Genomic DNA, 56,733 nt, shown 5'->3' with positions numbered 1-56,733 from the left:
GCGCGCAGCGACACCTCGGTCTCGCTCGCGGCCAGCAGCGTTTCGGCGCGCTCGCAGGTCTGGCTGAAGATCACGCCGGTATTGCTCGCCTCGCCGACCTCCTCGCCGACCTGGCCCGAGCGCAGGGTCAGCTCGATGTCGAGAGCGGCGAGGCCGTCGGTGACGCGGCCCTTCCAGGTGCCCGCGAAGCGGTCGGGGAGGGCGGGGATCGAGCCGGTCGGGTCGGTGGTCTCGGTCGGGTCGTCCTCGGTGGGGGCGGTGGTCTCCTCGGTCGTCGTTTCGGTCGTCACGGTGACGTCGCCGACGGAGCCGCCGTTGCGGAGGGCGAGGGTGACACCGGCGGCGATCGCGAAGACCAGCAGGATCGCGGTCACGGCGAGGAGGGCGTTGCGGCGGCCGGTTCTCCGGGGTGCCGGGCCGGGGACGCCCCGGGCGGTGCCGTGGTCGAAACCGGCCGGTGGCGGGGCCGTGCGGTAGGCGGTGGCGGCGTTGCGCTGGTCGTGGCCCGCGGGCGGGGTTCGGGGTGCGGGGTCGGCGTGGCCGGAGGGCGGCAGGGTGGTGGCGATCCGGTGCTCGCTGCCGGTCGACCAGTTGACGGTGGCGGGGGCGACGGTCGCGGCGGTGCCGTGGTTCCAGGCGGCCGGATCGGTGAGCGCCCGGCGCGCGGCATCGACGAATTCGGTGGCGGTGCCGAAGCGTTCGGCCGGGTCCTTGGCGAGGGCGCGGGCCAGGACGTCGTCGAGGGCGGGCGGGACGCCGGGGCGCAGCTCGCCGATCCGCGGCGGAGGTTTGTAGAGGTGGCCGAAGATCTGCTCGGCGACGCTCTCGCCCGCGAAGATCTTGCCGCCCAGAATGCACTCGGCCAGCACGCAGCCGAGCGCGTAGATGTCGGCGGGCGGGCCCGCGACGCCCTCGAACCGCTCCGGCGCCATGTACGCGATCGTGCCGAGCGAGGCGCCGGTGCTGGTCAGCCCGGTTTCGTCGTCCGGCTTGGCGATGCCGAAATCGATCAGGTAGGCGAAGCCGGTGCGGTCGATGAGGATATTGCCGGGCTTGATGTCGCGGTGCACCAGCCCCGCCGCGTGCGCGCCGTCCACCGCGGCGCCGATCTGCGCCAGCAGCTCCACCGCGCGCACCGGCGGCATCGGGCCGCGCTCGCGCAGCAGGGCGCTCACGTCCACGCCATCGACCAGCGCCATATCGATGTAGAGCTGGTCGCCGACCCGGCCGAACGAGTGGATCGCCACCAGGTGCGGATTGTGCAGCCGCGCCGCCACCCGCGCCTCCCGCTCGAAGCGGCGGCGGAACTCCTCGTCGTCCGCGAGTTCGGCGGGCAGCACCTTGAGCGCGATGAAGCGCTGGGTCGGCTGGTGGAAGGCGCGCCAGACCTGGCCCATTCCGCCGCGGCCGATCACGGAGTCGAGGCGGTAGTCGCCGAACCAGCGGGTTGCGTTCACCGGGTTTCCGCCCGGACGGGCGTTTCGGGTGCGGTGGTGGAAACCGGACCGGAGGTCGGCTCGATCGGAGCGGCCGCGGGCTGGGTGGGAGCGGGTCCGCCGGGCTCGGTGACCGGGCCGAGGGCGGGCTCGATGGGGGCCGCGGCGGGCTGGGTGGGGAGGCTCGGCTGGGTGGAGGTCGAGGTCGGCTCGGTCGCCGTTGTGGTGGCGGGGGTGGTGGTCGACGGCGTCGTCGTCGGCGGCTCCGTTGTCGGCTGCGGAGTGGTGACCGGGACCGTCGTCGTCGGCGGCGGGACGGTGGTCGGTTGCGTCGGCTCCGGCACGCTGGTGATCGGCGCGCCGACCGGCACCGACGGCAGGGGCGGGCGGGCGACGTCGACCGGCGGTGCCGGTGCGGGCACCTCACCCGCGGGCGGCGGGGCGAGCACGGGTTCGGTGCGGGCGCCGGGCACCTCCACCGCGACCGGTGCGCCCGAGCTCGGCGCCGGGTCGGCGGGCGGCGCGGCTACGCCGGGCGGTTGCTGACCGGGCGAGGTGCTGGCCGGGCCGATCACCGAGGTCGGCGCGGTGCCCGCCTCTTCACTCGGACCGCCCGGAGCGGCGAGCAGGAGGGTCGTGGTCAGCACACCGGCGCCGAGCACGCCGAGCACCGCGGCTGCCGCCCGGACCGGAAGCGCTTTCGGCCGTGCCGGTTTCGGTGCGATGAGGATCGGGTCGCGCAGGGTCACCCGGCCACGCCCGACGGGCGGCGCCGAATCGGGTTCGGGCAGAACGGTGGCCGGCTCACCCGCGATCGGCGGCTCCGACCGCGGCTGCGAGTCCGCCGCTTCCGCGGCAGCCTCCGGCGGCTTCGCGAAGGGGTCGGCTGCGTCCACGACAGCGGGCGGTACCACCTTCGCGGCAGGGGAACTCGCATCACCGTCCGCAGGCACGGCGGGGGGCGACACATCGTCCGCAGGCGGGGCGGGGGGTGGCACATCGTCCGCAGGCAGGGCGAGTGGTGGCGCACCGTCCGCAGGCAGGGCGGGGGGCGGCACATCGTCCGCTAGCGCGGACGCCTCCTCGGCGGCGGGGCTCGAGGCGCCGTCGGCTCCCGCCGTCGGCTGCACCGGCTCATTCGCGAGTCCGGGCGTCTCCGCGACGGCGGAATCGACGGCTATCGGTGCGGATTCGGCAGAGTCACTGCCGGCGGCCGGGAGCGCGGGCGTTTTCGCGCCACCGACCTCGAGCTTCGACGCGCGCGCGGGCGACTCCGTCTCGTCCCCCGCCCCGAGCACCGGCGTCGCGACCCCGCGCACCACCAACCGCTCGGCCCCGGACTCCGCCGACACCGGCGAGGGTGAAACCGACACCGGCACAGCGACCGGCTCGGAGACGAAATCCGCCGCCTCCTCCAGCGCGCCCCAGGCGGCCAGCGCGAACTCCCCGGCACTGCCGAACCGCTCCTCCGGCCGCTTGGCCAGCGCCTTCGCGATCACCCGATCCAGCGCGGGCGGCACGTCGGCGATGAGCGTGCTCGGCCGCGGCGGTGCGTGGTTGAGGTGCGCGTTGATCTGCTCGGCGTGGCTGTCCCCGGGAAACGCCCTGCGCCCGGTGAGACATTCGACCAGCACGCAGCCGAGCGAGTAGATGTCGCTGCGCGCCGTCGCCTCGCCGTCGAAGCGCTCCGGCGCCATGTAGGCGATGGTGCCGATGGCGACGCTGCCGGTGGTGAGGACGGTGCCGTCCCGCGGCCTGGCGATGCCGAAGTCGATGAGGTAGGCGAAGTCGTTGCGGCTGACCAGCACATTGCCCGGCTTGATGTCGCGGTGCACGAGGCCGGCGGCGTGCGCGGCGTCCACCGCCGAGGCGACCTGGCCGAGCAGGTGCACCGCCCGCTCCGGCGCGATCCGCCCACCGTCGATGAGCAGCGCGGCGAGATCGTCACCGTCGATCAGCGCCATGTCGATGTAGAGCTGGTCGCCGACCCGGCCGAAGGAGTGGATGGCGACGACGTGCGGGTCGCTGAGCCGGGCCGCGACCCGCGCCTCCCGCTCGAAGCGGCGGCGGTACTCCTCGTCGTCGGCGGCAGCGGCGGGGAGGAGCTTGAGCGCGACAAACCGCTCGGTCGGTGCGTGCCAGGCCTTCCAGACCCGGCCCATCCCGCCTCGACCGACTTCCCGGTCGAGCCGATACTCGCCGAACCAGCGCTCCCCCGCCTCTGTCATTCCTTTTCAACCTGCCGATCGCCGTCGGCCCCCCGCGCGTGCGACGGGCCGCCCCCGATTGTTCCACGATCGGCCTGCCGGGTGCCCGCCGGATTCCGGCGGGCACTCCGAACAAGATCAGGACGAGAAGTCTTTCCGCAACTGCACCTTCACGACCTTGCCGCTGGCATTGCGCGGCAGCTCCGCGACCACGACCAGGTCCTTCGGGTGCTTGTACCGCGCCAGGCTCTCGTTCAGGAACGGCTCCAGCTCCGCCAGCGTGAGCTCGGCATCCGCGTCGTGCAGCGCGACCACCGCGACCGGCACCTCGCCCCACTTCTCGTGCGTGCGCCCGATCACCGCGGCCTCGCGGATCTTCGGGTGCGCGAAGAGCACGTTCTCCACCTCGGCGCAGTAGATGTTCTCGCCGCCCGAGATGATCATGTCCTTCTTGCGGTCGACCACCCAGACGAAGCCCTCCTCGTCCTGCTTCACCAGGTCACCGGAGTGGAACCAGCCGCCGGCGAAGGCGTCCGCGGTGGCCTCGGGCTTGTTCCAGTAGCCGGACATCAGGGTCGGGCCGCGGTAGACGATCTCGCCGACCTCGCCGGGGGCGACGTCGTTCAGCTCGTCGTCGACCACGCGGGTCTGGATGGTCGGGATGGGCTTGCCCACCGACCCGAGCTTGCGCAGCGCGTCCTTCCCCTCCAGCACGCAGGTGATCGGCGACATCTCGGTCTGCCCGAAGACCGCGACGTTGGAGGCGTTCGGGAAGCACTCCGCCATCGCCTCGAGCACGCTGTTCGAGGCGGGGGCCGCACCCCAGCTCAGCACCTCGAGCGCGGCCTTGCGGTCCTTGACGCCCGGCACCGCGCAGATCGCCTGCCACTGCGCGGGGACGCAGAACGCGGTGGTCGCGCCCTCGGCCTCGACCGCGTCCAGGAACTCGACCGGGTCGAAGGCGCCGAGCGGGTGCAGCACGGTCTTCGAGCCGAGCAGGAAGGCGGGCGCGAGGCTGCCGAGGCCGGCGATGTGGAACAGCGGCGAGGTGCAGAAGCCGACCGTGTCCGGGGTCGAGGAGAGCGCGCGGATACAGGTCAGCGCCTGCGCGTTCATGTTCGCGTAGGAGAGCACCGCGCCCTTCGGGCTGCCGGTGGTGCCCGAGGTGTACATGATCAGCGAGGGGGTGTCCTCGGGGATGTCCCGCGCGACGTGCGCCTCGCCCCCCTCCGCGAGCGCGTCGTCGAAGCCGATCACGCCGTCGCCGGAGGCGCCGTTGATCACGAACACCGACTCCAGCCCCGGCGCCTGCGCGCGCACCGCGACGGCGAGCGGCTGCAGCACGCTGTCGGTGACGACGGCCTTGGCGCCGCTGTCGCTCACGATGTAGGCGACCTCGGGCGGGGTGAGCCGGAAGTTCACCGGCACCGCGATGGCGCCGAGCGCGTTGATGCCGAACACCGCCTCCAGGTACTCGGGGTAGTTCAGCGCCAGGATGAGCACCCGGTCGCCGAAGCCGACGCCGCGGCGGGCGAGCGCGTCCGCGAACTTGCCCGAGCGCTCGTGCAGCTGCCGCCACGTGGTGTCGGCGCCCTTGAACCGGAGCGCCACCGCGTCCGGCCGCATCTGCGCGTGCGTCGCGAGCTGGTTGTTCCAGTGGTTGCGACGCGAGCGGATCGGCTCGTCCAGCGCCTGTGCACCTGTGGTCATCCCACGAACTCCTCTCGAACCGCCACCCGGCCGGGCCCTGAGTGACCCACACCACTGGCGGCAGATTTCCGGGCCAGAATATCAACTAACTTTTGCGCACGGCAACAGATCGCTATGGGAATCCTCGTTCAGGAGACGAATCCGGGTGATTTCTCTCAGCAACGATGTGGAACTGCCGTTTTTCCGCTACTTCCGGGCGCCAATCCTGGACGATCAAGGAACAGGTTTGCGAATCTCGGCTCACTTGTGGGTTGTAGGCGGGTGGATCGACGTGTCACGATCGTCGGGTCCGGGCGAATTCCGGCACGCCCGCGCGAACACGAGGAGAGAGCGCAATGCTGCGGACCAGGTTCACCGAGACATTCGGCGTGGAACACCCGATCGTGCAGGGCGGCATGATGTGGGTCGGCCGGGCCGAGCTCGTCGCGGCCGTCGCGAACGCGGGCGGCCTCGGCTTCATCACCGCGCTGACCCAGCCCACCCCCGACGACCTGCGCAAGGAGATCGAGCGGACGCGGGAGCTCACGGACAGGCCGTTCGGCGTCAACCTCACCATCCTGCCCTCGATCAACCCGCCGCCGTACGAGGAATACGCGCGGGCGATCATCGAGAGCGGCATCAAGATCGTCGAGACCGCGGGGAGCAACCCCGAGCCCTTCCTGCCCGCCTACCGCGAGGCCGGGGTGAAGGTGCTGCACAAGTGCACCAGCGTCCGGCACGCGCTGAAGGCGCAGAAGATCGGCGTCGACGGCGTCAGCATCGACGGCTTCGAGTGTGCCGGGCACCCCGGTGAGGACGACGTCCCCGGGCTGATCCTGATCCCGGCCGCGACAAGGGTGCTGGACATCCCGGTGATCGCCTCCGGCGGTATCGCGGACGCCCGCGGGCTGGTCGCCGCGCTCGCGCTCGGCGCCGACGGGGTGAACATGGGCACCCGCTTCCTCTGCACCGCCGAGTCGTCCATCGCGCAGCAGGTCAAGGAGCAGATCGTCGCCAACTCCGAGCGCGACACCCAGCTCATCTTCCGCACCCTCGGCAACACCGCGCGGGTGGCGGACAACGCCATCAGCCGCAAGGTCGTCGAGATCGAGAAGGCGGGCGGCACCTTCGAGGACGTGCGCGAGCTGGTCTCCGGCGCGCGCGGCCGCAAGGTGTTCGAGGAGGGCGACCTGGACGCGGGCATCTGGTCCACCGGCCTGGCCCAGGGGCTGATCGAGGACATCCCGACCTGCGCGGTGCTCGTCGAGCGCATGGTGCGCGAGGCGGAGGAGCTCATCACCGGGCAGCTCGCCGGGCTCGTCGCCTGCTAGGACGTCGCCGCCGCGAACGGCGAAAAGCGGTGGCGACCTGGGTGCCGCGCAGGGGTGGCGAGCCACTACCCCTGCGCGGTACCCGCATTTCCCGGGACCCCGCGCGAGTTCCTCGGCACCGCGCGATCGGCTGCCGCCCGGCGGCGCGACGTTCCGCGCCGAGTGGGTCCGCGCCGAGCGCGACCGAGCCGAGCGCGACCGAGCCGAGCGGGTTCGAGCCGAGCGGGTTCGAGCCGAGCGGGTTCGAGCCGAGCGGGTTCGAGCCGAGCGGGTTCGAAGGGCGGGGTGTGCGGGCAGCGCGTCAGCGCTGGGGATTTCGCGCTGCTCGGGCTGTGACGGCGGCGTGGTCGTGGCTGGCGATGAGCTCGATGCCGTCGGGGAGTGCGTGCAGGCGGTGGATGGTGGCGAAGGTAGCGTCGCGGTCGGCGTCGAAGAGCTGGCCGGGCATGGGGGCCTTCTCGCGCAGCGTGTCGACCTGGAGTTTGCTCCAGACCGCATCGCCGGCGAGCAGCACCCGGCTGCCGTCGTCCACCGCGAGCAGCACGCCGACGCTGCCGGGGGTGTGGCCGTTCAGGTCGAGCAGGAGCACCGCACCGTCGCCGAAGAGGTCGTGGCTGCGCGGGAAGCCGAAGACCGGCGGGCCGTCCAGCTCGAAGGGTTCGGTGCTGCGATCGCGCAGCGGGCCGCGAGCGACGCCGATCGGGGCGCGCGGCCCGGCCAGCGCCCAGTCCCGCTCCACCGCGGGCAGCCGCACCGGGACCCGCTCGGGCAGCTCCAACAGGCCGGAGACGTGGTCCCAGTGCAGGTGGGTGGGGAGCACGAACTCGATCGAGTCCACCGCCACGTCCCGCGCCGCCAGCGCGTCGGCCAGGCCGAGCACCGGCTTCTCCGGGGCGACCAGCAGCGGCACCGGGAAGGGCAGCTCGGGCAGTACCCGCTCGTGCACGCCGGAGCAGAGCGCCGGGTCGATCAGGAACCGCGCCTTCGGGTGCTCGACCAGGAAACTGCCCATGACCAGCGTCATCCGGCCGAGTTCGCGGGTGCCCTCGGCGACGATGGTGGTCGGGGCGTGCATGGTGGCCTGGGTGAGCACGGTCAGCGCGACGGTCGCCCGCGCGGGCGGCGGGTCGGCGAGTCGCAGCCCGGCCAGCAGGGCGGTGTCCGGTTTGCGGGGGCGGAGCAGCCGCCCCGGGGTCGCGGCGAGTGCGGCGCAGCAGCGCAGCAGGGTCGGCACCGTCGCGGTGCGGTCGTCTCCCGGCATGGGGTCACTGTAGCGACGCAGGGGCCGCGCGGATGGCGTCCGGCCGCGCGCTTGCGCGGCACCGCGGATCGCGCACCGCCCGCGCGCTGACCCTTCGCCGCCCCGGTCTGCGGGCGACGCTCTGAAAGACCCAGCTGCGCAGCGCATTCGCTACTTCCCTCGGGCATAATCGTCGGGGGATTCCCGGCCGCGAGCCGGGCAGAGGGAGGTCGCGATGCGCGCCGGGGTACCCGAGGGAAGGGCCGCACGGCGGGCGGCCTTCACGGCCGCGGCGGTCGCGGCGATCACCGATCTGCTCCCGGCCGACGCGGGGCCGGTCTCGACCACCGCGCCCTTCACCGACCTCGGGCTGAACTCCACCCAGCTGGCCCGGCTCACCGGCGTGCTGGAGGACGCGCTCGGCGTGGCGATTCCGCTCGTCGCGCTGTACGACCACGCCAGCATCGAGCAACTGGTCGAGCACCTCGCCGCATGACCCCGATCTCGATCGTCGGCATCGGCTGCCGCCTCCCCGGCGCGGACGGCCCCGCTGACTTCTGGCGGCTGCTGTCCACCGGGCTGGACGCCACCGGCGCGCCGCCGCCGGACCGCCCGCTCACCAGGCGCGGCGGCTACCTGCGCGGCATCGACCGCTTCGACAATGCCCGCTTCGGCATCCCGGACCGCGAGGCGGCGGTGATGGACCCGCAGCAGCGGCTCGCGCTGGAGGTGACCACCGAGGCGCTGGACGACGCCGGGATCGGCCACCGGGCAACGGGTTCCGGCGCCGCGGTGCTCTTCGGGGCCTGCACCTTCGACCACGGCATCGCGGTGCTCGGCGCGGGCGGGCACGATGCGCCGTTCGCGGTCACCGGGTCGGCGCTCAGCATCGTCGCGAACCGGATCTCCTACGCGCTCGACCTGCACGGGCCGAGCCTGGTGCTGGACAGCGCCTGCTCCTCCTCGCTGGCCGCCGTCGACCTGGCGGTGCGGCTGCTCGCCGACCCGGAGGTGCCGTTCGCGGTGGTCGGCGGGGTGAACCTGGTGCTGCTGCCGCACACGTCGGAGTACCTGGCCGACGGCGGTTTCCTGGCGCCGGACGGGCGGTGCAAGCCGTTCGACGCGGCCGCCGACGGATATACGAGGAGCGACGGCTGCGCGGTCGTCGTGCTGCAGCGCACCGCCGACGCGGTGGCGTCGGGGGCGCGGATCTACGCCGAGGTCGCGGGCAGCGCGGTCGGCTCGGACGGGCGCTCCAACGGGCTCTACGCGCCGAGCGGGAAGGCGCAGCAGGAGGTTGTGCGGGCGGCGTGGCTGCGGGCCGGGGTGGAGCCGCGGCGGGCCCGCTACCTGGAGTGTCACGGCACCGGGACGCCGCTCGGCGACGCGGTGGAGGTCGGGGCGCTGGCCGCGGTCCTCGGCGGGGCGCCCGTCTGGCTGGGGTCGGTGAAGTCGAACGTCGGGCATCTGGAGGCGGCGGCGGGGGTGACCGGGCTGATCAAGACGGCGCTCGCCGTCCGGCACGGGGTGATCCCGCCGACGCTGCACGTGCGCACGCCGAACCCGCTGCTGCGGCTGGCCGAGCACGGGCTGCGGCCCGCCGTGCGCGCGGTGGATTGGTCGGCCGTGCCACCGGGTGAGCGGTGGGCCGGGGTGAGTTCGTTCGGGTTCGGGGGGACGAACGCGCACGTCGTGCTGCACGGGGTGGCCGAAACCGAGCCGGTGCATGCGGCCGGGCCGGTGCTGATTCCGCTGAGCGGGCGGGATGCGGAGGAGGTGCGGCAGCGGGCGGCCGCCGTTGCCGACGAACTCGCAGCGGGGCAGTCACCCGGCGCGGGTGCCGACTCGCCAGGGGCGGGCTCGACGGCGCAGCCGGACTCGGGCGGCTCGGCGACGCAGCCCGACGCGGGCGGCTCGGCCGCACAGCCGGATACGGGCGGCACGGCGGCGCAACCGGATGCGAGCGGCTGGGCGGCGCACCTGGGCGCGGGCGGCTCGACGGCACAGCCGGGCGCGGGCGGCTCGACGGCACAGCCGGGCGCGGGCGGCTCGACGGCACAGCCGGATGCGGGCGGCTCGACGACGCAGCCGGACGTGGGCGACTCGACGGCACAGCCGGGCATCGCGCGGGTCGCGGCACTGGCAGTGGCCGAGGCCCGCAGGCTGCCCGAACCTGTCCGCGCGGCGGTGCTCGCCGCCGACGCGGAGACGGCGATCGAGCGGCTGCGCGCGCTCGCCCGATCCCGGGAGATGCCGGGCGTTCTCGGGCCGGGCACCCCGGTACCCGGCGGAGTCCTGTTCGTCTTCTCCGGCCAGGGCGGCCAGTTCGCGGGCATGGGCAATGCGCTCGCGACCCGGTTTCCCGCCTTCGCCACCGGCCTCACCGAAGCAACCGATGCCGTGGTCGCGGCGGGCGGCCCGGCGGTCTGGACGCCGGACGGCGGCTTCGTGACCGACGAGGCCACGGCCATCGTGCAACCGGCGCTCTTCGTCTACCAGATCGGCATGCTGCGGCTGCTCACGCACTGGGGCGTCCGGCCGGACGCGGTCACCGGACACAGCCTCGGCGAGGTCGCGGCCGCGGTGGCCGCGGGCGCACTCGCGCTCGGCGATGCCGCACTGGTCGCGGTGGCGCGCGGCGCCCTGCTCGGCAGGCTCGACGGCCACGGCGCCATGGCAGTACTGGAGGCCGAACTGCCCGTCGCGGAGACGCTGGTGGAGCCGGTCGCGGCGGAGGTGGCGGTGGCCGCGGTGAACGGCCCGCGCTCGGTGGTGATCTCCGGATCCCGCCGCTACGTGGACATCCTGCTGCGCCGGGCGAAGCGGCGCGGGCTGTTCGCGCGCCCGGTCGCGGTGCGCTTCGCGGCGCACAGCCCGCAGGTGGCGCCGGTGCTCCCGGAGCTGCGCGCGGCGCTGGCCGGGATCGAGCCCCTGGTGCCCAGCCTCCCGCTGTACTCCACCGCGCGGGCGGGCAAGACCGTCGGCACCGCCGACACCGATGCCGGGTACTGGGCCGAGAACGCCTTCGGCACGGTCCATCTCGGTGCGGCGCTGGAGCGGGCGGGCGCGGACGGGTTCGGCACCGCGCTGGAGATCGCCCCGCACCCGGTGCTGCTGCCCGCCATCCGCGACACCCCCGCGTTCGCCGACAGCGCGCACGCCACCGCGAACCGCGACGACGAGGTCGCGGCACTGCTGGCGTGCCTCGGCGCGCTGCACGTGGCCGGCCGTGCGCCGGACTGGTCCGCGCTCGGCCCGCTCACCGAGCCGCCGCCGCGCCGCCGCTGGCAGCGCCGCCGCTTTCCGCTGCTGGTGCCCGCGCCGCCCGCGCTCACCGAGGCGGCCTTCCCGGCCGACGACCCCACCGATCACGTGGTGGCGGGGGTACCGCTGATTCCGGCGGTGTACTGGCTGCTGCGGCTGCTGCACGCGGCCCGCGCCAGGTCGGGGGCGTCGGCGGTGCGCGGTTTCGCGGTGCACGAGCTCACCCGCTCGGATGCCGTGCCCGCCGTCACCTACCGGGAGGAGGCGGGCGGGCCCGGTCTGCGGGCGGGGGTCACGGGTTCCTCGGCGCTGGCTTCGACTCGGTCCGCCGGTGACCCCACGCCCGGGGATATCGTCGCATGGATGCGGGTGGTCGATACGAATCGCGCCGCCCGCCCGCGCATGCGCACCGTGCAGGTGCCGCGCTTCTACGCGGAACTGCGCGAGCGCGGGCTGGAGTACGGTCCGGCCTTCCGGCCGCTGCGCGGGCTCGCGGTGCAGCGCGATCGAGCGATCGGCGAGCTGGAGGCCGCCGACCCGCACCGCTCCGCCACCCTGGACGGGTGTCTGCACGTGCTGGCCGCGGCGGCGGGCGGGCTGCCGGAGGGGCGGGTGCCGCTGCCCATCGGGATCGAGAACGCCTGGCTCAGCACCGAACCGGGGCGCACGGTCGGCGAGGCGCACGCCCTGGTCCGGGAGCGGTCGGGGGCCGGGCTGGTCGGCGATGTGGTCGCCACCGACCAGCACGGGATTCCGATGCTCGCGCTGCTCGGGGTGCGGGTGCGGTTCACCGATCCGGAGCTCCCGGTGCACTCCGCGCCACACCGCGCCGACGTGCTGCGCACCGAGCACTGGGTGCCGCTGCCGGAGGGTTCGGCCGGGACCGATCAGGGCTCGCCCCCCGCGGACACCTCCCCGGCGACCGCCGCTGCGGGCGAACCTGCGGCTACGACCGGAGCGGGCACTTCCGCGCCGGACATCCGGCGCGCGCTGGTGATCGGTGACTCCGAGGACGCCGTGCTGCTGGCCCGCGCGCTGGAGCGCACCCTGCCGACCGAGCGGATCGCCCGCGACCCCGACGCCGCGCTCCCGCTGGTCCAGTCGGTGCTCACCGGCCGCACCGCAGCGGCCCGGCTCGCCGTCGTCCTCGTCTGGCCGACGCACCCGCACCGGGACAGCACCACCGTCGCCGCCCTGACCAGGACCCTCGCCGTCCTCCAGCACGTGACGGCGGCACCCGCGACGGCCACACTGACCGTGCTGCTGCCCAGCGAAGCGGCGGCATCGACGACCGGCCTGCACCCCGCGGCCGCGCTGGCGGGGCTGGTGCGCAGCCTGCAGCTGGAGTCCGCGCTGCGGGTCCGGCTGGTGTGGCGGGTAGCTGGCACCGACAACGCCCTGGTCCGCGCGGTCACCGACCCCACCCTTCCGCTCGAGCTCCGGGTGGCGGGCACCATGTCGGTGCGCCGCTTCGTGCGCGCGGACCCGGCGGCCGCCGCACCGGTCTCGATCGACGCGACCGGCACCTACGTGGTCACCGGCGGGCTCGGCGCGCTCGGTTCGCTGGCGGTGCGCTGGCTGCTCGCCGACGGCGCACGCGACGTCGTGGTGCTGACCAGGGCGCCGCGCCCCATGCCCGCGGTGCTCGACGGCCTGGAGGACCGCATCGTCGTGGTCCGCTGCGACGTCACCGACCGCGCCGACCTGGCCGCCGCGCTGCGCGACATCCGCGAGTGGGGATCGACGGTGCGCGGAATCATCCACGCGGCGGGCAGCCTGGAGGACGCCGCCTTCTCGGATGTGACGCCGGAGCAACTCACCGGCATGCTCGCCGCGAAGGCCACCGCCGCCAACCACCTGCTGGAGCTGACCGCCACCGACCCGACCGACTTCGTCCTGCTCTTCTCCTCCGCGACCGGCGCCTTCGGCGCGCCGGGCCAGGCTGCCTACGCGGCCGCGAACTCCGCCATGGACGCGCTGGCGAGCGCGCAGCGCGACCGCCGGGTGACCAGCGTCGGCTGGGGCGTCTGGTCGTCGGGGCTGGCCGAGGCGGCCGGCGGCGCGAGCCACCTGCGCCGGGCCGGGATCCGCGCCTTCGATCCGGAGCGCGGTGCCGCGCTCTTCGCGGAGGTGCTCCGGCACGAGGTGCCGTACCTGCTTGCCCTCGACTGGTCCGGGTCCGGCGACCACTCCCCCGTCGGCAGGCGGCTCAGCCAGACCCTCGGCGGCGGCGCGGAATCGGTGGCGCCGGTCGAGCCGGTCCGGGTCGATGTGCAGCCGCGCCCGCTGGCCCACATCGTGCGCGCGGCGCTGGCCGCGGCCATCGACCGCCCCGCGGACGAGGTCGATCCGGCCGCCGACTTCAACGATCTCGGCCTGACCTCGCTGCTCGGCATCGAGCTGCGCCGGGTTCTGGAATCCCGCCTCGAAGTGCGGCTTTCGACTGCGGAGATCTTCGGCAACCCGACCGTGGCCGCGCTGGCGGCCATGCTGGCGGAGCGGCTGGGCCGGGGTGATCCCGGATGACCGAGCACCTCATCGGCAGGCTCGCCCGGTGGGCCCGCGAGCGTCCGGACGCCCCCGCGTACACCGCCCTGCGCTACCCCGCCCCTGGCAGCCCGGACGGCACCGACTACATCCCGCACACGCTCACCTACGCGGAGCTGTCCTCCGCCGTGGCCTCGCTCGCCAGGGAAATAAGCGCCCGCACGGCACCCGGCGATCGAGTCGCGCTGCTCACCGGCCACGGGATGGGTTATGTCCTTGCCTTCCTCGCCTGCCTGGCAGCACATCGCATCGCCGTCCCGCTGTTCCCGGTCGGCAGGCACCCGGAGCGGCTGACCGGCATATTCGCCGACGCGACACCGACGCTCGGCCTGATCGACCCCGGCGACGAAGTCTCAGCCACACCGGCCGGAAACGTGCTCGTCGTCGACCCGAGCCGGACAGTGGAGCGTACCGAGCTACCGGCGGGCAACGCTCCCGCATATCTCCAATACACCTCCGGCTCCACAGGCACCCCGACCGGAATTCGCGTCGAGGCCGGAAATCTCACCGCCGCACTGGAACAACTCCGCACCGCCATTCCCGCTTCCGGGACGAAACCGATCGTCGGCTGGCTCCCCTTCTTCCACGACATGGGGCTGGTCCTGACCCTCGCACTTCCGATCTGGTCGGGGGTGCCAGGCATAACTCTCGCCCCGGTCGATTTCGTCAAACGGCCGGTGCGCTGGCTGCGCGCCTGCTCCGACTTCGGCGCGGGCACGACCGGCGCCCCGGATTTCGCCCTGGCACTGACCGCCGCGACGACGACGGAACGTCAAGTGACGCAACTGGATCTGACCGCCATGGACGCGGTGCTCAACGGCGCCGAACCGGTCCGCGCCGCAACCCTGCGCACCTTCACCGACACCTTCGCCCCGGCCGGCTTCCGGCACCGGGCACACGCCCCCGGCTACGGCCTCGCCGAGGCCACCCTCACCGTCACCCTGACCCCGCAGGACCGCGAGCCGACCGTCCTCGAGTTCGACCGGGCAGCGCTGACCACCGGCCGCGCACTACCGGCGGGCACCGAACCCGCGGTCACGCTGGTCGGCTGCGGCCCACCGGCCGGGCAGCGCATCAGAATCGTCGATCGGCAGCACGGCACAGCATCGAATCCGGGTGCGGTGGGGGAGATCCACGTCTCCGGCCCCAATGTCTGCATAACCGACAGCGAGCACTGGCTACACACCGGCGATCTCGGCTTCGAGCACAATGGCGAGCTCTACGTCACCGGCCGTGCCAAAGACCTGGTGATCCTGGACGGCCGCAACCACCACCCGGCCGATCTGGAGCACACGGTGACCGCGGCCGCCACGGAGATCCGGCTGGTGGCCGCCTTCGGCCACGACGACGGCGCGCGCGAATCGCTGGTGATCGTGGCGGAGACGCCGGACGCCGACACCGAGGTGGCGGGGAAGATCCGATCGGCCGTCATCCGCACCCACGAGGTGGTGCCGAGCACGGTACTACTGGTGCCGCCGGGGGAGATTCCGCGGACGTCGAGCGGGAAGGTGCGACGCGGGGAGTGTCGCGCCCGCTTCGCCGCGGGAGAGCTGCGGCCGCACTAGTCCTCGGTGCGCCCGAGCAGCCGATCGGTTTCGCGGCGTTCGCGTTTGGTCGGCCTGCCGCTGCCCCGATCCCGCCGGGGCAGGGAAGCGAGAACTTCCTTCGGCGGCGGAGGCGGGCTGCGGTCGATCAGGCACTGCGCGGCGATGGGCGGGCCGACTCGCTTCGTGACGATGCGTTCCACGACGACGATGCGTTCCACCCCGGCGGCTCGGATCCGGACTTCGTCACCGAGCTTCACCTGCTGCGCGGGTTTGGCGGGGGCGCCGTTCACCCGGACGTGTCCGCCGCGGCATGCGTCCGCGGCGGCCGACCGGGTTTTGAACAGGCGCACCGCCCAGGTCCAGGAGTCGACCCGGGCCTGCGCTGGTGCGCTCTGCTCAGGGGGCAATCGTCAGAGCACGCGGCGGGCGGTGACGACCTCGTCCGCGGAGAGGTGGGTGTAGGAGACCGGGGTACCGGACTGCACCGCGTTCAGCAGCTTGCCGTCGCCTGCGTAGATGCCGACGTGACCGCCGCCGTTGGTGATCACGATGTCACCGGCGCGCAGATCGTTGAAGGCCACCGGGGCGCCGACGTGCGACTGCTCGAAGCTGGTGCGCGGCAGTTCGACGCCCGCCTGCTTGAACGCCCACTGCACCAGGCCGGAGCAGTCGAAGCTGCTCGGGCCGGTGGCGCCCCAGACGTAGGAGGCGCCGACCTTGGACTTGGCGGCGTCGAGCGCGACATCACCGGCGGTGTTCTGCACCTGCGGGGCGAACATGTTCTGCAGCTCCGGTGCGGCGAAGCCGGGGAGCGCGGGCGCACCCTGCGGGGCCGCGGGCAGCGAACCGAGCGCGGCGGTCAGCTGCTGCTCCAGTTGCTGGGCCGGTGCTTCGAACTCCTGCGGAACGTCGAACGAGCCGAGGCCGGGGATATCGATGGTGGCCGCCATGGCCGAAACCGCGGGCATGGCACCGGTCGCGGCTACCGCACCAAGGACCAGAGCGCCCTTGACGGAACCCGGAACGCGTGACTCCCGCTGCAAGCTGTGTTTACCCACCGAGCTGAATCTCCCTCTATGCGCATCAACCGCCTACCGAGGGATGTGGCCCCGGCGCGGCGAAGCCGGGAATCCAGTGGGCCCCGACAGCCGCTGTAGCGGTAACCCAGCGGCGCCGCTCCTTCCTCACGAAGCGACAGACTCCACTAAGTCACGAGAAGATTACGACGCGCGCGCACTGTTGTCCACCCCACAGAGCAGGCTCTTCACCTCGATATTCCGAATACCGGCGCGGAGCTGCGGTTGTGGCGATTCCGATCAATATCACGGAGCGGTCACGGCGTGTCGGACCCTCCGTTATACGGCTCGATCGGGCTCGATAGCGGTCTCTAGCGCCACGCATAGAAGCACGCATACTCCTCTGACAACGCACTAACCTGTCGGGTCATGGATCCCGTGCGGAACCCGTACGCGCCCGGAGCCGGGCAGCGCCCGCCCGAGCTCGCGGGCCGAGACAAGCAGCTCACCGCGTTCGACGTCGTGCTGGAGCGGATCGCGCGCGGCAGGCCGGAGCGCAGCGTCGTGCTCACGGGGCTGCGCGGGGTCGGCAAGACCGTGCTGCTGAACCAGCTGCGCTCGGGCGCGGTATCCAGGGGCTGGGGCACCGGCAAGCTGGAGGCGCGGCCGGACCAGGAGCTGCGCAGGCCGCTCTCCTCCGCACTGCACATGGCGGTGCGCGCCATCGCCACCTCGCACCGGAACCCGGAGCGGGTCGACGATTTCCTCGGCATCCTCAAGGCTTTCGCGCTGCGCGCGACCGCGGACCGGGGGATGCGGGACCGCTGGCAGCCCGGGATCGACGTCCCCGCGGTGACCGGCCGCGCCGATTCCGGCGATATCGAGATCGACCTGGTCGAGCTGCTCGGCGAGGCCGCGGCGCTGGCGGGCGATATCGGCGTCGGCATCGCGATCTTCATCGACGAGATGCAGGATCTCGGCCCCGCGGACATCTCCGCCATCTGCGGCGCCTGCCACGAGCTGAGCCAGGACGCCGCGCCGCTGATCGTGGTCGGCGCCGGGCTGCCGCACCTGCCCGCGGTGCTCTCCGCCTCGAAGAGCTACTCCGAGCGGCTCTTCAGCTACCACCGCATCGACCGGCTGGACCGGGACTCGGCGGATCAGGCGCTGATCGCCCCCGCCGAGCGCGAGGACGTGGAGTTCACCCCGGCCGCGCTCGACCTGCTCTACCAGAAGGCCGACGGCTACCCGTATTTCGTGCAGGCGTACGGCAAGGCGACCTGGGATCAGGCGCCGCACAGCCCGATCGGAGCCGAGGACGTCGAGGTGGCCGCTCCGGCCGCCGAGGAGGAGCTCGCGGTCGGCTTCTTCGGCTCCCGCTACGAGCGGGCGACCCCGGCCGAGCGCGAGTACATGCGGGCCATGGCCGACCTGGCCGGCGACGACGGGCCGGTGGCCACCGCGGCGGTGGCGAGGGAACTCGGCCGCAAGCCCGCTTCGCTCTCCCCGGCCAGGGACGGGCTGATCAAGAAGGGGCTCATCTACTCGGCCGAGCGGGGGAGCATCGGCTTCACCGTCCCGCACTTCGGGCGCTATCTCAGGACTGTCTAATAAACTCTAGAGAATATAGAATACTATCCGATACTCCGATGATCTCGGCGCGACTCGGTTCGGCCACACCTGCATAACGGCAGGTGAAGTCGGTTAACAGCGGGCTTGCGGCGCGCGACCATTCAGGCAAGGAAAGAACGTCCGAGCCCGGAGGTGTTGCCATGACCACGTCGATCGCTCCCGTAGCCGACCGTCGCGTCACCGTGGCCGCCGACGACGGCACCCCGCTGGCGGCCAGGGTCATCGGCGCCGACAGCGCAGAGGTCACCCTGGTCTTCGTGCACGGCCACTGCCTGCGCGCCGACACCTGGTCCTTCCTCGGCGAGCGGCTGGCGCTGGCCTGGGGCAGCACCGCCCGGCTGGTCAGCTACGACCACCGCGGGCACGGCCACTCCGGGGCGGGCGACGCCACCGGCTACACCATCGACCAGCTCGCGCACGACCTGGACGCGGTGCTCCGCGCGCTGGCCCCGACCGGCCCGATCATCCTGGTCGGGCACTCGATGGGCGCCATGACGGCGCTCGCGCACGCCAGGCTGTACCCGCAGGCCGTCGGCACCAGGATCGCCGGGCTCGCGCTCATCGCCACCGCCGCGAGCGGCCTCACCGACGTCGGGCTCGGCCGGCTGCTGAACCGGCGCGCCATCGGTGCGCTGCAGCGGGCGGTGCTGCGCGCGCCGCGGCTGATGGGGGCCTCGCACCGGCTCTCCCGGCGGCTGCTGGAGCCGATCATGGGCGAGGCCAATCTCGGCACCGCGCCGGTGAGCCCGCGGGTGCGGGCGCTCGCCATCGCCATGTTCAACGAGACCCCGCTGCTCACCATGACCAGCTTCCTGGAGCCGCTGCGCACCTTCGACGAGAGCGACGGGCTGCACCGGCTGGCCGGAATCCCGGCGCTCGTGCTGGCCGGCTCGGCCGATCTGGTGACGCCGTTCGCGCACTCCGTCGTGCTCGCCTCGCAGCTCCCCGCGGCCGAGCTGGTCCGGGTCGACGGCGCCGGGCACGGCGTCATCCTGGAGCGGGCGGACGAGGTCGCCGCGGCGCTCTCCGGGCTGGTCCGGCGGGTGCTGGCCGGGTCGCGGAGCTACGCCATGGCGGGCTGACCGCGCCGACCGGTTCCGCCCCGATTCGAGATCGCACCGGACACGAGGGATTTCGTCGGCTACTGTGTTGTAGATCACGGTGTGCGGTGAGTCACATGATCTTGTGGCTTCACAGAACCTGGGAGGTAACGATGACACGCAGCGATATCGCGGAACTCCGCTACGCGGTCGGCCAGCTCCAGCGCTCGATCGGGGCGCTGCGCTCGCACTACGGCGACGCGTCGCCGGTCCGGCGGCTGGAGAACGACCTCGAGCGGCTCGTCATCGACGCCGACGAGTTCGAGCAGACGCCGCCGCCCGAGCTCGGCCGCAGGCCGCGCGACACCATCTACGTGCCGGACAGCAAGAGCGACGAATCCGCCTGGATGGGCGCGCAGGACGAGGGGCTCGGCTTCCACTCCCGGCCGCGCACCACCTGACCCGCGCTCAGGCCCGGTGCCGCCCCGGCCGCCGCGGCGGGCGCGCCCCGTGGAACCGGGCCCCGCGCGGTGGCGCGGAGGCGGGCGCCGACTCCGCCGACTCGAAGAGCGCGGCGATGCCGTGGTCGTGCCCGAGCGCGATGGCCTCCAGACCGTAGCGGCCGCCGCCACGCTCCAGCTCGTGCAGCATCGTCGTCATGATGCGGAGCCCGGTGGCGCCGACCGGGTTGCCGAGCCCGATCGATGAGCCGTTGACGTTCAGCCGGTCGGTCGGGTCCAGATCCCACTCCCGCGCCAGGGCGAGCACCTCCACCGCGAAGCCCTCGTTGACCTCGATCAGATCCAGATCGTCCATCGTGAAGCCGTTGCGGCCGAGCAGCTTCGCCACCGCGGGGGCGGCGCCGAGCGAGGCGATGTCGGAGTCGCAGCCCGCCGCGGCCCAGCCGACCAGGTAGGCCAGCGGGGTCAGCCCGAGCTCGTCCAGCCGGTCCTCGGCGACGACGAGGCAGGCCGCGGCGCCGTGCCGGTGCGTGCTCATGTTGGCGCTGGTCACCACGCCGCGGGGGAGCAGGGGGCGAAGGTTGGCGAGGGTGTGCGTTGTGGCGTCCGCCCTGACCCCCTCGTCCCTGGCGATCCGGTGGCCGGGGTCGAAGTCGGCGGCGGTGCGGGCGTACGGGTCGGCCGTGACGCCGACCGGGACCACCTCGGCGGCGAAGGCGCCCTGGCGCCAGGCCCGTGCGGCCCTGCGGTGGCTGGCCACCGCGAACTCGTCCGCCTCCACCCGCCCGATCCCGTAGTGCCTGGCCAGCTCCTCGGCGTTCACCAGGTCGGCCCGGTGGCCGGGGTCGCGTGGTGAGATCGCGCCATCCGCCGAGCACTCCACGCCACCGGCGACGACCACGTCGGCCGCGCCGGTCTGCACCATCATCGCCGCGGTGATCACCGCCTGCAGCCCGCTGCCGCCGCGCCGGTCGGTGAGGAAGCCGGGCACCGCGAAGGGCAGCCCGGCGCCGCGCGCGGCCAGCCTGCTCAGGTGCGGCACCGTCGGGCCGCGCGGATCGATGCACGCCATCGCGACGTCCTCGATGCGCAGCGGGTCGATCCCGGAGCGGTCGATGACCGCCGAGAGCACCGTCGTCGCCAGCCACTCCGGCGGCATCCCGGAGAGTGCCCCGCCAGCAACCCCACTGGGGGTGCGAACCGGAGCCACGATCGCGGCTCTTCTCATCGTGGTGGCCCCTTCCTTCCGGATCCGTGCGTCACCGCACGTCAACGGGCGATTTGTCAGGAAAAGGGCATCATGGGGCTGTTACCGAAGTGTGACGATCAGGCCGCGATCATGGTTGTGGTGAAGATCACTACTGGGCCGATGCTCCGGGAATGGCGGTACCGGACCCGAGCGATAGCGCCCCTGTCGTAGGGTGCTCGTCATCACATCGGATCGCGGGCCAACCCGACGAGCCCGCAGAGCAGATCAGCGAGGCATCCACCGTGACTGCCGCACCCACCGGCGTCTTCACGACGACCAGAGCACGGATCTCCGCACGCACCCTCCGCACCGACCGCTGGTGGCTACCACCGCTGATCACCGTGCTCGGTCTCGGTGCGTTCGTCGTATACGCGACGGTCAGGTCGTTCGTGCGCACCGCCTACTACGTTGCCGACTACCACTACCTGACGCCGTTCTACTCACCGTGCCTGAGCACGTCGTGCGTGGAAGGCGCGAGCCACTTCGGGACGCCGCTCGGCGACCTGCCGATGTGGATACCGCTGGGCTTCGCGGTCCTGCCGTTCCTGCTCGGTTTCCGGCTCACCTGCTACTACTACCGGAAGGCCTACTACCGGGCGGTGTGGTTCTCGCCCCCGGCCTGCGCGGTCGCCGAGCCGCACGCCAAGTACACCGGCGAGACCAGGCTGCCGCTGATCATCCAGAACGCGCACCGCTACTTCTTCTATGTGGCGCTGCTGGTCTCGCTGGTCAACAGCTACGACGCGATCGTCGCCTTCCACGGCAAGAGCGGCGGCTTCGGCTTCGGCCTCGGCAACCTGGTGCTGCTGCTGAATGTCGTGCTGCTCTGGGCGTACACGCTCTCCTGCCATTCCTGCAGGCACATCGCGGGCGGGCGGCTCAAGAATTTCTCGGCGCACCCGGTGCGCTACTGGTTCTGGACCCAGGTGTCGAAGCTGAACACCAGGCACATGGCCCTGGCCTGGACCACCCTCGGCACCCTCGTGCTCACCGACTTCTACGTCATGTTGGTGGCCAGCGGCACGATTTCGGACCTGCGGTTCATCGACTGACCGCCTCATACAGGAGTTTTCCTCGATGCCAGAAGTTGAACGGCACAAGTACGACGTGGTGGTCATCGGCGCGGGTGGCGCCGGGCTGCGCGCGGTGATCGAAGCACGGGAGAACGGCTACAGCGTCGCGGTGGTCTGCAAATCCCTGTTCGGCAAGGCACACACGGTCATGGCGGAGGGCGGCTGCGCCGCGGCCATGGGCAACGCGAACGCCAAGGACAACTGGCAGACGCACTTCAAGGACACCATGCGCGGTGGCAAGTTCCTGAACAACTGGCGGATGGCCGAGCTGCACGCGCAGGAGGCGCCGGACCGGGTCTGGGAGCTGGAAAGCTATGGCGCGCTGTTCGATCGCACCCCGGACGGACGGATCAGCCAGCGCAACTTCGGCGGCCACACCTACCCGCGGCTGGCGCACGTCGGCGACCGCACCGGGCTGGAGCTGATCCGCACCATGCAGCAGCGGATCGTCGCGCTGCAGCAGGAGGATTTCGCCGAGACCGGCGACTACGAGTCCCGGATCAAGGTCTTCGCCGAGTGCACCGTGACCGAGCTGCTCAAGGAGGGCGACCGGATCTCCGGCGCCTTCGGCTACTGGCGCGAGTCCGGCCGCTTCGTGCTCTTCGAGACGCCCGCGATCGTGCTGGCCACCGGCGGTGTCGGCAAGTCCTACAAGGTGACATCGAACTCGTGGGAGTACACCGGCGACGGCCACGCGCTCGCGCTGCGCGCCGGGGCCTCGCTGATCAACATGGAGTTCCTGCAGTTCCACCCGACCGGCATGGTCTGGCCGCCGAGCGTCAAGGGCATCCTGGTCACCGAGGGTGTGCGCGGCGACGGCGGGGTGCTGAAGAACACCGACGGCAAGCGGTTCATGTTCGACTACATCCCCTCGGTCTTCAAGGGGCAGTACGCCGAGTCCGAGGACGAGGCCGACCAGTGGCTGAAGGACAACGACTCCGCCCGCCGCACCCCCGACCTGCTGCCCCGCGACGAGGTAGCCAGGGCGATCAACTCCGAGGTCAAGGCCGGGCGCGGCACCGAGCACGGCGGCGTCTTCCTGGACATCGCCTCCCGGCTGCCCGCCGAGGAGATCCGGCGCAGGCTGCCGTCGATGCACCACCAGTTCAAGGAGCTGGCCGACGTCGACATCACCGCCGAGCCGATGGAGGTCGGGCCGACCTGCCACTACGTCATGGGTGGGATCGAGGTGGTGCCGGACACCGGCGCCGCCACCGTGCCCGGGCTCTTCGCGGCGGGGGAGTGCTCCGGCGGCATGCACGGCTCCAACCGGCTGGGCGGTAATTCACTCTCCGACCTGCTGGTCTTCGGCCGCCGGGCCGGGCTCGGCGCCGCCGAGTACGTGCGCTCGCTCGGCGAGCAGCGTCCGGTGGTGACCGATGCCGACGTCACCGCGGCCGCGCAGGCGGCGGTGGCGCCGTTCGACCCGCCCGCCTCCGGCCAGGGCGAGAATCCGTACACCCTGCACACCGATCTGCAGCAGGTGATGCACGACCTGGTCGGCATCATCCGCACCGAGCGGGAGCTGCATCAGGCGGTGGAGCGGCTGGAGCGGCTGCGCGAGCGGTACGCCGAGGTCACCGTGGAGGGGCACCGACAGTTCAACCCGGGCTGGCACCTCGCGCTCGACCTGCGGAACATGCTGGTGGTGAGCGAATGCGTGGCCCAGGCCGCGCTGCTGCGCACCGAGAGCCGCGGCGGGCACACCCGCGACGACTACCCGGGCATGGACCCGGGCTGGCGGAACACCCTGCTGGTCTGCGCACTCGACGGCGACGACCGCGGCGCTACCGTGCCAGGCGTCGCCGTGCGCCCGGCCGACCAGGAGCCGATGCGGGAGGACCTGCTCGCGCTCTTCGAGGTCACCGAGCTGGAGAAGTACTACAAGGGAATCGAATTGGCGGGACACCCGGAGAACGCGCGCCCTGCCCCGGAAGGCGAGGCGTGACATGGGATACGACGCCAAATTCCGCGTGTGGCGCGGTGATACCGACAGCGGCGAGCTGCGGGACTTCACCGTCACCGTGAACGAGGGCGAGGTGGTGCTCGACATCATCCACCGGCTGCAAGCCACCCAGGCCCCCGACCTCGCGGTGCGCTGGAACTGCAAGGCGGGCAAGTGCGGCAGCTGCTCGGCCGAGGTGAACGGCAGACCCAAGCTGCTCTGCATGTGCCGAATGTCGACCTTCACCGAGGACGAGGTCATCACGGTGACCCCGATGCGCACCTTCCCGGTGATCAAGGACCTGGTCACCGATGTCTCGTTCAACTACGAGAAGGCCAGGCAGATCCCCTCGTTCACGCCACCGGCGGATCTGAAGCCGGGCGACTACCGGATGAAGCAGGTGGATGTCGAGCGCTCGCAGGAGTTCCGCAAGTGCATCGAGTGCTTCCTCTGTCAGAACACCTGCCACGTGGTGCGTGACCACGAGGAGAACAAGGAGGCGTTCGCCGGGCCGCGCTACCTCATGCGGATCGCGGAGCTGGAGATGCACCCGCTCGACGTCGCCGACCGGCGGGATCTGGCCCAGGAGGAGCAGGGCCTCGGGTACTGCAACATCACCAAGTGCTGCTCCGAGGTGTGCCCGGAGCACATCGCGATCACCGACAACGCGCTCATCCCGATGAAGGAGCGGGTGGTCGACCGGCGGTACGACCCGATCGTCTGGCTCGGGAACAAGCTCTTCCGCCGCTGAGCGCGGGTGGTCGCGCTACAGCAGCGCGACCACCCCGACGGCCACCGCCCACACCAGCGCACCGACGAGAAGTGCGGAGAGCCACGAACCGGTGAGCACGAAAACGCCCACCGATGCCACCGCCACCAGCAGTCCCACGATCAACCACTCCACCCAGTAGCGGGGATGCGGCGTCCGGTACCGGGGTGGGGAATTCTTCAACCCACGGTCCATGAAGAGAGGTGTACCCGAACGGCTTTCCAGGCAAACCGGCAGTGTCAGCTCGGCGGGTCGAACTCGCCGTCCTGCACGCCGGCGGTGAAGGCGTCCCACTCGCCCGGCGTGAAGATCAGCACCGAGCCGTCCGGGTCGCGGCCGTCGCGCAGCGCGACGTGCCCCTCGGCCAGGAACGCCACCTCGACAACGGCTTCGCTCTCCGGCGTCGTGCCGGAGGCCGACTGCCAGCGCGCGCCCGTGATGTCGACCTGCGCGCCCTCGCCGATACTCATGCCGCGTACTCCTTCGCTACCCGCCGCAGCAGGTTCCGGCTGGATGGGATGTCGAGCGCCGAGCCGCGCAGGCACTCGTGCGCCGCATCGTACCGCCGGACGTCGCGCTCGGACTCCAGATACAGTCCGCCGGTGAGCCCTTCGGTGTACACCACCGGCGGCTCGATCGACCTGCCCCTGCGGTCCGCGCCGAAATCGAGCAGGGTGAACGGCGCGACCGTCCCGCCGACCGGCGCCCCCGCCGCGAACGGGAGCACCCGCAGCCGGACATTGGCCCTCGTGCTCAGATCGGCCAGGTGCCGCAGCTGGGCGGCCATCACCCGCGGCCCGCCGACCAGCCTGCGCAGCACCGACTCGTGCAGCACCGCGTCGACCGTGGCCGGCAGCGACTTCCTGGTGATCAGGCTCTGCCCGCGCAGCGTGCGCTGCACCCGCTCCTCGGCGCCGCCCGCCAGCGCGCGCAGGTACTCCGCGGTGCGGAAGAGCACGGGCACCAGGTCCGGCTGGTACGTGCTGAGGTGCCGCGCCGATGCCTCCACCCCGCGGTACACCTCGAAGTGCTCCGGGATCAGTTCGCCGAAGGCGTGCCACCAGTGCGTGTCCGCGGTCTGCCTGGCCAGCCCCTCCAGCCCGAAGGCGATCTCGTCCGGGATGCCGTAGACCCGGCACAGCTCGCGCACGTCGATGGTGCGGATCCGGTCGGCCTGCCCCTTCTCCAGCCGCTGCAGCGTGGTCGCGCCCCACTCCATCAGCCGCGCCGCCTCGGCGATGGTCAGCCCCGCCCGCGTGCGCCACTCGCGCAGGTGCCTGCCGAGCTGCCTGCGCGGCAGCGTCGACGAATCGTGCTGCGCAACCACCTGTTCCGGCGCCGGATACCGCTCCGCGCGCCCCACCCCCGCCGGTCTCGTCGCCACCCCACACACTCCGTTCCGTGCTTGTCGCATCTCGGCAGTGCCCCGGGACCCTCGTCCACTACGGATATTTTTCCCCTTCGGAGCGGATTCCGTGCTGGGAATTCGCGGAATACCGCCGCAGTAGGTCGATATCCGGCATCTACACGGCATTCCCCTGGTGTGCTGGATGTGTGCCGTGCCCCTCGAACCGGAGGTGATCGTGTCGTTGACCGAGTTCAATCTGCGCCTCGCGGCTCTCTACGCCTGCGCCGCCGACCCCGGCCCGCTGACGCCGGAGCAGGCGCACACCGCCATGCAGCTGCACCTGGACTGCACCGTCGACGAGTGCCGAGTGCGCAGACGGGCGCGGCGCACCCTGGTCGAGGCCGGCCGCTGCGTCCTCGACGCCCGCGCTCTTCCCTCCTAGTGCCAGGTGTGGTCGGTGAGGGGGGTGCGCGGGGCGAATTCGGGGCGGTGCGCCTGGCCGCTGATCTCCAGCAGCCGGACCGCGCGGTAGCGGTGCGGGCGTAGCGGTTCGAGGTACTCGACCATGCCCGCGTCGTCGAGCGGGCGGCCGAGCAGGGTCCAGCCGACGACGGCGGCGAGGTGGTAGTCGCCGACCGAGAGCGCGTCCGGGTCGCCGTAGGCGCGCTGGGCGACCTCGGCGACGGTCCAGACGCCGATTCCCGGGACGCTGCGCAGTCGCTCGCCCGCCGCGGCGGGGTCGAGGGCGGCGGTGCGGTCGATGGCGGCGGCGGAGCGGGCGGCGCGGACGATGGTGGCCGAGCGCTGCGGGCCGACATTCGCCCGGTGGTAGGCCCAGGATGGGATGTGCTGCCAGGTTTCCGGTGCGGGCGGGAGCAGGAGGTCGCCGGGGCCGGGGGCGGGCTCGCCGTAGTGGCTGACCAGGGCGCGCCAGGAGCGGCGGGCGGAGATGGTGTGCACCTTCTGCTCCAGGATCGCCGGGACCAGCGCCTCGAACACCAGGCCGGTGCGGAGCATGCGCAGGCCCGGGTGGCGGCGGTGCGCCTCGGCGATCTTGGGGTGCTCCGGGGTGAAGGCGGCGACACACTCGTCCAGGCAGAGCATGTGCTCGAGGCCGGTCAGGAACTCGTCGGCGCCGGGACCCCACGCCGTCGCCTGCACGCCGGTGCGGCTCGCCTGGCGAAGGCGGTAGGTGACCGGGCCGGTCGGGAGGCGGGAGGCGTGCCACTGGGCGCCGTCCGGGGTGACGCGGTGGCAGGGGTCGCCCGTGCCGCGGGAGAGGGGGGCGAGGGTGGTGCCGAGGTCGAACGGGCGGTCGGTCGTGAGGGTGCGGGTGGTTCCCGGTGCCGGGGGAGTTCCGTTCGCCGGGCCGCGCGGGGTCCGGTCGGCCGGTGCTTGCGCCCGTGCGTCCGACGACCGCGCCCGGGCGTCCGAGGGGGCGTCGGCCGCGGGCTGCGGCGCGCGGCGGTAGCCGCCCCTCGTCACCCCGGCCTGCCGTCGCACCGGTTCATTGTGCGCGGACCCGCCCGCCGCAGCCCGCGCGCCCCGCCGGTGCCGCCGTCCGCGGCACTCGACTGCCGCGTTCCGGCGGCTGTGGCCGCACCGTCTCATGCCTGGTCGCGGAACTCCGCGTACAGCTCGGGCAGGAAGCCGGCCAGGTGGTTCATCTCCTGGCCGCAGTGCAGCAGCAGGTCACGGGCCATATCCAGGCCGGGGACGAGGTCGCGGGGGTCGGCGGCGGCGCCGCGCCGGACCGCGCGCAGGCTCTGCGCCGGGTCCGGCGGGTGCAGCCCGTAGTGCCGCAGGTGGAACCGGCTGCGCATCTCGGCCCCGCCGGGCACCGGGCGCACCTGGTGCGCCAGCCAGCCCAGGTCGACCGGGGCGACGCTGCTGCCGACCCGGCCGAAGACGATGGTGTGGTCGTCCGGCACCGCCAGCCCGTGCGCCCTCGGGTCGAGGAAGGCGATCGCGAGCTGCTGCAACCTCGCGCCGATGTACTCGTCGACGTAGGAGACGGTGCCGACGTACCCGAACCGCTCCGCCCGCGGCCTGCTCGGCACCAGGTCGCTGAACAGGTGCGCGTCCGGGTGCCACAGCTTGTACCGGGAGGCCTCCACCGAGTGCCAGCGGAACCACCAGTCCCACATCTCGGCCGTCACACCCGGCATCTCGGTGCGCGCGGCCACCCAGATCACCCCGTCGGCGGCCTGCCCGTACCCGGTCTCGACGGCGCTGTACCCGGTGGGCGCGAGGTCGCGCGCCAGCTCGGCGAAGCCGGGGATCCGCTCCGGCGCGGTGGCGGGCCCGTCGTAGGCGTCCAGCACCGCGCGCTGTGGCGGGGCGGTGCGCTCGGCCATGTACCTGGCGTACGGCAGCGCCCGGTCTTCGGGCGAATATCCCTGGTAGCGCAGGTTCTCCGCGGTCGCGTCGGCGTGCGCGGCACCCGCGGCGCCCGCGGCGGCGATGGCGACGCCCGCACCGAGCGCGAGGGCGGTTCGCCGGGTAACTCCGGACATCTGTGGAAGCTAACAGCGCCGGGTAAATTCCGGAATCATGGTTTCCGCTCGACGGCCACGCCAGGACTCCGCAGAACGGCGTGCGCGAATCGCCGAGGCCGCATTGCGCGTGCTCGGCGAGCAGGGCCCCCGAAAATTGACCCATCGCAATGTCGACGCCGCCGCCGAACTTCCGCCCGGATCGGTCAACTACCACGCGCCGAATCGGCTGCGGCTGCTGCAGATGGCGGCCGACGAGCTCTTCGCCCAGGACATGCGGATCGCGGCCAGGCACTTCTGGGAGCCGCACCCGCGCGCGCTCTTCGCCGTCGCGGTCGCCGTGATCACCGAGATGACCGCCCCCGAGGCCAGGTACCGGGTGGTCGCCAGGCACCACCTGCTCGCCGAGGCGCGCACCGACGAGGAGTTGCACCGGCACTTCGACGACGGCCGCGCCGCCTTCGTCTCGCTGGTCAGGCAGTGGCTTGCCGACTCCGGGCTGGAAATGACCACCTCGGCCGCCGAACTCTGCGTCATCACGCTGGACGGCCTGGTCAACCGACAGGTCTTCTTTCCAGGCACGGCGCTCACCGACGCCGAGGTGCGGCGGCTGGTCGCGCTGCTCGGCAAGGCGACCGGCCCCGGCGCTCGGTGATCGCACTGTGATCTGCCGCCGAATTCGCGCCGATCGGTAACACCACCGGTGACCTCGACGATATCGACGTGATCGGCAAACTGCCGGCAGTCGGTTCACGAAGGGTTATGCGCGATGCTGACGAACCTGCTCAATTTCCTGCTCGACGGGGTCGGCGGCTTCGCCGCGGGTAGCTCCGGTTATCACATTCAGCCCGGCACCCTTCCCTTCGGGAGCTGAGACCGGCGTCGGCTCCCCACCGCAGCGGGGGGCCGGCGCCGCACTCAGTCTTCCCAGAGGAACTGGGCCAGATGGCGGGCTTCGTACCCCGCCAGCTCCGCGGCCTGGGTCCGGCAGGAGAAGCCGTCGGCGAGCAGGACCGCGTCCGCCGGGACCGCCTGCAGGGCCGGGAGCAATCCGTTTCCGGCGATTGCCACGGAAATGTCGAAATGTCCGGCCTGCATTCCGAAGTTACCCGCGAGGCCGCAGCAGCCGCTGATCTCGTGCAGCTGCACGCCCATTGCAGCTAATATCTGGCGATCTGCCGAGAAGCCCGCCGTCGCGTACTGGTGGCAGTGCGGCTGCACCACGACCGTCCGGCCGTCTCGGCGCGGCGGGGTCCAATCCGGGTGCGCGAGCAGGAATTCGGCGAGGGTGCGCACCGCGGCCGCGGTGGGGGCCGAGCGCGGGTCGTCCGGGAGGAGTTCCGGGAGGTCGGCGCGGAGTGCGGCGGTGCAGGAGGGCTCCAGCCCGACCACCCGGCCGCCCGCCCGGATGTGGGTGTCCAGTTCGTCGAGCGTGGCCAGGAGCCGGGTGCGGGCGGTGTCGAGCTGACCCGTGGTGATCCAGGTCAGCCCGCAGCAGACCCGGCGCTCCGGCAGCCGCACCCGGTAGCCGAGCGATTCCAGCAGGCCGATGGCGGCGGTGGCGATGGCCGGGTCGAAGGCGTCGGTGAAGGTGTCGATCCAGAGCAGTACCTCGGGGCCGGTACCGGTGACCCGGCGTGCGCGGTCCACCCGGTGCTCGGCCAGCGCGGGGACCCGGCGACGCGGGTCGATTCCGGCCGCGCGCAGGCCGATTCGGCGCAGCGGGCCGACGCCCGCGAGTGCGTTCGCGAGCCGCGGCACGCGGCTCGCGAGTGCCAGCCAGCGCGGCAGCCCGCCCAGCGTGTAGTGGTCGATCGGGCGCAGTTTCCCCTGGTACCTGCGGTAGAGAACTTCGGATTTGTAGGTCGCCATGTCCACCCCGGCCGGGCAGTCGGTCGCGCAGGCGCGGCAGGAGAGGCACAGGTCGAGTGACCCGTGCACCTCGGGGCCGGTGATCGGGAGCGCACCGCGCACCACCTCCTGCAGCACCCTGGCCCGGCCGCGGGTGCTGTCCTTCTCGTCCGCGGTGGCGCGGAACGAGGGGCACATGAAGCCGCCGGAGTCCGCGCGACACGAGCCGACCCCGACGCAGCGGTGCACAGCGGTGGACAGGTCGCCGCCGTCCCCCTGGAGCGCGATCCCGCGCGTCGGCACCGGCGTGAGACCGGCCACCCGCAGGTCGGCGTCGATCGGGCTCGGCGCGACCAGCACGCCGGGATTGAGCACCCCGCCCGGATCGAAAAGCGCCTTGAACTCGCCGAATGCCGCGAGCGCCGCGGGGGAGTACATGCGCGCGAGCAACTCCGAGCGGGCCCGGCCGTCACCGTGCTCACCGGAGAGCGAGCCGCCGTGCCGGACAACCAGATCGGCGGCGTCGAGCAGGAAGGCGCGAAAGCGGCGCGGCGCCTCGGCGATCGGCAGGTCGAGCCGGACGTGGATGCAGCCGTCGCCGATGTGCCCGTAGAGCAGCCCGTCCACGCCGTGCTCGGCGGTGAGCGCGCCGAATTCGCGCAGGTAGGCGCCGAGCCGCTCGGGCGGGACGGCGGCGTCCTCCCAGCCGGGCCAGGCCGGTTTGCCGTCGGGGGAGCGGCCCGCCAGGCCGGCGCCGTCGGCGCGGATCTGCCAGAGCGCGGCGGTGGCGGCGCGGTCGGTGACGATCGTGCTGTCGACGGCGCCCGCGGTCAGGCAGAGTTCGCGCGCGGCGTCGCGGGCGGAATCCGCGGTGTCGCCGCTGGTCTCGACGAAGAGCCAGGCGGCGCCGCGCGGCAGCTCGGGCACGGCGCCGCGCTCGGCGCGGACCACGTCGACCAGCCTGGCGTCGATCCCCTCGATGGCTGTCGGCCGGACGGCGAGCACCGCGGCGATGTCGTCGGCGGCGGTGGCCATATCCGGGTAGCCGAGCACGGTGAGCACGGTCGCGCCGGGCAGCGGGACCAGGTCGACGGTGGCGTCGAGCAGGATTCCGCAGGTGCCCTCGCTGCCGGCGAAGGCCCGCGCGACCGCCGAACCCCGCTCCGGGAGCAGGTGTTCCAGCCCGTACCCCGAGGCCTGGCGATCGAAGCGGCCCAGATCGGTGCGCAGCAGCGCCAGGTGCGCGCGGGTGAACTCGGGCAGCCCGGGGAGCGCGGCGAGGTCGGTGCCGAGCAGCCGCTCCGCGCCGGTGCCGTCCAGAATCCGCAGCGTGCGCACGTTGTCTGCGGTGCGGCCCCAGGCCACCGCGCGCGGCCCGCAGGCATTGTTGCCGATCATGCCGCCGAGCGTGCAGCGGCTCTGCGTGGAGGGGTCGGGGCCGAAGCGGAGACCGTGCACCGCGGCCGCGCGCTGCAGCCGGCCGAGTACCACGCCCGGTTGCAGCGTGACCCGCCCGCCGTCCGGGTCGATCGGGCCGATCGCGTGCATGTGCCTGCTGAAATCCAGCACCAGCCCGGTGCCGACCGCGTTCCCGGCCACCGACGTCCCCCCGCCGCGCGCCGTCAGCGGCAACCCGTGCTCCCCGGCGAACGCCAGCGCCGCCGCCACGTCCGCGTCGTCGAGGGGGAACACGACGGCCGTCGGCGGCACCCGGTAGTTGGAGGCGTCCGACGAGTACTCCGCCCGCCGCCGCGCCGACCCGTCCACCTCGCCGCGCACCCGCGCACCGAGCGCCCGAGCGATGAGTTCTGGCTCGTCCGGCCGTCCTTTCACCTGCACCAGGGTAGGCCCGGCCGGAAACAGCTTGCTCTCAACCTTTGTTGAGGTCTTAGTGTCGGTGGCTCGGGGTCCAATGGGCTCCGAGTGCGAGAGGAGTGATCGGATGAGCATCGAATCCGTGGCGTGGAGTCAGATGTACCGGCAGCTGAGCGCGCCGGACGAGCGGCGGCCGTTCCGGCGGGCGACGGCGGCGCGCATTCTGCGGTTCGCCACGCCGCATCGGCGCACGATCGGGCTGTTCCTCGGGTTCAGCGTGCTCTCGGCGCTGATCTCGGTGGCGACGCCGGTGCTGGCCGGGCGGGTGGTGAACGACATCGTCGGCGGGGCGGCGGCGCGGGTCGTTGTCACGCTGGCGCTGGTGATCGGCGGGCTGGCGGTGGTCGATGCCGGGCTCGGGCTGGTGGTGCGGCGGCTCTCGGCCGGGATCGGCGAGGGGTTGATCCTGGATCTGCGGACCGCCGTCTTCGACCACGTGCAGAAGATGCCGGTCGCCTTCTTCACCCGGACCCGCACCGGCGCGCTGGTGAGCCGGTTGAACAACGACGTGATCGGCGCGCAGCGGGCGTTCAGCGACACCCTCTCCGGCGTGGTCACCAACCTGGTGACGCTCGGGCTCACGCTGGTGGTGATGATCGGGATCTCCTGGCAGATCACGCTGCTCGCGCTGCTGCTGCTCCCGGTGTTCGTGCTGCCCGCGCGCCGGATGGGCACCAAGCTGGCCGGGATCCAGCGCGAGGCAGCGGATCTGAACGCCGCCATGAGCACGCAGATGACGGAGCGGTTCTCGGCGCCGGGGGCGACGCTGGTCAAGCTGTTCGGGCGGCCGGAGCAGGAGTCGGCGGAGTTCGCGGCGCGGGCCGAGCGGGTGCGCGACATCGGGGTGCGCACGGCCATGCTGCAGACCGTCTTCGTCACCGCGCTCACGCTGGTCTCGGCGCTGGCGGTCGCGCTGGTCTACGGGCTCGGCGGCTGGTACGCGCTGCGCGGGCAGCTGGACGCGGGCGCGGTGGTCGCGCTCTCGCTGCTGCTGACCCGGCTCTACTCGCCGCTCACCGCGCTGGCCAGCGCGCGGATGGAGATCATGTCCGCGCTGGTGAGCTTCGAGCGGGTCTTCGAGGTGCTGGACATGACGCCGCTCATCGAGGACGCGCCGAACGCGGTGCCGGTGCCCGACGGGCCGGTCGCGGTGGAGCTGGACGGGGTCGGGTTCGGCTACCCGTCCGCGGACAAGGTGTCGCTGGCCTCGCTGGAGGAGGTGGCGACGCTGGACACCAGGGGCGGCGTCGAGGTGCTGCACGGGGTCTCGCTGCGGGCCGATCCGGGGCGGATGGTCGCGCTGGTCGGCTCGTCGGGGGCGGGTAAGTCGACGATCGCGCAGCTGGTTTCGCGGCTCTACGACGTCGATTCCGGCGCGGTCCGGCTGAACGGGGTGGACATCAGGGAGCTGAGCGCCACCTCGATCCGGGACACCGTCGGGCTGGTGACCCAGGACGGGCACCTGTTCCACGAGACCATCCGGGCCAACCTGCTGCTGGCCAGGCCGGAGGCGAGCGAGGCCGAGCTGTGGTCGGCGCTCACCAGGGCCCGGCTGCTCGAGCTGGTGGAGTCGCTGCCGGACCGGCTGGACACGGTGGTCGGCGAGCGCGGGTACCGGCTCTCCGGCGGCGAGCGGCAGCGCCTCACCATCGCCAGGCTGCTGCTCAAGCAGCCGCGGGTGGTGATCCTCGACGAGGCAACCGCCTCGCTGGACTCCACCTCGGAGGCGGCCGTCCAGGAGGCGCTGACCGAGGCGCTCGCGGGGCGCACCGCGATCGTGATCGCGCACCGGCTCTCCACCATCCGCGCCGCCGACGAGATCGTGGTGCTCGAGCACGGGCGGGTGGTGGAGCGCGGAACGCACCAGCAGTTGCTGGCCGCGGAGGGTCGTTACGCCGAGCTGTACCGCACGCAGTTCGCGGACGAGGTCGTCAGCGTGAACTGACGAACCCCGTTCGCGGCAGGCGGACGGTTCGGCTCAGAACTCGACAGCGAAGACCGTGCGGCCCCGGTGGGTTCCGTCCTGGATCGAGCGGAGAACCTGCTCGGCGTCGGTGATGGTGGCGACGTCGGTGAGGGCGGACAGGTGCCGCGGGCGGAGTTCACCGCCGAGCTGGGCCCAGATCTCCCGCCGGTGCTCGATCGGCAGGTTCACCGAGTCGATGCCGAGCAGCGAGACGGCGCGCAGGATGAAGGGCATGACCGTGGTCGGAACCCCGGGCCCGCCGGTCAGCCCGCTGGCCGCGACCGCGCCGCCGTACCCGATGGCGCTCAGGATGTAGGCGAGCGAGGCGCCGCCGACGCTGTCGACGGCCCCGGCCCAGCGCGCCGAGGTGAGCGGGCGCGGCTTGGCCTCGGGGTCCTCGGGCAGCCTGCCGATCACCTCGTTGGCGCCGAGCTCGGCGAGCAGGTCGTCGGCGTCGGTCTTGCCGGTCGAGGCGATGACCTCGAAGCCGAGCCCGGACAGGATGTCGATCGCGACCCCGCCGACCCCGCCGGTCGCGCCGGTGACCAGCACCGCGCCGTCGTCCGGGGTGAGGCCGTGGTCGAGCAGGGCGCGCACGCTGAGCGCGGCGGTGAAGCCGGCGGTGCCGATGGCGGCGGCGTCCCGCGTGCTCAGCCCGTCCAGCTTGACGACCCAGTCGGCGGGCACCCTGGCCAGCTGGGCGAAGCCGCCGTTGCGCGAGACACCGAGCTCGTAGCCGTGCGCGACCACCTGGTCGCCGGGGGCGAAGGCGTCGTCGTCGGAGGCGACGACCTCGCCGGCCAGATCGATCCCCGGCACGATCGGGTACTGCCGCACCACCCCGCCGCGCGGCGTGATGGCAAGGGCGTCCTTGTAGTTGGCGCTCGAGTAGTGCACCTCGATCGTCACCTCGCCGTCCCCGAGGAAGTCGTCGCCGACCTCCTCCCTGGAGAGGACGATCGCACCGTCCGAAGCGTTGGCCACCATCGCCGAGAAGGTCATGGCGGAAGCATACGAGGGGCTCACTCGGGAACGAGTTCCAGGCGCACCCCGAGCAGCCGCACCGGGCGGTCCAGCTCGAACCGGCCCAGCACCGCCACCGCGGTCTCCGCGATGAGCGCGACATCGGCGCTCGGCGCCGCGAGTCGGCGCTGTTTGCTGCGGGTGAAGAAGCTGCTGGTCCGCACGGTGACCGAGACCCTGGTGCTGATCCGCCCCGCCGCCGCCAGCTCCTCGGCCAGCTCGGTGGCGAGCCGCGCGACCTGGGCGCGGATCTCCGCGGGATCGGTCAGGTCGGTCGCGAAGGTCTGGGATCTGCTGCGGCCAAGCGCGGCCCTCGGCTCGGTGCTGACCTCGGTGTCGCCGCGGCCGTTGCCGAGTGCCGACAGGTAGGGGCCGGTGTTCGGGCCGAACTCGGCGGCCAGCCTGCCCCGGTCGGCGGCCATGAGGTCGGCGACCGTGTCGATGCCGAGCGCGGCCATGCGCGCCGCGATCCGGCGGCCGACGCCCCAGAGCGCGTCGGTCGGGCGCGGCCCCATGACCTCGACCCAGTTGGCGGCGGTGAGCCGGAAGGTGCCGGTGGCGGCGCCCGCGCGGTGCTCCGGCTCGGCGCCGGGGTTGGCCGCCGACGCCTTGCCGATCGACTTGGCGAAGCCGGTGGCGAGCTTGGCGGTGAGCTTGTTGTCGCCGATCCCGATCGAGCAGCCGAGCTCGAGTTCCGCGATGGCGGCGCGGATCGCGGCGGCGAGCGCCTCCGGGTCGTCGGTGTCGGCGGCGAGGAATGCCTCGTCCCAGCCCCAGACCTCGACTCGGCCGGGGAAGCCGCGCAGCACCGCCATGACCTCGTCGGATGCCTCGTCGTAGGCGGGCGGGTCGAGCGCGAGGAAGACGCCGTCGGGGCATTTGCGCAGCGCGCTGCGCAGCGCCATCCCGGCCCGGACGCCGAAGGCCCGCGCCGGGTAGGAGGCGCAGGTGACCACCTTGCGCGGCTCGTCCGGGTCGCCGTTGCCGCCGACGATCACCGGCAGTCCGCGCAGCTCCGGGTGGCGGCGGAATTCCACCGCCGCCTGGAACTGATCGAGGTCGACGTGCAACAGCCATCTGGCCACCGCTTCGTCTTACCACCTGGCGCGCCGGGGGTCGGACAGAATATTATTCTGGTTGTGCGGATTCGAGATCGGTTGCTGCTGGCCGCGGAGCAGCAGTTCGCCGAGCGGGGCGTGCTGGAGACGACGCTGGCCCAGATCCGGGAGGCGGCGGGGGCCAGCGTCGGCGCGCTGTACCACCACTTCCCGGACAAGGCCGAGCTCTACCGGCAGGTCTGGAGCGGCGCGCTCAGCGATTTCCAGGCGCGCTTCCGGCAAGCGGTGCTGGCGAGCGCGGACGCGCGCGGCGGGGTCACCGCCGGGGTGCGCGCGCACCTGGAGTGGGTCACCGAGCAGCCGGCGCGGGCGACGGTGCTGTTCGGCGCGGCGCCCGCGGGGGCGAAGGAGCAGGACGGAAATCGGGAGTTCCTGGTCGATGTCTTCCGCTGGTGGCGCACGCACGCCGGGTACGGGGCGGTCCGCGAGCTGGAGTTCGACCTGCTCTACGCGCTCTGGCTCGGGCCTGCCCAGGAATACGCGCGGAACTGGCTGGCCGGGGCCGTCCGGCGGCCGCCGGCCGAGGTCGCGGGCGAACTCGCGGCCGCCGCATGGCTCACCCTGCAGAACCCGGATTGATCGGAGCAACCATGGTCGTACTCGATGCCACCTCCGCCCGCGAGGTGCTGGACCGCCAGCCGTTCGCGCAGCTCATCGGCACCGAACTGCTCGCCTTCGGCGACGGCGTCGCCAGCCTCGCCATCCCGATCCGCCCCGAGCTCGGGCAGCAGTTCGGCTTCGTGCACGGCGGGGTGCTGGCGTACCTGGCGGACAACGCGCTGACCTTCGCGGCGGGCACCGTGCTCGGGTCGAATGTGCTGACCGGCGGGTTCAGCATCACCTACCTGCGTCCGGCGGCCGGGACCCGGCTGCGCGCCGAGGCGCGGGTCACCGGGGCCACCCGGCGGCAAGCGGTGGTGCACTGCGAGATCCTCAGCGAGGACGGCAGCGCGGAGCCGGTGCTCTGCGCGGTCGCGCAGGGGACGACCAGGGCGGTCGAGCGCGAACTCGGCTGAGCCGCGGCCATCGCCGGGTGCACCCGCACCGGAAGAGACCGGGCCACGAGGGGTGGCCCGGTCTCTTCGGTTTCGATATCAGGCGGTGGCGGCGAAGGCCGGACCGTCCAGCGCCGGTTCGGCGACCGGCTCGATGGCGTAGCCGAGGATCTCCGCCACGTCCGCGACCGGGCGCACATCCAGCGCCTCGAGCACGTCGGCGGGGACCTCGTCCAGGTCGGGCTCGTTGCGCGCCGGGATGAAGACCGTCTTCAACCCCGCCCGCTGCGCGGCGAGCAGCTTCTGCTTCACGCCGCCGATCGGCAGCACCCGGCCGTTCAGCGTGACCTCGCCGGTCATCCCGACGTCACCGCGCACATTCCGGCCCAGCGCCAGCGAGACCAGCGCCGTCACCATGGTGACGCCCGCCGACGGCCCGTCCTTCGGCACCGCGCCCGCCGGGAAGTGGATGTGGATATTGCGGTCCAGCACCGCGGGCTCGATCCCGATCTCGGCCAGGTGCGAGCGCACGTAGGTCAGCGCGATCTGCGCGGATTCCTTCATGACGTCGCCCAGCTGCCCGGTCAGCGTCAGCGAGCGCTCGCCATCGGCCGAGTTGGCCTCGATGTAGAGCACGTCGCCACCCGCGCCGGTGACCGCGAGCCCGGTCGCCACGCCCGGCACCGAGGTGCGCTCCATGGAGTCCGGGGTGAAGCGCGGCCTGCCCAGGTACTCCTTCAGCTCGCCGAGCCCGATGGTCAGCGGCCCCGAGCCGTCGGCCGAGAGCTTGGTGGCCGCCTTGCGCAACCCCTTCGCGATCAGCCGCTCCAGCTGGCGGACGCCCGCCTCGCGGGTGTAGTTCGCCGCCATCTCGCGCAGTGCCGCGTCGGTGATCGTCACCTCGTCGCCGGTCAGGGCGTTGCGCTCCAGCTGCCGCGGCACCAGGAAGTCGCGCGCGATGGCGACCTTGTCGTCCTCGGTGTAGCCGTCGACCGTGATCAGCTCCATGCGGTCGAGCAGCGGGCCGGGGATGGTGTCCATGACATTGGCCGTGGCGACGAACAGCACGTCGGAGAGGTCGAGATCGAGGTCGAGGTAGTGGTCGCGGAAGGTGTGGTTCTGCGCCGGGTCGAGCACCTCGAGCAGCGCGGCCGCCGGGTCGCCCCGGTAGTCCGAGCCGACCTTGTCGATCTCGTCCAGCAGCACCACCGGGTTCATCGACCCGGCCTCCTTCATGGCACGCACGATCCGGCCGGGCAGCGCGCCGACGTAGGTGCGCCGGTGCCCGCGGATCTCGGCCTCGTCCCTGACTCCGCCGAGCGCGACCCGGACGAACTTCCGGCCGAGCGCCCGTGCCACCGACTCGCCGAGCGAGGTCTTGCCGACACCGGGCGGGCCGACCAGCACGAGCACCGCGCCGGAGCCGCGGCCGCCGACCACCTCGAGGCCGCGCGCGGCGCGCCTGGCTCGGACCGCCAGGTACTCGACCATCCGGTCCTTGACCTCGTCCAGGCCGTGGTGGTCGGCGTCCAGCACCGCGCGGGCCGCGGTGACGTCGGTGTTGTCCGTGGTCCGCGCGGTCCAGGGCAGGTCGAGCACGGTGTCCAGCCAGGTGCGGATCCAGCCCGACTCCGGGCTCTGGTCGCCCGCCCGCTCCAGCCTGCCGACCTCGCGCAGCGCGGCCTCGCGCACCTCGTCCGGGAGCTCGGCCCCCTCGACCCGGGTGCGGTAGTCGTCCGCGCCGTCCGGCTCGTCCTCGCCCAGCTCCTTGCGGATGGCGTTCAACTGCTGGCGCAGCAGGAACTCGCGCTGCGTCTTCTCCAGGTTCTCCCTGACCTCGTCACCGATCTTCTCGGTGACCTCGGCCTCGGCGATGTGCGCGCGGGTCCACTCGATGAGCCTGGTCAGCCGGGCCGCCGGGTCCGGGGTCTCCAGCATCTCGCGCTTCTGCTCGCCGGTCAGGTAGGAGGCGTAGCCCGCGGTGTCGGCGATCTCGGACGGCTCGGCCAGCTGGTTCACCGCGTCGATGATCTGCCAGGCCTCGCGCCGCTGCAGCACCGAGACCACGAGCTTCTTGTACTCCTCGGCCAGCTCCCTGGTGCGCCCGTCCGCCGGTGGGAGCTCCACCGGTTCGGCCTCCACCCAGAGCGCGGCGCCCGGCCCGGTCACCCCGTGCCCGATCCGGGCCCGGCGCTCGGCCTTCAGCACCGCGGCGGGCGCGCCCCCGCGCAGCCGGCCGACCTGTTCGACGGTGGCGACGACGCCGTACGTCGCGTACCCCTCGTCCAGCCGCGGCGCCACCAGCACCTGGCCTTCCTTCGCGGCGCGCGCGGCATCGATCGCCGCCTGCGCCGATTCGTCCAGTTCGATGGGCACGACCATGCCCGGCAGCACGATCGGATCGGTCAGGAACAGCACCGGCAGGTTCCGAGGTGTAGTCACGATATCGACCCTTCTGAAAGTTGAGCTATGCCCACTCAACCCAGGGGGTAGGACCTTTGTTCCGGACCGCTCCGATGTTCGCCGAGGGCGAAGTCACGCCAGCGCGCGGTCCAGCAGCGCGATGAGCTCGCGGAGGTGCCGAGCGTCCGCCTCGGCGTCGTAGCTGGCCAGGTCGCGCTGGGTGAAGCCGTGCGCGGCGTCCGGGTACACCTCGGCGCGGTACCGAACTCCGGCCGCGTCCAGCGCCTTGCTCAGCCGCTCGATCTGCTCCGGGGGCAGCGAGGGGTCGGCGTCGGCGTGGCCGAAGTACAGTTCGGCGGTGATCCGGTCGGCGTCCAGGTGCGGGCTGTCGGCGGCGTCGCTCGCCAGCCTGCCGCCGTGGAACCCGGCCCCGGCGGCAACGCGCTCCGGGTAGGCGGCGGCGGTGCGCAGCACCAGCGCGGCGCCCATGCAGTAGCCGGTGAGCCCGACCTCGCCGTCGGTGACCTCGGGCGCGGCGGCCAGCCAGTCCAGGTAGGCGCCCGCGTCGCGGAGCGCGAGCTCGGGGGTGAGCTGCTCCATCAGCGGGCGGATCTTGTCGAAGACCTCGTGCCGGTTGCTCGGATCGACGACCGCGGGCAGCTCGACCACCGGCGCGCGCCCGGCCCGGTAGAAGAGGTTCGGCACCAGCACGGCGTAGCCGCGCGCCGAAATGGTCTCGGCGAGCTCGGCGAGCGCGGGCCGCGGGCCGAAGGCATCCGGGAAGAGCAGCACGCCGGGGTGGGTGCCGGAGCCGGGGTGGACGAACAACGCGTCCGCGGTGCCGTCCGTGGTAGTGATGTCGACGGTCTGAATCGGCACGGGGTTCTCCTTCATCTGGCGATGTCGTGGCGCGTTGACACCGGTTCGAGCGCAATGAGAATGTTGGGGCCCTGATATCTCACCACCCGGCAGGACCGAGGGGGATCGCGCCGTGACTGCTCTCGCCTCCGGGCTCTTCGTCGACTGGGAAGAACTCACCGGGCAGTCGAAATTCGTGGTCGAGCTGATCACCTTCCCGATCTTCGCCGGGCTGGCCGGATGGCTGACGAACTGGACCGGCGTCATCATGCTCTTCTGGCCGCTGCAGTTCCGCGGCGTGCGGATCCCCGGGCTCTCGGTGCTCTACCCCTATTTCCCGCGCCGGGTACAGGTGCTGCCGACCTTCTCCGGCGACGGCAAGCGGCTCGGCTTCCAGGGCTTCATCCCGGCCCGCGCGGAGAAGATGGCCAGCATCTGCGTGGACATGGCGATCATGCGGATCGGCAGCCCGAAGGACTTCATCCGCGAGCTGGACCTGGACGGCATCGCCGACTACATCGCGGTGCTCGCGCGCAAGCAGGTCGAGCCGCTGGTCGACGAGCTCATGGAGCGGGAGAACCCGGAGCTCTGGCGCAGCCTGCCGCGCGCGGTCAGGCAGCTGCTCTACCAGCGGGTGGACCGGGAGCTGCCCGCGCTGTGCAGGCGCGCCTTCGAATCGCTCGGCGACAATGTCGACCAGCTGATCGACATCAAGAGTTTCGTCATCCGCTACCTGCGGCAGAACCCGACCATCCTCAAGGACCTGACCACCACCATCGCCGCGCCGGAGCTGCGCTTCATGGTGAAGATCGGGCTGCTCGGCGCGCCGTTCGGGCTGCTGCTCGCGCTCTACCTGCACCTGCACCGGACACTGCCGGTGATCAGCGCGATCCCGGCCTGGGCTGTGGTCCTGCTCGCCTCGGCCGCGATCGGCGTCCTGGTGAACATGATCGCGGTGAAGATGGTCTTCGAGCCGGGCGAGCCGCAGCCGCGCTACCGGTACCTGTGGCGGCAGGCGCTGCTGGCCAAGCGGCAGCCGCAGGCCGCCGTCGACCTCGCGCACATCCTGGCCTACCAGGTGCTCACCCTGCCGAACCTCTCCGCGGAGCTGCTGGACGGCCCGAACGGCGACAAGACGAGGCAGCTGCTGGAGCGGCTGATCGCCGAGGAGATCAACCGGCAGCTGGGCCGTACCACCTCGGTGGTACGCGCGGCCTTCGGGCGCAAGCAGTTCGACAACCTGAAGGTCACCGCGGCCGGCGCGGCGGTCGGGCTGGCACCGACGCTGGTGGAGGACACGGAGTTCGCTCGCGAGCAGGCGGACAAGATCGACGAGTTCGCCGCGCGCAAGCTGGTGCTGATGAGCCCGGGCGAGTTCATGGAGATGTTCTACGCCTCGGTGGAGCAGGACGCCTGGCTGCTGTACCTGCACGGCGCGGTGCTCGGGCTCGGCGTCGGCGCGATCCACCTGATTCTGTTCGGCTGGTGAGATAAACAAGCACGTGCGCTTGTCTTTCTCGGCGGGCGCTGCGATGCTGGGTCGCATGGCCGACCTGGACGCGCTGCTCGCCGACTTCGCCGACGAATCCGCCGAGCTGGAACGCCTGGTCGCGCCGCTCGACCCGGCGGGCTGGCGGCGTCCCACCCCCGCCCCCGGCTGGACCATCGCGCACCAGATCGGCCACCTGGCCTGGACCGACGAGGTCGCCACGCTGTCCGCCACCGACCCGGACGGCTTCGCCCGGATGCTCACCGAGGCGGCCCCGCGCGTCACCACCTTCGTGGACGAGGGCGCCGAGGAGGCCGCGGCCGCCCCGCCCGCCGAGCTGCTGCGGCGCTGGCGCGACGGCCGTGCCGCCCTGGTCGCGGCGCTGCGCGCGGTGCCGGAGGGCGCGAAGGTGCCGTGGTTCGGCCCGCCCATGCGGCCCGGTTCGATGATCACCGCCCGGCTGATGGAGACCTGGGCGCACGGCCAGGACGTGGCGGACGCGCTCGGCGTCACCAGGGAGCCGACGCGGCGGCTGCGCGCGGTGGCACACATCGGCACCCGCACCCGCGACTTCGCCTACACCGTGCACGGCAGGACCCCGCCCGCGGCCGAGTTCCGGATCGAGCTGACCGCGCCGGACGGCGCGCTCTGGAGCTGGGGGCCGGCCGACGCCGAGCAGCGGATCACCGCCCCCGCGCTCGACTTCTGCCTGCTGGTGACGCAGCGCAGGCACCCGGACGACCTGGCGGTTCGGGTGGCAGGCGCCGATGCGGCGGAGTGGCTGACGATCGCGCAGGCCTTCGCCGGGCCGAGCGGGGCAGGGCGGGCGAAGGGTCAGTTCGGCTGAGTCACAACGGGGATTCCCACGGCCGTTGTGCATTCGCGTGGGGGCCGGCGAGCGTCACGTCGATGTGCGCCGTTCGTGGCGACGGCCGGACACCGTTGGCCGGAAGTCTGCGGGGCGGGTCGAGCACGACGCTCGCCGACTGCCGAGGGTTTACCCGACCCGTGCAAGATCGAAACCCGCTGCGCACCCCCGACCCGCACAATGGAGGAGGCATACCCCCGCCCAGCGGGGGGTATGCGCGCCCCGTCCGGGTTCCGTAGCCTTGGACGCGCGTCCGGCTTCCGACGATGCGGGCCGGGCGCGACCACAGAACCGAAGGGGAGTTCGGTACGCAGGGAGAGGAACGCATCGTGACCGAGAACCAGAGGCCGGGCGAACCCAGGCCGGGTCCGGAGATCCTGACCGTGACCCCGCGCCGCGGCATCGCCCGCACCACCGCCATCGTCCTCGCGGGCACCGCGAGCATCGCGCTCACCGCCGCCGCGGGCGCCTACGTCGTGAACAACCTGCCCGACCGCAGCCCGGGCACCATCGCAGCCGCCCCCGCCCGGCCGGAGCCGCCCGCGGTGCAGCCGCTGCACCGCCCCGCCGGGCCGAACCGCCCGTTCATCAGCTCGGCGCTCTTCGAGCGCAGGGACACGGCGGCGATCGCGGGCACGGTGACCGCCCGGCCGGAGACCGCGGAAACCGCGGAGGTCGTGCGGCCCGCACTCCGGCCCGAGCCACCCGCGGCTCCGGAGCCGGCCGTGGACCGCACGGTGCGGGTCGGCTCCGCCTACCTGGAGGCCCACGTCGGCGAGTCGGCGAGCGGCGGCGTGACGCTCACGGTCGACACCAATGCCACCTTCGCCGCGCTCACCGGCGGCCGGGTCGATCCGCGCGATGTCACGACGCTCCGCACGGAGATCGGTACCGGCGGATCGGTCACAGTGACGTTCAGTGACCCGACGCTCGGCGACCACGATCTCCGGCTCGAGCGCACCGAGGTGCCCGCCCGCGTCACCACCTGACCCCGGTGCGCCCGCGGCGCCCGGCATCTGCTGAGCTGGGAGCCATGACCGCCGCGCCCCGCTCCGCCGAGTACGACTTCTGCGTGATCGGCGCGGGCATCGTCGGCGTGGCCACGGCGCACCGGATCCTGCGGCGGCACCCGGGCGCGTCGCTGCTGCTGCTGGAGAAGGAGCAGGCGGCGGCCACGCACCAGACCGGGCACAACAGCGGCGTCGTGCACTCCGGCATCTACTACGAGCCGGGCAGCCTCAAGGCGGAGCTGTGCAGGCGCGGCGCGCGCTGGACCGTCGAATTCGCCCGCGCCGCGGGTATTCCGGTCGAGGTGTGCGGAAAACTGCTGGTCGCAACGGATTCGGTGGAGCACGAGCGGATGCTGGCGCTGCACCGGCGCTCGGCCGACAACGGGGTCGAGGTGGAGCGGATCGACGCCGCCGAGCTGGCCCGCCGGGAGCCCCGGATCCGCGGTGTCGGGGCACTTTTCGTGCCGAGCACGGCCATCGTGGACTACCCGGCCATCGTCCGCGCGCTGCTGGCCGATGCCGTCGCCGCGGGCGCGGAGGTGGTGTACGGCGCGGCGGTGACGGCCATCGCCGAGACCGCCGAGCGGGTGACCGTCGCCGGCCCCTCCGGCTCCTGGACGGCCCGGCGGCTGGTGGTCTGCGGCGGGCTGCAGGCCGACCGGCTGGCGCGCAGCGCCGGGCTGCCCGCCGACTTCCGCATCGTGCCGTTCCGCGGCGAGTACTACCGGCTGCCCGCCGAGCGCGCGCAGCTCGTGCGCACGCTGATCTACCCGATCCCGGACCCGGCGCTGCCCTTCCTCGGGGTGCATCTGAGCCCGACCATCCACGGCGAGCTGACCGTCGGCCCGAACGCCGTGCTCGGGCTGGCCAGGGAGAAGTACCGCAAGTGGTCGGTCGACCCGCGCGACCTGCGCGCGGTGCTCGGCTACCGCGGCTTCCACCGGCTGGCCCGCGAACACGTCCGCACCGGCGCGCGCGAGCTGCGCAATTCGATGTTCCGGCGCGGGTACCTCGCCGAGTGCAGGCGCTACTGCCCCGAGCTCGAGCTCGCCGACCTGCGACCGCACCCGGCAGGCATCCGGGCCCAGGCGGTACTGCCGGACGGCACCCTGGTGCACGACTTCCTGCTCGGCCGGACGGCCCGCTCGGTGCACGTCTTCAACGCCCCGTCACCGGCCGCGACCTCGGCCATGCCGATCGCCGAGCACATCGTCGACCAGCTGGATTCGCTCGTCTCCGCGCCGGCGCCGGGGCGCTGACCAGCAGAAAAAGAGCCGACCGACCAGTTCGTGATCTCCGGATTCCCGCGGCGAATTCCTCGAATAAAGAGGAGTGCTGTAGTACTTTTGACCGCAGCCGTGGATCAGGGAGGGCCTATGGGCCACATCAGGTATGCCAGTGACGTGGGAGCTCCGGTCGACGTCGCGTTCACCTACGCCGACAACCATCGCTTCGTCCCGGACTGGATGTTCGGTGTGGCGGGGTTCGAACCGGCCGGGGAGCTCGACCGCGGGCGGGGTGCGGTGTTCAGCACCGACACCCGCCTCGGTCCCTGGCGATCCACGCTGGAGTGCGAGATCACCGACTACCGGCGCAACGTCGTGATCGGTTATACCCTGCGTGGCCGGCTCTCGGGCACGCTCACGCTGCATTTCGATCCACTCGGCTACGGCCGGTCGGTGCTCACCTCGGAGGCGCGCTACGCCACCCCCACCGGGCTCGCCAGGCTGCTGGCCCGGCCCGTCGAATCAGCGGTCAGGGCGGCGCTGCGCCGCACCGAGGCCCAGTTGCGAAGGGAGATCGAGGAATTTCACGGAACAGATCTTGTCGGCCGGATTGCGTAGGGTGCCTGCCATGATCATCGTGAGCACCGACGGGTCCTGCCTGCGCAATCCGGGCGGCGCCGTCGGCTGGGCCTGGGTGAACCACACCGGTGGCTCCGCGAGCGGCGGCGCCTCGACGGGCACGAATCAGATCGCCGAGCTGCGCGCCATCCTGGAGGCGATCGTGGCGCACCCCGGGCCGGAGCCGCTGCTGCTGGAGAGCGATTCGCTCTACGCCATCAAGTGCGCGTCGGAGTGGATCTCCGCCTGGCGGGTGAACGGCTGGCGCACCGCGACCGGGGGTGCGGTGAAGAACGCCGAGCTGGTCAAGCAGATCGACCGGGCCATCTCCGGGCGGCCGGGGCCGGTGCGCTTCCGCTGGGTGCGCGGCCACGTCGGCAACTACTACAACGAGCGGGCGGACGCGCTGGCCGGGGAGGCGGCGCGCAAGGCCGCCGCCACCGCGGCGGTGGCCGATGCCGTGACCGCGGAGATTCCCGCGGTCACGGCCGAGCCGGTCGAGGTCGTCCGACCGGAGCAGCCGGCCGCCCCGGTGCCCTCGCTGACCCTGTTCTGAGCCCGCGGCACCACGTTCGCCCCGGCCGGGCCGCGTTGGCTAGCCGCCAGGGGTCGGGGCGGGGGCGGGGGTGGCGCCGCCGGGGGCCGGGGTGGGTGCGCCGCCGGGCAGGCCGCTGCCCGCGCCGCGGAGCATGGGCGAGTCGAGCTTGCCGACCAGCCACTTGTCGCCGGACTTCTCCAGGTCGGCGATGACCACCACGTACTGCCGGTCCGGGGTTGGCTGGGTGAAGTTGGTGCGGTACTGGGTGAGCGTCACCAGCACCTGGGCGGAGGACTCGTCGCCGGACTGCCAGCCGCACTGCACGTCGTCGGTCCAGGACTTGACCTTGGCCTGGGTCATGGCGTCGGTGAGCGCCTGCTGCGCGTCGGAGAACTCCTTCAGGAAGTCGCCGGTGGCGCCGTCCTTCACGGTCTGGAAGTACGTGCCCAGATCCTTGGCGTAGTCGTACTCGGAGACCGCGCGGCCGAAGTCGCAGGCGGCGCTCTTCGCCCCGGTGACGGCGTCCAGCTCGGCGCCGCGCTCCTCGGCCTGGCGCCAGAACACCACGACGGCGGTCACCGCGGCGACCGCGAGGATGCCCGCGGTGAAGGCGGCGATCAGGGGCAGCCGGGACGACCCCGGCTCGCCCGCCGATGTCGCCGCGCCGGACTTGCCGAGGGCGACACCCCCGTCACCCGTGCCGCTCCCGGCCTCGTCGGTGGTCTTGTCGGAGCCGGCGTCGTCGGTGCTCATCGATACAGTCCTGCGCTTTCCCGGCGCTGGCGCGCCGCTTCGGTCGTACTGCCGCGAGTATGCCCGCTCAGCGCACGGGGGGGAGCGTGCGCTCGTTCGGATCGACTCCAGGCGGGATGTAGGCGCCGTTGTTCGGCACATCCGGGCGCGGCGCGTTGGCGGCGCCGCGGATCTGCTGGCCGGGCGGCGGGTTCACGCAGTAGTTCCAGCGCGGCAGGGTGTCGTCGACGATGATCTCCGGCTTGAGGTAGTCCGACTGGTAGTAGCAGGTCGGCCGGGGCCAGATGTCGACGATGGTGTGGAACTCGCCGTCGTGCGCGGGCACGCCGAGCGCGTCCAGCCCGAGCGCGAGCGACGGGAAGAGCGCGCTGAGCGCGGGGGTGCGCAGCTGCGCGCCGCGGGTGATCGCGACGAAGTTGGTCGCCAGCCCGGTGATCGGGTCGGTGGTGTCGCTGAGCACCGCGCCGAGATCGCTGAAGTACTGCGGCGACTGGTCGAGCAGCGCCTTGAGCTCGGCGTCGGCATTGTTGAACTGGGTGAAGAGCTCGCCCGAGTTCGCCGTCAGCGTGGCCAGGTCCGGCTGCGCGTTCGAGGTGGTCGCCGCGATGGTCTGCAGGTTGGCGATCAGGTTGGTGGTCTGCGGCAGCAGCGAGTCGAGCCCGGCCGCGGCCAGGCTGAGCCCGTTGATCATGCCGCGCAGCTGGTCCGGGCCGCCGCTGAGCGCGATGTCGAGCTGGGCGAGGATGGTGCCGAACTTCTTCGGATCCACCTGCGCGATGAGCGCGCTGGAGTTGTCGAGCACCTGCCACACCGGGGTCGGGGTCTTGATCTTCTCCGGGTCGAAGCGGATCTCGGCGCCGTCGGCCAGGTAGGGCCCGGAGTCGGTGGCCGGGCGGAAGTCGATGTACTGCTCGCCCGCGCCGGAGAGCGCCTGCACCGAGATGGCGGTGTCCACCGGAATCCGGTACTCGCTGTCGATGGTCGCCTTCGCCGCGATCAGCTGGCCGCGGTCGACGAGCGTGATGTCGTCGACCTTGCCGATCCGGAAGCCGCGCAGCGTGACGTCGTTGCCCGGCTGCAACCCGCCGGAGCGGTCCAGGTAGACGGTGACGGTGTACTCCGAGCGCAGCGGGTTCACCCGCATCACGCCGATCGCGAGGTAGGTGGCGCCCACGATCAGCACGAGCACCAGCCCGACCCCGGAGAGCACCAGTTTGTTCCGCAGCAGGTTCATCGCGGCGCTCCGTTCACCCGGCTCTGGACCACCTGCAGCACCTGGATGAAGCTGCCGACGAAGTCGTTCAGGTCGGTCTGGTCCGGCAGCTTGCTGTTCGGCGGGTCGGTGAGCAGCCCGATGTCCAGGTTGGAGACGGTGGCGAAGACGGCGAGGCTCTTGCCGCGGAAGCTGGCGTCCACCTTCGGCGCGATGAGGTGCAGCTGCTCCATGGCGGCGCCGAAATCGTCGCCGGTGGCGGCGAGCGCGTCCATCAGGTTGCGCAGGTTGTCCAGCAGCGAGGCCAGGTCGCCGCCGGAGGTGTTCGCGTAGTCGCCGAGCGCCGCGCTGGTCACCGCGATGCGCTGCAGCAGGTCGCCGAGCGCCCGGTTGTTCTCCGCGATGGCGCCGATCATCTGCGGCAGCGTGTCCGCCACCCGGCCCAGCTCGCCGCGGCGCGTCTCCAGGGTGGTGGAGAGCGCGCCGAACTCGCCGAGCACGCTGTCGATCCGCGTGCTGTTGTCGTTCAGGCTGCCGACGACACCGGTCATCTGGGTGATCAGGTGCGCCAGCTGCTCGCCGCGGCCGCCGACGATGGAGTCCAGCTCGGTGCCGAGCCTGGTCAGGCTGGCGATGCCGCCGCCGTTGAAGAGCATGGAGACCGAGACGAGCAGCTCCTCCACGGTGGCGCCGGCCGAGGTGGCCTCGATCGGCAGCGTGGCGCCGTCCTTCAGGGTCGGCGTTCCTGGCGGCGCGACCGGCTTGGAGACCGCGACGAAGACGTCGCCGAGCGGGGTGGCCTGGCGCAGCTCGGCGGTGGTGCCCTCGGGCAGCTCGATGTCCGAGCGGATCTGCATGTCGACGAAGGCCTGGAAGTTCTTGGTCGAGATGTCGGAGACCACCCCGACGTCCGAGCCGCCGATCTTCACCTTGGCCTGGTCCGGCAGGTTCAGCGCGTTCTCGAAGACCGCGCGGAGGGTGTAGGTGTCGCCGGCGGCGCCCGGCTTGGGCAGCGGCACGTTCTCCACCGAGATGCCGCAGCCGGTGAGCAGCGCCACCGTCGCGGCGGCGGTGACGGCGAGCGCCGTGCGGCGCACTCCGATCATGCGGCGCGTCATTTCGTCAGTCCGAGCAGTGCGGCGGTGAGCCCGTAGTCCGGGCCGAAGTCCTGCATGTTCCCGGTCCGGCAGCCGTCCGCGCGCATCTGGATGCGCTGGCAGAAGACGCTGATCACCTCGCCGGAGAGCGCGGTGCCGATCAGCCCGTGCAGCCGGATGAAGCCCTGCTCGCGGTTCATCGTCATGTCGATGTTCTGCAGCAGCATGGGCGCGACGTCGACCACCTCGATCAGCCCGGCGGCATTGTCGCGCAGCTGCTGGGTGACGTTGGTGAGCCCGACGAGGCTGCCCTCCAGCTGGTCCTGGTACTGGGTGAAGACCCCGCTGGTGTTGGCCAGGAAGTCCTGCAGCTGCTGCAGCGTGGCCTGCAGGCCGGGGGCCTGCTCGGCGAGCAGCCCGGTCATCTGGGTGACCTGGCTGCTGAAATCGCGCACCGACTGGTCGTTCTGGGCCAGCATCGTGGTCAGCTCGTTGAGCTTGATGATGATGGTGGAGACGGCGTCCCGGTTGTCCACGCCGACCTTGAGCGCGCCGGAGAGCGCGTTCAGCGTGTCGCGCAGCTTCTCGCCCTGGCCGTCGAGCATGGGGTAGAGCACCCGGCCGGAGAGCGGGCCGACCCCCTCCTGCCCCGGCTGCGGCTTCAGCGCGGCGGCGAACTGGTCGATGGTCTTGATCATCGTGTCCAGCTCGACCGGGGTCCTGGTCCGGGAGAGCGGCAGGTGGTCGCCGTCGGCCAGTTCGTCGCCGCCGGTGTAGGGCGGGGTCAGCTCGATGTGCCGGTCGGTGACGATGGAGGGCGAGACCACCGCGGCGATCGCCTCGGCCGGATACTTCTCCCCGGACTCCAGCGACATGTGCACCTCGACGTAGGTGCCGCGCGGGATGATCTTGTCCACCTTGCCGACATCGATGCCGAGCACCCGGATCGGGTTGCCCTCGTACATGCCGGCGATGTTCTCGAAGTCGGCGGTGATCTCGATGGTGTTGCCGATGGCGTTGTTCACCGAGCTGGGCAGCAGCGAGCAGCTCGCCAGCGCGAGCGCGGTAGCGCCGAGCAGCGCGCCGCGAAGCACTCGACCGCCTGCCCTGCTGCCGAAGCGGAACGGAATCCTCATCCCTCGCACCCCTCGATCGCCTGCGCGAAGCAGAGCCAGTTGTCCGGGAACAGCCACGGCAGCCCGACCTCCGCGTAGTTGCCGTTGCCCCACGCGTTGGTGAGGTAGCGGATCGACGGCGGCATGATGCTGAGCAGCCGGTCCAGGTTGTCCTTGTTCTTCTGCAGGCCGTCGGCCATGACGTTCAACTGCTCGATGGTGGGGCCGAGCTGGTTGTCGTTCTCGGCGCCGATCTCCTGCAGCTGCCTGGTCAGCGCGGCGACATTGTCGAGCAGCTGGCGCAGCAGCCCCTGCCGCTCCATCACCCGCGCGGCGATCGCCTCGCCCTGGGTGATCACGAGCAGCACGCTGTTGCGGTTGTCCGCGAGCAGCTGGGTGACCCGGTCCATGTCCTTGAGCAGCTGGTCGACCTCGTCCTTGCGCGCATCCATCACCTTGGCCAGCGCGCCGACGCTGTCCAGCGCCTGCACCACCAGCTGCGGCGAGTCGCCGAGCTGCTTGTTCACCAGGTCCAGCGATTCGGCCAGCTTGACGGTGTCCAGCTCCTCGAACTTGGGCGTGCCGATCTGCACCACGTCGGCCAGGTTGTACGGGACCGCGGTGTTGGAGAGCGGGATCCGGTCGTCCGGGAGGCCGCTGCCGTCGCCCGGCTCGACGTCGACGTAGCGGGCGCCGAGCAGGGTGGCCATCTTGATCGAGGCCCGCGCGTCCGGGCCGAAGTCGACATTGCGGTCCACGTTGGCGCTGATCACCACGTGATCGCCGTCGAGCTCGGCGCCGGTGACGGTGCCGACCGCGACGCCGGCCACGTTCACCCGGTCACCGACCCGGACGCCCGCGGCCTGCGCGAACTCCATCTCGAGCGAGCGGTCGCCGAGGCCGAGCATCCGGAACGAGCTGGAGACGATCAGCAGGAGCACGATGACGACGGCGCCGAGGACGCCGAGCCAGAAGTAGCGGTTGCTCTCGAAGCGGGAGCGGAGTTTCGCGATCACGGCCTGCACACCGCCGAATGCCCGTTGCCACCGATCTGCGAGAACAGCCCGCGCGGGAAGAGCACGCCGTACAGCGAGACGTCGAGGCCGCAGAGGTAGGCGTTGGCGTAGCTGCCCTCGGAGACGAAGGCGCCCGCGTTGGCGAGCACCCCTGGCAGGTCGACCGCGGCCTGGTCGAGGACCGGGCCGTTGGCGATCAGCAGGGTCAGCGCGGCGCTGGTGGAGTTCTGCGCCGCCAGCAGCTTGGGCTGGATGGTGCCGACCATGCCGACGAGCGCCTCGGCGGCGTCGGCGATCTGCACGGTGGACTGCTGCAGGCTCTGACCCTGGTCGTACAGCCCGCCGATCAGTGCCCTGGTCTGGGTCACCAGCGTCTCCAATTCGTCACCTCGCTTGGCGAGCCCCGACATCACGCCGGAGAGGTTGGTGATCACGTCGGTCAGGATGGCGTCGCGGCGCTGGAAGTCGGTGGCCAGCGTGGCCGCCTGGGTGATGAAGGCGCTCAGCGAGACCCCGTCGCCCTGCAGCGCCTGGATGAAGGTCTCCGAGAGCTGGTTCACCTGCTCCGGCTGCAGCACCTGGAAGAGCGGCTGGAAGCCGTTGAGCAGCGCCGAGATGTCGAACGACGGCTCGGTCAGCTCCAGCGGGATGGTGCCGTTGCTCTTCAGCGGCTGCGAGCTCGGCGAATCGCCCGGCGCCAGCGCGATGTAGCGCTGGCCGATCAGGTTCTGGTACCTGACCAGCGCCTTGGTGTCGTCGAAGATGGTCTGGTCGCGCTGCAGCACGAAGGTGACCCTGGCGTCGTTGTTGGTGTCGAGGTCGATCTTCTCGACCTTGCCGACCCGGACGCCGGCCATCCGGACGTCGTCGCCCTTCTTGAGCCCGAGCACGTCGGAGAAGGTGGCAGTGAAGGTATTGGTCTCGCCCTCGACGACCCGGGCCAGCGTGTTCCAGACGAGCACGGTGACCAGGATCGAGACGATGGCGAAGAGGCTGAATCCGATGAGCGGCTTGCGGATGCTCATCGGCTGTCACCGCTGGTGGTCAACGTCATCCCCTTCGTGATCGAACCGAGCAGCAGGTACTCCGCCGCGGTGGGTTGCCTGCCGAGGTACCTGGTGATCGCGGCATCTCCGGTGTAGGCGATGGGCGCCGCCGGAGCCGCGGGCGGCTCGGCGGGCGCGACCGGTTCCGCGGGGGCGGCGGGGGCAGGGGCGGGAGCACCGAGCAGCGGCGGCAGCATCGGGAAGAGGCCCTCCAGCGGGGTTCCGGCGAACGGCACCGGCGCGGCTCCGGCGGCGGGCAGCGGCACCGACGGGGTGGTGATGCCTGGCAGCACCGGCATCCCGGGCAGCTGCACCAGCGGCGGCAGCCCGGCCGCGGCGTCCAGCCTGCGCGGCGAGAGCGACTCCGGCAGCGGCGGGATCTCGGCGACCGCGGGCGCGGTGAAGCAGCTCGGGCCAGCCAGGTCGCCGTAGCGCGGGCAGTCCGCGACGGTGTTCGGCTGGTAGGGCGTGAAGGTGATGCCCATGTTCCAGATCATCTGCTGCTGCGGCCCCCAGCGGAACACGGTGTTCAGCTTCTGCATCGAGCGGTTCAGGTTCACGATCGCCTGGGTGACCGAGGCCGGGTCGGAGGCGAGCGAGCCGAACATGCTGCTCGTCCCCGCGGTGACCTGCTTGCCGACGTCCGGGTTCTGCGCGAACAGGTTGTTGATGGTGTCGAAGGTGCCGCCGGCGCCGGTGATCAGCGCGACCAGCTGCGACCTGCGGTCGGAGATGGTCGTCGCGGTCTGCACCGAGCTGCCGAGCACGTTCACCAGCTCCGGCGCCGACTCGTTCAGCGCGCGGAAGGACGAGGAGAAGTCGTCCAGCATGACGCCGAGGTTCGGGATCGACTGGTCGACGCCGGTCAGCCAGCGGTCGACGCGCTCGATGGTGGAGCCCGGCATCCGGCCGCTGCCGTCCAGCGCCTGCGAGAGCGTGCCGAGCACCCGGCCGAACTGCACCGGGTCGATCTCGTTCAGGATGTTGCGCACGGTGGTCAGGGTGTCCTGCAGCGCGATGGTGCCCTTGCTGCGGTCCTCCTCGATCTGCGCGCCCTCGGTCAGGTACTCGTCGGAGGGGCCGTTGAAGACCAGCTCGACCGAGGTGACGGCGAAGAGGTTGGAGGGAACCACCCGCGCGGTGACATTCGCCGGGATGCCGCTCGCGAAGTCCGGGTTCAGCTCGATCTGCACCTTCTGCAGCTCGCCGCGGGCCGCGACCTCGACATCGTCGACGGTGCCGACCAGCACGCCGCGGAACTTCACGTCCGCCTCGGCGGGCAGCCCGTCACCGGTGGTGGTCAGGTTGGCGACCACGTTCACCTTCGAGACGAAATAGCCCTGGTAGCGCGCCATCAGGAAGACCAGGAGCAGTGCGAAGACGAGCAGCCCGCAGCCGCCCGCGATCAGCATCTGCCGAACGGTGGGCCCGCGCCCACTGGGATCGATGATCATCGCCTACCCCGAGATCCGGATTCCGGGGTTGACGCCCCAGATGGCCAACGTCATGAACAGATCGGCGAACACCACCACGATGATGCACATCTTGATCGCGCGGCCGGCCGCCACGCCGACGCCCTCGGGGCCGCCGGAGGCGAAGAAGCCGTAGTAGCACTGGATGAAGGTGGTGATCGCGACGAAGATGATCGCCTTGAGCAGCGAGTACAGCACGTCCGTCGGGATCAGGAATTGGTAGAAGTAGTGCTGGTAGGTGCCGCTGGCGGTGCCGCCGATCAGCTGCACGGTCATGGCGCAGGAGACGTAGGCCATGGCGAGGCCGAGGCAGTAGAGCGGGACGATCGCCAGGATCGCGGCGAAGATCCTGGTGCTCACCAGGTAGGGCAGCGGGCGGATGGCCACCGACTCCAGCGCGTCGATCTCCTCGGAGATCCGCATGGCGCCGAGCTGGGCGGTGAACCGGCAGCCCGCCTGCGCGGCGAAGGCGAGCGAGGCGAGCAGCGGGCCGAGCTCGCGGGTGGTGGCGAAGGCCGAGATGGCGCCGGTGATCGGGCTCAGGCCGAGCAGGTTCAGCGAGGTGTGGCCCTGGATGCCGACGGTCATGCCGCCGAACGCGCTCAGGATCAGCACGACGCCGATGGTGCCGCCGCCGACGATCAGGTTGCCGTTGCCCCAGGTGACGTCGGAGAGCAGCCGCCAGACCTCCTTGGGGTACTGGCGCAGCGCGAGCGGGATCGAGCCGAGCGCGCGCAGGAAGAAGAACACCTGGTGGCCGAGGCGGCCGAGCATGTCGACCGGGGCCTTGGCGGTGCGCTTCAGTTGGTTCAGCGGCCGCAGCAGCGGCGGCACATATGTCGACGACACCGGCTCAGACCACCTGTGGGGGGAAGATTGCGTTGTAGATCTGCGTGATGATCAGGTTGACGCCGAAGAGCATGATCGCCGAGCTGACCACCGCGGAGTTCACGGAGTTCGCGACGCCGCCGGGGCCGCCGCGGGTGTTCAGCCCGGTGTCGCAGGCGATGATCGCCGCGAGCAGGCCGAAGATCGTCGACTTGACCAGGGCGACGAGCAGGTCCCTCGTCACCGCGAACGAGGAGAAGGTGCCGACGTAGCTGCCCGGCGTGCCGTCCTGCGCGAAGATATTGAAGATGTAGCCGGTCAGGAAGCCGACGAAGACGACGAAGCCGCAGAGCAGCAGGCTGACCAGCATGGCCGCGCCGAGCCGCGGCGCGACCAGGCGGCGCATCGGATCCACGCCCATCACCTTCATGGCGTCGATCTCCTCGCGGATGGTGCGCGAGCCGAGGTCGGCGCAGATGGCCGAGCCGACCGCGCCCGCGATCATGATCGAGGTGACCAGCGGGGCGCCCTGCTGGATGATGCCGAGGCCGTTGGCCGCGCCGATGAACGACGTCGCACCGACCTGCCCGGCGACCGCGCCGACCTGAATCGAGACGATCACGCCGATCGGAATGGCGACGAGCAACGTCGGGGCGGCGGCGACATTGGCCATGAACGCGCATTGCCGGACGAATTCCCCGAACGGGAATCGCCGCCGGAATATCGCCACGAACAACTCGGAGACCGCGGCAATCCCCATGAGGATCTGCCTGCCGAAGGTCTCGAGCGAACGCTTCGGGTGATCTTCCCAGTACCCCTTTGTCCAATCGACCGCGCCACTCAGCCGCGACCCCGTGGGTGGACTCTTGGTCGACTGCACTGTTCCAACCCCTTCTCGACGCCGGTTACCTGCTCCGACGACTTGCATCGCTCGGAGCACCTTACTACGGGGTAGCCCGGAACACAGCACACCCCTGTGATTGGCGTCATAGATTCCGATCACTGCACGAACCGGGCCATGAATCGTCACAACACCCCGGACATTTTCCGACTTCCGGTATCCAACCAATAAGAACACGTTTCACAAAGACCCCGATGAGCGGGGGTTCCCGAGTGTACGAGTGTTATTTTTCGAATAGCTTTCATCCAAAATCACGTCACCCTTCCCGGCGGCCCCGCGGTCACGCTTCGGCCACGAGCGGACCGGCGGGTTCCGGTCAGCCATGCTGAACTGCTATCACCGGATGGAAGAAACACGGCGTGGCGTCTGTCGAAATCGCAGGTCGTCGGACGGATGCCGCACCCGGCCGCGATTACTGACACGATGGGCGCGAGCGATTGATATCGTGCGGGCTTTCGGCAGATCTGGAGGGACATGTTCAGCAAACTCGCCACGGTGGTTCGCGCCGCCTGCACCGTCGCGCTGGGAGCGGCGCTGCTCGGGCCCGTCGCGGGCGCCGCGCAGGCGCAGCCGGGCGCGCCGGTGCTCGGCGGTGGCTCCGGCATCGTCATCGACGACGCCTTCGAGTGCACCCTCACCACCGTTGGCTACGACGGCGCGGGCAGGCTGGTCGGGATCACCGCCGGCCACTGCGGCGATCCCGGCGCACAGGTGTACGCCGAAGCGGATCGCGGCGCCGGGGTGGTCGGCCGCTTCGTGCACTCCGACCCGCGCCTCGACTACGCCGTCATCCAGTTCCAGCCGGGCCGCGTCACCCCGGTGAACCGGGTCGGCAACGTCACCATCGCGGGCATCGGCGGGCCCGCCGCGTTCCCGATGATCGTCTGCAAGGAGGGCCGCACCACCGGCAACACCTGCGGCATCTCCTGGGGCGATGTCTTCGCCACCAATATCGAGACCTGGTCGCAGATGTGCGTGGTCGAGGGCGACTCCGGCGCACCGGTGGTGGTCGGCAACCAGCTGGTCGGCATGGTCAACGCGTACCTGGCGTTCGCCTGCTACGGCCCCGAGGTCGGCACCAACATGACCACGATCATGGACGACCTGAACGGCCGCAACAGCATCGGCTCGGGCTTCCGCCCCATCTGAGCACACGAAGAAAAGG

At 71.8% G+C, this 56,733-nt stretch carries 48 protein-coding genes (1 of these 48 only partly in view); 22 read left to right on the top strand and 26 right to left on the bottom strand.

Annotated features, from left to right (window positions below; all coding sequences use genetic code 11):
* The 3 genes from ACFUJ1_RS28210 to fadD5 form a co-directional block, all read right to left on the bottom strand.
* Positions 1–1,457, bottom strand: partial view of a protein kinase gene (locus tag ACFUJ1_RS28210; protein ID WP_378650271.1) — the 5' portion only. 139 nt of this gene lie to the left of the window's left edge; the window shows 1,457 of its 1,596 coding nt (coding positions 1–1,457); it begins with the start codon at positions 1,455–1,457; the stop codon falls past the left edge of the window.
* On the bottom strand, positions 1,454–3,664 hold the full coding sequence (locus ACFUJ1_RS28205; RefSeq protein WP_378650269.1) for a protein kinase: 2,211 nt from the start codon (positions 3,662–3,664) through the stop codon (positions 1,454–1,456). Before ACFUJ1_RS28205 ends, ACFUJ1_RS28210 begins: the two co-directional genes overlap by 4 nt.
* Before the next feature lie 117 nt (positions 3,665–3,781).
* Positions 3,782–5,353 (bottom strand): fatty-acid--CoA ligase FadD5, encoded by a 1,572-nt coding sequence (gene fadD5 / locus ACFUJ1_RS28200; protein ID WP_378650267.1) that lies wholly within the window; start codon positions 5,351–5,353, stop codon positions 3,782–3,784.
* 335 nt (positions 5,354–5,688) lie between these two features.
* On the opposite strand from fadD5, the gene ACFUJ1_RS28195 reads away from it, so the two are divergent.
* Positions 5,689–6,663 (top strand): NAD(P)H-dependent flavin oxidoreductase, encoded by a 975-nt coding sequence (locus ACFUJ1_RS28195; protein WP_378650265.1) that lies wholly within the window; start codon positions 5,689–5,691, stop codon positions 6,661–6,663.
* A 301-nt stretch (positions 6,664–6,964) separates the two neighbouring features.
* Here ACFUJ1_RS28195 and ACFUJ1_RS28190 read toward each other — a convergent pair whose 3' ends face one another.
* A complete protein-coding gene (locus ACFUJ1_RS28190; RefSeq protein ID WP_378650263.1) occupies positions 6,965–7,924 on the bottom strand; it encodes an MBL fold metallo-hydrolase in 960 nt (319 codons plus the stop codon).
* 214 nt (positions 7,925–8,138) lie between these two features.
* Here ACFUJ1_RS28190 and ACFUJ1_RS28185 point away from each other — a divergent pair, with 214 nt between their 5' ends.
* The 3 genes from ACFUJ1_RS28185 to ACFUJ1_RS28175 are packed head-to-tail and all read left to right on the top strand — an operon-like array spanning position 8,139 to position 15,279.
* Positions 8,139–8,399, top strand: a complete 261-nt coding sequence (locus ACFUJ1_RS28185) for an acyl carrier protein (protein WP_378650261.1) — start codon at positions 8,139–8,141, stop codon at positions 8,397–8,399.
* Positions 8,396–13,693 (top strand): SDR family NAD(P)-dependent oxidoreductase, encoded by a 5,298-nt coding sequence (locus ACFUJ1_RS28180; RefSeq protein WP_378650259.1) that lies wholly within the window; start codon positions 8,396–8,398, stop codon positions 13,691–13,693. Before ACFUJ1_RS28185 ends, ACFUJ1_RS28180 begins: the two co-directional genes overlap by 4 nt.
* Positions 13,690–15,279, top strand: a complete 1,590-nt coding sequence (locus ACFUJ1_RS28175; RefSeq protein ID WP_378650257.1) for a fatty acyl-AMP ligase — start codon at positions 13,690–13,692, stop codon at positions 15,277–15,279. The genes ACFUJ1_RS28180 and ACFUJ1_RS28175 overlap by 4 nt, the downstream gene beginning before the upstream one ends.
* Here ACFUJ1_RS28175 and ACFUJ1_RS28170 read toward each other — a convergent pair.
* On the bottom strand, positions 15,276–15,668 hold the full coding sequence (locus ACFUJ1_RS28170; protein ID WP_378650255.1) for an RNA-binding S4 domain-containing protein: 393 nt from the start codon (positions 15,666–15,668) through the stop codon (positions 15,276–15,278). The two genes, ACFUJ1_RS28175 and ACFUJ1_RS28170, sit on opposite strands and share 4 nt — an antisense overlap.
* A 3-nt stretch (positions 15,669–15,671) precedes the next feature.
* Entirely contained in the window at positions 15,672–16,229 is a 558-nt protein-coding gene (locus ACFUJ1_RS28165; protein ID WP_378650253.1) for a C40 family peptidase, read from the bottom strand.
* Between the two features lie 477 nt (positions 16,230–16,706).
* Between ACFUJ1_RS28165 and ACFUJ1_RS28160 the strand changes: the two genes are divergently transcribed.
* From ACFUJ1_RS28160 to ACFUJ1_RS28150, 3 genes are all read left to right on the top strand, one after another.
* Complete coding sequence (locus ACFUJ1_RS28160) at positions 16,707–17,888, top strand: AAA family ATPase (protein ID WP_378650251.1); 1,182 nt, start codon at positions 16,707–16,709, stop codon at positions 17,886–17,888.
* Between the two features lie 161 nt (positions 17,889–18,049).
* On the top strand, positions 18,050–18,991 hold the full coding sequence (locus ACFUJ1_RS28155; protein ID WP_378650249.1) for an alpha/beta fold hydrolase: 942 nt from the start codon (positions 18,050–18,052) through the stop codon (positions 18,989–18,991).
* A gap of 131 nt (positions 18,992–19,122) precedes the next feature.
* Complete coding sequence (locus tag ACFUJ1_RS28150; protein WP_233015308.1) at positions 19,123–19,410, top strand: hypothetical protein; 288 nt, start codon at positions 19,123–19,125, stop codon at positions 19,408–19,410.
* Between the two features lie 7 nt (positions 19,411–19,417).
* On the opposite strand, the gene ACFUJ1_RS28145 is transcribed toward ACFUJ1_RS28150, so the two are convergent.
* Entirely contained in the window at positions 19,418–20,638 is a 1,221-nt protein-coding gene (locus ACFUJ1_RS28145) for an acetyl-CoA C-acyltransferase (RefSeq protein WP_378650247.1), read from the bottom strand.
* 245 nt (positions 20,639–20,883) lie between these two features.
* Here ACFUJ1_RS28145 and ACFUJ1_RS28140 point away from each other — a divergent pair, with 245 nt between their 5' ends.
* The 3 genes from ACFUJ1_RS28140 to ACFUJ1_RS28130 are packed head-to-tail and all read left to right on the top strand — an operon-like array spanning position 20,884 to position 24,428.
* Positions 20,884–21,711 carry a hypothetical protein gene (locus ACFUJ1_RS28140; RefSeq protein WP_378650335.1) on the top strand — a complete coding sequence of 276 codons (828 nt, stop codon included), beginning with the start codon at positions 20,884–20,886 and terminating at the stop codon, positions 21,709–21,711.
* 25 nt (positions 21,712–21,736) lie between these two features.
* Positions 21,737–23,680, top strand: coding sequence for a fumarate reductase/succinate dehydrogenase flavoprotein subunit (locus ACFUJ1_RS28135; protein WP_378650245.1), 1,944 nt, complete (start codon positions 21,737–21,739; stop codon positions 23,678–23,680).
* Position 23,681: 1 nt separating this feature from the next.
* The gene (locus ACFUJ1_RS28130; RefSeq protein WP_378650243.1) at positions 23,682–24,428 is read left to right on the top strand and encodes a succinate dehydrogenase/fumarate reductase iron-sulfur subunit; all 747 of its coding nucleotides are present in this window, start codon (positions 23,682–23,684) and stop codon (positions 24,426–24,428) included.
* Between the two features lie 15 nt (positions 24,429–24,443).
* Here the strand turns inward: ACFUJ1_RS28130 and ACFUJ1_RS28125 are convergent, their stop codons facing one another.
* The 3 genes from ACFUJ1_RS28125 to ACFUJ1_RS28115 form a co-directional block, all read right to left on the bottom strand.
* On the bottom strand, positions 24,444–24,566 hold the full coding sequence (locus ACFUJ1_RS28125; RefSeq protein ID WP_269821755.1) for a hypothetical protein: 123 nt from the start codon (positions 24,564–24,566) through the stop codon (positions 24,444–24,446).
* Between the two features lie 119 nt (positions 24,567–24,685).
* Entirely contained in the window at positions 24,686–24,916 is a 231-nt protein-coding gene (locus ACFUJ1_RS28120; RefSeq protein ID WP_233015313.1) for a DUF397 domain-containing protein, read from the bottom strand.
* Entirely contained in the window at positions 24,913–25,830 is a 918-nt protein-coding gene (locus ACFUJ1_RS28115; protein WP_378650240.1) for a helix-turn-helix domain-containing protein, read from the bottom strand. Before ACFUJ1_RS28115 ends, ACFUJ1_RS28120 begins: the two co-directional genes overlap by 4 nt.
* Positions 25,831–26,005: 175 nt before the next feature.
* Between ACFUJ1_RS28115 and ACFUJ1_RS28110 the strand changes: the two genes are divergently transcribed.
* Positions 26,006–26,236: a hypothetical protein gene (locus tag ACFUJ1_RS28110; protein WP_378650238.1), complete on the top strand. Its 231-nt coding sequence runs from the start codon at positions 26,006–26,008 to the stop codon at positions 26,234–26,236.
* Here the strand turns inward: ACFUJ1_RS28110 and ACFUJ1_RS28105 are convergent.
* Positions 26,233–27,297, bottom strand: a complete 1,065-nt coding sequence (locus ACFUJ1_RS28105) for a DNA-3-methyladenine glycosylase family protein (RefSeq protein ID WP_378650236.1) — start codon at positions 27,295–27,297, stop codon at positions 26,233–26,235. The two genes, ACFUJ1_RS28110 and ACFUJ1_RS28105, sit on opposite strands and share 4 nt — an antisense overlap.
* A gap of 104 nt (positions 27,298–27,401) precedes the next feature.
* Positions 27,402–28,310 (bottom strand): DAPG hydrolase family protein, encoded by a 909-nt coding sequence (locus ACFUJ1_RS28100; protein ID WP_378650234.1) that lies wholly within the window; start codon positions 28,308–28,310, stop codon positions 27,402–27,404.
* 37 nt (positions 28,311–28,347) lie between these two features.
* Here ACFUJ1_RS28100 and ACFUJ1_RS28095 point away from each other — a divergent pair, with 37 nt between their 5' ends.
* Positions 28,348–28,944, top strand: a complete 597-nt coding sequence (locus ACFUJ1_RS28095) for a TetR/AcrR family transcriptional regulator (RefSeq protein ID WP_378650232.1) — start codon at positions 28,348–28,350, stop codon at positions 28,942–28,944.
* 263 nt (positions 28,945–29,207) lie between these two features.
* On the opposite strand, the gene ACFUJ1_RS28090 is transcribed toward ACFUJ1_RS28095, so the two are convergent.
* Positions 29,208–31,973, bottom strand: coding sequence for an FAD-binding and (Fe-S)-binding domain-containing protein (locus ACFUJ1_RS28090; RefSeq protein WP_378650230.1), 2,766 nt, complete (start codon positions 31,971–31,973; stop codon positions 29,208–29,210).
* A gap of 109 nt (positions 31,974–32,082) precedes the next feature.
* Here ACFUJ1_RS28090 and ACFUJ1_RS28085 point away from each other — a divergent pair, with 109 nt between their 5' ends.
* Positions 32,083–33,960, top strand: coding sequence for an ABC transporter ATP-binding protein (locus ACFUJ1_RS28085; protein ID WP_378650228.1), 1,878 nt, complete (start codon positions 32,083–32,085; stop codon positions 33,958–33,960).
* 33 nt (positions 33,961–33,993) lie between these two features.
* Here the strand turns inward: ACFUJ1_RS28085 and ACFUJ1_RS28080 are convergent, their stop codons facing one another.
* A complete protein-coding gene (locus ACFUJ1_RS28080; RefSeq protein ID WP_378650226.1) occupies positions 33,994–34,983 on the bottom strand; it encodes an acryloyl-CoA reductase in 990 nt (329 codons plus the stop codon).
* A 20-nt stretch (positions 34,984–35,003) separates the two neighbouring features.
* Positions 35,004–36,089 carry a DNA polymerase IV gene (locus ACFUJ1_RS28075; RefSeq protein ID WP_378650224.1) on the bottom strand — a complete coding sequence of 362 codons (1,086 nt, stop codon included), beginning with the start codon at positions 36,087–36,089 and terminating at the stop codon, positions 35,004–35,006.
* A gap of 54 nt (positions 36,090–36,143) precedes the next feature.
* Between ACFUJ1_RS28075 and ACFUJ1_RS28070 the strand changes: the two genes are divergently transcribed.
* Positions 36,144–36,701 (top strand): TetR/AcrR family transcriptional regulator, encoded by a 558-nt coding sequence (locus ACFUJ1_RS28070; RefSeq protein WP_378650222.1) that lies wholly within the window; start codon positions 36,144–36,146, stop codon positions 36,699–36,701.
* Positions 36,702–36,712: 11 nt separating this feature from the next.
* Positions 36,713–37,138 (top strand): PaaI family thioesterase, encoded by a 426-nt coding sequence (locus ACFUJ1_RS28065; protein WP_378650220.1) that lies wholly within the window; start codon positions 36,713–36,715, stop codon positions 37,136–37,138.
* A gap of 78 nt (positions 37,139–37,216) precedes the next feature.
* Here ACFUJ1_RS28065 and lon read toward each other — a convergent pair whose 3' ends face one another.
* Positions 37,217–39,499 (bottom strand): endopeptidase La, encoded by a 2,283-nt coding sequence (gene lon, locus ACFUJ1_RS28060; protein WP_378650333.1) that lies wholly within the window; start codon positions 39,497–39,499, stop codon positions 37,217–37,219.
* 153 nt (positions 39,500–39,652) lie between these two features.
* Positions 39,653–40,399, bottom strand: coding sequence for a dienelactone hydrolase family protein (locus tag ACFUJ1_RS28055; RefSeq protein ID WP_378650218.1), 747 nt, complete (start codon positions 40,397–40,399; stop codon positions 39,653–39,655).
* 112 nt (positions 40,400–40,511) lie between these two features.
* Between ACFUJ1_RS28055 and ACFUJ1_RS28050 the strand changes: the two genes are divergently transcribed.
* From ACFUJ1_RS28050 to ACFUJ1_RS28025, 6 genes are all read left to right on the top strand, one after another.
* Positions 40,512–41,867, top strand: a complete 1,356-nt coding sequence (locus ACFUJ1_RS28050) for a hypothetical protein (protein ID WP_378650216.1) — start codon at positions 40,512–40,514, stop codon at positions 41,865–41,867.
* Positions 41,868–41,922: 55 nt separating this feature from the next.
* On the top strand, positions 41,923–42,714 hold the full coding sequence (locus ACFUJ1_RS28045) for a TIGR03084 family metal-binding protein (protein ID WP_378650214.1): 792 nt from the start codon (positions 41,923–41,925) through the stop codon (positions 42,712–42,714).
* Between the two features lie 350 nt (positions 42,715–43,064).
* Positions 43,065–43,724 carry a hypothetical protein gene (locus ACFUJ1_RS28040; protein WP_378650212.1) on the top strand — a complete coding sequence of 220 codons (660 nt, stop codon included), beginning with the start codon at positions 43,065–43,067 and terminating at the stop codon, positions 43,722–43,724.
* A 44-nt stretch (positions 43,725–43,768) separates the two neighbouring features.
* Positions 43,769–45,004, top strand: coding sequence for an L-2-hydroxyglutarate oxidase (gene lhgO / locus ACFUJ1_RS28035; RefSeq protein ID WP_378650210.1), 1,236 nt, complete (start codon positions 43,769–43,771; stop codon positions 45,002–45,004).
* 87 nt (positions 45,005–45,091) lie between these two features.
* A complete protein-coding gene (locus ACFUJ1_RS28030) occupies positions 45,092–45,589 on the top strand; it encodes an SRPBCC family protein (RefSeq protein WP_378650208.1) in 498 nt (165 codons plus the stop codon).
* Positions 45,590–45,599: 10 nt separating this feature from the next.
* A complete protein-coding gene (locus ACFUJ1_RS28025) occupies positions 45,600–46,145 on the top strand; it encodes a ribonuclease H (protein WP_378650206.1) in 546 nt (181 codons plus the stop codon).
* Positions 46,146–46,184: 39 nt separating this feature from the next.
* Here the strand turns inward: ACFUJ1_RS28025 and ACFUJ1_RS28020 are convergent, their stop codons facing one another.
* The 9 genes from ACFUJ1_RS28020 to ACFUJ1_RS27980 all read right to left on the bottom strand — a co-directional run bounded on the left by ACFUJ1_RS28020 (position 46,185) and on the right by ACFUJ1_RS27980 (position 55,547).
* Positions 46,185–46,880, bottom strand: a complete 696-nt coding sequence (locus tag ACFUJ1_RS28020; RefSeq protein ID WP_378650204.1) for a hypothetical protein — start codon at positions 46,878–46,880, stop codon at positions 46,185–46,187.
* A 67-nt stretch (positions 46,881–46,947) separates the two neighbouring features.
* The gene (locus ACFUJ1_RS28015) at positions 46,948–48,114 is read right to left on the bottom strand and encodes an MlaD family protein (RefSeq protein ID WP_378650202.1); all 1,167 of its coding nucleotides are present in this window, start codon (positions 48,112–48,114) and stop codon (positions 46,948–46,950) included.
* Positions 48,111–49,199 carry an MCE family protein gene (locus ACFUJ1_RS28010; protein ID WP_378650200.1) on the bottom strand — a complete coding sequence of 363 codons (1,089 nt, stop codon included), beginning with the start codon at positions 49,197–49,199 and terminating at the stop codon, positions 48,111–48,113. Before ACFUJ1_RS28010 ends, ACFUJ1_RS28015 begins: the two co-directional genes overlap by 4 nt.
* Positions 49,200–49,207: 8 nt before the next feature.
* The gene (locus ACFUJ1_RS28005; protein ID WP_378650198.1) at positions 49,208–50,326 is read right to left on the bottom strand and encodes an MCE family protein; all 1,119 of its coding nucleotides are present in this window, start codon (positions 50,324–50,326) and stop codon (positions 49,208–49,210) included.
* Positions 50,323–51,318 (bottom strand): MCE family protein, encoded by a 996-nt coding sequence (locus ACFUJ1_RS28000; protein WP_378650331.1) that lies wholly within the window; start codon positions 51,316–51,318, stop codon positions 50,323–50,325. The genes ACFUJ1_RS28005 and ACFUJ1_RS28000 overlap by 4 nt, the downstream gene beginning before the upstream one ends.
* A complete protein-coding gene (locus tag ACFUJ1_RS27995; RefSeq protein WP_378650196.1) occupies positions 51,318–52,346 on the bottom strand; it encodes an MCE family protein in 1,029 nt (342 codons plus the stop codon). The genes ACFUJ1_RS28000 and ACFUJ1_RS27995 overlap by 1 nt, the downstream gene beginning before the upstream one ends.
* Positions 52,343–53,821, bottom strand: a complete 1,479-nt coding sequence (locus tag ACFUJ1_RS27990; RefSeq protein ID WP_378650194.1) for an MlaD family protein — start codon at positions 53,819–53,821, stop codon at positions 52,343–52,345. Before ACFUJ1_RS27990 ends, ACFUJ1_RS27995 begins: the two co-directional genes overlap by 4 nt.
* A 3-nt stretch (positions 53,822–53,824) precedes the next feature.
* A complete protein-coding gene (locus tag ACFUJ1_RS27985) occupies positions 53,825–54,688 on the bottom strand; it encodes an ABC transporter permease (protein ID WP_233015333.1) in 864 nt (287 codons plus the stop codon).
* A gap of 4 nt (positions 54,689–54,692) precedes the next feature.
* Positions 54,693–55,547: an MlaE family ABC transporter permease gene (locus ACFUJ1_RS27980; protein ID WP_378650191.1), complete on the bottom strand. Its 855-nt coding sequence runs from the start codon at positions 55,545–55,547 to the stop codon at positions 54,693–54,695.
* Between the two features lie 495 nt (positions 55,548–56,042).
* Between ACFUJ1_RS27980 and ACFUJ1_RS27975 the strand changes: the two genes are divergently transcribed.
* Positions 56,043–56,717 carry a S1 family peptidase gene (locus ACFUJ1_RS27975; protein ID WP_378650189.1) on the top strand — a complete coding sequence of 225 codons (675 nt, stop codon included), beginning with the start codon at positions 56,043–56,045 and terminating at the stop codon, positions 56,715–56,717.
* Positions 56,718–56,733 lie beyond the last annotated feature (16 nt).

The organism is Nocardia sp. NPDC057227 (assembly GCF_042669725.1).
Classification (GTDB): domain Bacteria; phylum Actinomycetota; class Actinomycetes; order Mycobacteriales; family Mycobacteriaceae; genus Nocardia; species Nocardia asteroides_A.
The sequence above is the reverse complement of the archived record's forward strand: the minus strand, read 5'-3'. Positions and strand labels throughout refer to the sequence as shown.

Excerpts from the sequence above, each read along its gene's own strand:
- ACFUJ1_RS28160 (WP_378650251.1), top strand. The coding sequence starts at position 16,707 with ATGGATCCCGTGCGGAACCCGTACGCGCCCGGAGCCGGGCAGCGCCCG.
- ACFUJ1_RS28155 (WP_378650249.1), top strand. The coding sequence starts at position 18,050 with ATGACCACGTCGATCGCTCCCGTAGCCGACCGTCGCGTCACCGTGGCC.
- ACFUJ1_RS28120 (WP_233015313.1), bottom strand. The coding sequence starts at position 24,916 with ATGAGTATCGGCGAGGGCGCGCAGGTCGACATCACGGGCGCGCGCTGG.
- ACFUJ1_RS28135 (WP_378650245.1), top strand. The coding sequence starts at position 21,737 with ATGCCAGAAGTTGAACGGCACAAGTACGACGTGGTGGTCATCGGCGCG.
- ACFUJ1_RS27990 (WP_378650194.1), bottom strand. The coding sequence starts at position 53,821 with ATGATCATCGATCCCAGTGGGCGCGGGCCCACCGTTCGGCAGATGCTG.
- ACFUJ1_RS28020 (WP_378650204.1), bottom strand. The coding sequence starts at position 46,880 with ATGAGCACCGACGACGCCGGCTCCGACAAGACCACCGACGAGGCCGGG.
- ACFUJ1_RS28150 (WP_233015308.1), top strand. The coding sequence starts at position 19,123 with ATGACACGCAGCGATATCGCGGAACTCCGCTACGCGGTCGGCCAGCTC.
- ACFUJ1_RS28185 (WP_378650261.1), top strand. The coding sequence starts at position 8,139 with ATGCGCGCCGGGGTACCCGAGGGAAGGGCCGCACGGCGGGCGGCCTTC.
- lhgO (WP_378650210.1), top strand. The coding sequence starts at position 43,769 with ATGACCGCCGCGCCCCGCTCCGCCGAGTACGACTTCTGCGTGATCGGC.
- ACFUJ1_RS28190 (WP_378650263.1), bottom strand. The coding sequence starts at position 7,924 with ATGCCGGGAGACGACCGCACCGCGACGGTGCCGACCCTGCTGCGCTGC.
- ACFUJ1_RS28045 (WP_378650214.1), top strand. The coding sequence starts at position 41,923 with ATGGCCGACCTGGACGCGCTGCTCGCCGACTTCGCCGACGAATCCGCC.
- lon (WP_378650333.1), bottom strand. The coding sequence starts at position 39,499 with ATGGTCGTGCCCATCGAACTGGACGAATCGGCGCAGGCGGCGATCGAT.
- ACFUJ1_RS28010 (WP_378650200.1), bottom strand. The coding sequence starts at position 49,199 with ATGATCGGAGTGCGCCGCACGGCGCTCGCCGTCACCGCCGCCGCGACG.
- ACFUJ1_RS27995 (WP_378650196.1), bottom strand. The coding sequence starts at position 52,346 with ATGAGCATCCGCAAGCCGCTCATCGGATTCAGCCTCTTCGCCATCGTC.
- ACFUJ1_RS28180 (WP_378650259.1), top strand. The coding sequence starts at position 8,396 with ATGACCCCGATCTCGATCGTCGGCATCGGCTGCCGCCTCCCCGGCGCG.
- ACFUJ1_RS27975 (WP_378650189.1), top strand. The coding sequence starts at position 56,043 with ATGTTCAGCAAACTCGCCACGGTGGTTCGCGCCGCCTGCACCGTCGCG.
- fadD5 (WP_378650267.1), bottom strand. The coding sequence starts at position 5,353 with ATGACCACAGGTGCACAGGCGCTGGACGAGCCGATCCGCTCGCGTCGC.
- ACFUJ1_RS28130 (WP_378650243.1), top strand. The coding sequence starts at position 23,682 with ATGGGATACGACGCCAAATTCCGCGTGTGGCGCGGTGATACCGACAGC.
- ACFUJ1_RS28095 (WP_378650232.1), top strand. The coding sequence starts at position 28,348 with ATGGTTTCCGCTCGACGGCCACGCCAGGACTCCGCAGAACGGCGTGCG.
- ACFUJ1_RS28145 (WP_378650247.1), bottom strand. The coding sequence starts at position 20,638 with ATGAGAAGAGCCGCGATCGTGGCTCCGGTTCGCACCCCCAGTGGGGTT.
- ACFUJ1_RS28085 (WP_378650228.1), top strand. The coding sequence starts at position 32,083 with ATGAGCATCGAATCCGTGGCGTGGAGTCAGATGTACCGGCAGCTGAGC.
- ACFUJ1_RS28065 (WP_378650220.1), top strand. The coding sequence starts at position 36,713 with ATGGTCGTACTCGATGCCACCTCCGCCCGCGAGGTGCTGGACCGCCAG.
- ACFUJ1_RS28165 (WP_378650253.1), bottom strand. The coding sequence starts at position 16,229 with ATGCCCGCGGTTTCGGCCATGGCGGCCACCATCGATATCCCCGGCCTC.
- ACFUJ1_RS28195 (WP_378650265.1), top strand. The coding sequence starts at position 5,689 with ATGCTGCGGACCAGGTTCACCGAGACATTCGGCGTGGAACACCCGATC.
- ACFUJ1_RS28080 (WP_378650226.1), bottom strand. The coding sequence starts at position 34,983 with ATGACCTTCTCGGCGATGGTGGCCAACGCTTCGGACGGTGCGATCGTC.
- ACFUJ1_RS28005 (WP_378650198.1), bottom strand. The coding sequence starts at position 50,326 with ATGAGGATTCCGTTCCGCTTCGGCAGCAGGGCAGGCGGTCGAGTGCTT.
- ACFUJ1_RS28100 (WP_378650234.1), bottom strand. The coding sequence starts at position 28,310 with ATGTCCGGAGTTACCCGGCGAACCGCCCTCGCGCTCGGTGCGGGCGTC.
- ACFUJ1_RS28025 (WP_378650206.1), top strand. The coding sequence starts at position 45,600 with ATGATCATCGTGAGCACCGACGGGTCCTGCCTGCGCAATCCGGGCGGC.
- ACFUJ1_RS28175 (WP_378650257.1), top strand. The coding sequence starts at position 13,690 with ATGACCGAGCACCTCATCGGCAGGCTCGCCCGGTGGGCCCGCGAGCGT.
- ACFUJ1_RS28205 (WP_378650269.1), bottom strand. The coding sequence starts at position 3,664 with ATGACAGAGGCGGGGGAGCGCTGGTTCGGCGAGTATCGGCTCGACCGG.
- ACFUJ1_RS28015 (WP_378650202.1), bottom strand. The coding sequence starts at position 48,114 with ATGAACCTGCTGCGGAACAAACTGGTGCTCTCCGGGGTCGGGCTGGTG.